Source organism: Microcoleus sp. AT3-A2, assembly GCF_036705685.1.
In the GTDB taxonomy this organism is placed as follows: domain Bacteria; phylum Cyanobacteriota; class Cyanobacteriia; order Cyanobacteriales; family Microcoleaceae; genus Microcoleus.
Window position 1 is genome coordinate 1 of record NZ_JAUBVF010000018.1, and the last position, 57,671, is coordinate 57,671.

A 57,671-nucleotide genomic window follows, 5' to 3' on the forward strand; every position below is an offset into this window, starting at 1 on the left:
CTGTGGCGTTTTGGATGCGGTTTTCGAGTTGGGTGCTGACTGTTTTGTCTTCGTTGACGGCGCGCTGTACGGATGGATTTGTGGGATTGGGTGCTTCTTGTTGGGGTTCAATGGCAGTATGGGGCATTGCCATGACTTTGGCTGCCATCGCATCTGCTTCTAGTTCGTATTTGTCTCCTGGTGTGCTGACGGTAAGTTTGGCTTGTATTGATGATGTGTCGGATGATTTAGCAGCAGCAGCGGCATCTTCTCGCGCCCACCGCCTGATCAGGGGGTCATTTTTTATCCAATCTGATGTTGGAAAGCGTGATAGATTCGGTTCTAAAAACCGTTTCCTTTGGATTTGGTTGTCTGGTGAGGGATTGCTAGAAGAGGTAGAATTGGTGTTCTCCGTCTCTAGGCTGGGGCTGAAAGTTCGATCGTCCTCAGAGGTGCGTTGCGCGACATCAGTTGTATTTGATGTGTCGGATGATTTAGCAGCAGCAGCAGCAGCAGCAGCGTCTTCTCGCGCCCATCGCCTGATCAGGGGGTCATTTTTTATCCAATCCGATGTCGGAAAGCGAGAAAGATCAACTTTTACGTCTGGCGTGAGAGGCAGGGGTAATGGTTTAAAATCATTCCGGGGCCCAGGGGAAAACCTCTGGTTTTGCTGCTGTAAAGAAACATCCGAATTCACTCTCTGCACTTTCTGGTGAAACATACAAGCCCCTGCACTGCACAGTTTAAGCGTTTAAGCGTTTAAGCGTTCTCAGTATATCCCGATCGCCGATCGCTGGCAATACCCCACAATTTCTATCTAAATAAAAAAACTGCAAACAACTATGACACCAAGCAGCAAGGACTGGTACAAAGCTAACTACCATTATCTGTTAGCCCAAATTGAGGGAGTGCGTCAAATTCTCGCACAATATCATCCTGCCATTGAAAAACGATCGACCCCGCAGGCACCTGTATCGCCAATTCCTCCCGATTCACCCATCAATCCCTTATTTCGCTTGGACGAACTGTGCGTTACTTTCGGACTCAGCGCGATCGAACGCGATATTTTATTAACGTGCGCCGGCATGGAATTAATGCCCGATTTAAGATTTGCTTGCGCCACCATCCACGACGACCCACAATTAAACTATCCTACATTCACCCTAGCTTCAATAATCTTTCCTTCTTTCGATTGGAGCGTTGTTTCTTCTTATTCTCCCCTCCAACAAAATCAGTTAATTGAAATTGGTGCCAGCTTTCCTTTAACCCTGAGTCCTTTACGAATTGACCAAACGCTCCTCTGCTACCTCTTGGGCGAACCTTGTTTGGATTCATTTTTGTCAAACACAATCAAAGAGATAAATTTATCTCAAGCACCTGCAATTAAGTTACAGCCAGCCCCAGAACAAATCGCTGCGGATCTTGCAAAATTTTTAGCAAATCATACAATATCTAAAAATACTATTGTCCAGTTGTGCGGTTTAGAAGTAGCGGTTATTCAGGATATTGTTGCAAGTGCTTGCTCTGTTTCCGGATGCCAGCTTTTTACAATTAAAGCTTCCCGGCTGCCAGTTGTTGCCAGCGAACTTAATTATTTGGTTCAGCGCTGGAAACGCTTTGCAATACTTTTTAATAGTGTTCTATTGCTAGACTGTCATCAAGATAACACAGTAACAATGGCAGTATTAGATGTGATACAACATCTAGTTGAAATTATTAAAACTCCATTAATCATAATATCTGGTGAACGCATTTCCTCTCTCAAAAAATCAGGTATAACTTTCAACGTACCTAAATTAACTACTAGCGAACAAGCAGCCATCTGGCAGCATAATTTGGGAAGTGCAGCAGCAGAACTTAACGGACAAGTAGAAACGTTAGTTTCTTATTTCAATCTCAGTTCGGGTGCGATTCAAGCTGCTTGTACGGAAGCATTAAATGCGTCAAAAGTCAACAGTTCAAGCCCCAAAAATTTTGACGCAATTTTGTGGAATACCTGTCGGGAGATAGCGCGTCCCCAACTCGACGATTTGGCGGCGCGCGTTGAGTCAGTCGCTACTTGGGATGATTTAGTAATACCCTCGGAACAACGCGAAATGCTGCGGGAAATGGTAGCCCAAATCAGGCAGCGATCGCAAGTTTATTATCGTTGGGGATTTGGCGGTAAAAGCGCGCGGGGATTGGGTATTAGTGCCTTATTCGCTGGGATGTCCGGGACTGGAAAAACAATGGCAGCGGAGGTGGTAGCCAACGAACTCAATTTAGATATGTACCGGATAGATTTAAGTGCGGTGGTGAGCAAATATATTGGCGAGACAGAAAAGAATTTGCGGCGGATATTTGATGCGGCAGAGAATTGCGGTGCGGTGTTGTTGTTTGATGAAGCTGATGCTTTATTTGGCAGGCGTTCTGAAGTTAAAGACAGTCGGGATAGATATGCCAACCAAGAAGTCAGCTATTTGTTGCAACGCATGGAATCTTATCAAGGTTTGGCAATTTTAACAACTAACCTGAAAGATTCGTTAGATAATGCTTTCAATCGCCGCATCCGTTTCGTTGTTAAGTTCCCATTCCCGGACACTGCTGAGCGTATTCTAATTTGGCAGCGGGTATTTCCCCAGAATACACCTACAGAAGGATTGGATTTTCGCAATCTGGCGCGCTTGAACGTAGCGGGGGGAAATATTTGCAGCATTGCTTTAAATGCGGCTTTTCTTGCAGCCGAGGCTAAGGAACCAGTGATGATGAAACATATTTTACAGGCAACTCAAAGCGAGTATATGAAGTTGGAAAGGACGCTGACGGGTTCGGAAATTGGTGGATGGGTTTAAAATTATATTGGCAACCAGTTATGTCTGAGAAATCAAAAGATCGTAAGTACAAAAAGCCGGTTTTTCTCGCTCAATAATATCTCTAACCAATCGTTCATCAATTGGCCGATCCGGTTCGGGACGCAAGCGCACAATAAAATGAAACGGACGCCCGCCGCCCAACATTGAATCCCTGCCAATTATCGTTTCTCCCATCACAAAACCACGCATAAAAATTTCTTCAATACTGATATGTTTTTCAGCTTCCGGTAAATTTTCATCTAATGGTAAATCCGTGTAAAGATGCAAATAAAAACGCAAACCCCGCCGCGTTCCATGCCAGCGATAAAGTTCTAGTGCATTGCGAATTAGACGGCGCTGCTGTTTAATATCCCAACGGCGATCGATCGGCCAAGCAACCCAATGCGCGAGAAAAGGAAGTAACGCTTCCGGTGCTGTCAAAGGGTCTAAATAAGCCCATAACACGTCCATTGTTTGGACGGCAGGGTCAAATGCTTGTTCAAAAATTGTTAAAAATCTGCCGATAAAGTCTATTTCGCGGTAAATTGCGGGGAGAAAATTTAGGTAGGAAGTAGAGGGACGCACGCAAAGGTTAAACACTCGATAAGCAACGAGTTGCCGCGAGGTTTGAGCTTCAGCGTAGACATAAACTTGAGTTTCATAATTAATTTTTAAGCGATCGCGCCCGCGATTTAAAGCATACTGATTTTCAAAATAATCTTCGGGAATCTCGAAACATAGCGATTTATCCACTTTTTGATTGGGAGCAATTTCTTCGGCTTCTTCCTGTTGCCAACTGCACCAACCAAGAGGAAAATCTCCTTCAATTTCCAATCGCCATCGCAGCGGGCGGCCTCCCAAGTTTTCTAACTGCACTAACATTTCCCCAGGTTCCCCAGGTTGGAGGAGGAGATTGTTGGCGATCGCCATTTCTGTATTATTCCCGGCAAAACCTGCTAAAGCTGACGAATCTGCTGCTTCTGGAGGTTGCATTGAGGCTAATTTAATCGCTAAAGTTGGACGGTAATTAGATTGAGACATTCGATTTTAGATTGTAATGAGTAATGGGTAATGGGTAATGGGTAATGGGTAATAGGTAATAGGTAAGGAGTGCCTGAGTGGGTGAATGCGTGAGTTTTGAGTTAAAGACAGTTCTTAATTCACGCACTCGAAACTTAAAACTCACGCACTCCCTAAAAACTCCCGAAAAACCTATCCGTGTATCCGTGTTATCCGTGTCGTGCTGTTGGGAATTGGGAATTAGCCATCAGTCCTTTTTATTTCCAATTCCCTCCGCAACGCTTAGTCCATTACCTTTTAATCAAAAAACTCGATACTATGGCCCGATCTTAATCGACTATTTTCTTCATCTGCCCAAGAACAGATTAAACCTAAAGAGCCAGGAGCGATCGTATCTAGGGGCAATTCTTCGCGAAACCATCCCGAGGCATATTTTCGCAACTCAAACAATTCTGCCATTTCTAAATAGCGAACTCCTGGAATTTTTTGACCTAAAGCAAAGATATCCGATCGAGATACGGGACGACCTAAATCCCAACCTTTTCCCTCAGTTCCACCAGTTAGGGGATTGAGAAAGCGGTATAAAGCTATCAGCAATTGAGTGCGGATCTGTTCGATCGCGCGAGGATTGTTATATTTTGGCTCGATGATAACTTCAGTTGTAACGCTCACTCCGACATATTCTGGTTCCTGTAATTTCACCTGAACCCCCAAAGGCTTGCGGTCTTTCATGTATTCGAGAATTTCTGTTTCCAATTGAGAGTTGAGAGCAAAATATCGATCGGGGTGCATTCCCAACCGAAAATCGATCGTTTCCGTATCGACTTTCGGCACAATTAATAGCGTAACTCGACCGGGTGTCGCATTAGTTGCATTGGTGAGGCAATGAGCGCGAGCGACAGCTCTGCTTGATGTTTGAGCGACATTTTCAAAGTCTTCTGGCGTTACGGCAGATTCTCTAGTCCGCAATATTTGCGGGACTCGAATTACGGCTTCATCCAGCGATTCTGGATCGATTCCTCCCACTGCTGGTTGATAATTTATGACGCTTTTAACGTAAGGAATTGCTTGTTTAATTACAATTAATTTTTCCGCTTGCACGTTGCCGCGACTTCCTCCTCCCGTGCGGTAGGCTACCATATAAATTTCCGCGCCTGGGGGAGGAACTTTACCGTACTGTCGCTCTAATGCTTCATTAGGAGCGCCACTGGCATAGTCTGGTTGTATGTTGGATAAATTGCGGTTTTCTGTGGAAGTTCGCCGTACAATAGTGCCGCCTGGTTGATTTTGCGATCGCTCTCTGGTTCTTTGCTTAATTTGCATCGGTTCTCGAATCAACGGACCGAATTGAATCGTACTTGTTTGAGAATCAATAGTATAGTGAAGGTCATCAGGGCCGGAGTTAGAAAAATCCTTAACTTCTTGCCAGATTTCGGCTGGGCTATTAATCGGCCTCACTTCAATATGTTCGCCTGCTTTTCGGTTTAAAATTGGTTTGGCTTGTAATTGAAATAACTGTCCCGGTTTGCCATCGCTGACTCCTAAAAGTTCGTTTTCAACCCGAACGCATTCGCTAGCATTTACTGCACCGCCGATCGATCGAACTGCTATGCCGACAATGCTAGGCGAACTGCTATAACTCGATTGCAATTCTTTGGGAGTGGTGTAAACGCAGCGTATCCAATGACCGCGATATTCTGTGCCGAAATCCGCGATCGGGAATTGTTGGGGTAAATGCAGTATTACATCCGCTCCATCAACTATAGGATTAGTGCTTTGCTGTCCTAATTCGCTAAAACTAAAGCCTTTTGTTCGATCGTGTTCTTGTTTTCGCAAAATCGTTGACTGCCAATTTGTACCGTTCCAAGTTTCCCATCTTAAGGGGGGGTCATCTGGATTAATCCCGGTGCTTCTAGCTGCTTCTCCTCTAAAAGTGAAAGCAATTACGTGGCCGGTAATCGGATTTTCTCGGTCTGCTTGTAAAACTAAATAAAAGCAGTTTTTAGGTCGCGTTTGCTCGAAGAGCAAGGTTTCTTCTAAATTCCACCATTGGCTGTTAACGGGAGTGCGATCACGCAAGTTTTCCGGTCTATCTTCTTCTGTTAGTCCCGTAAGAAAATGCCGGATTTGAGGGTTGCCGATCGTGAATTCCTCATCCGTACTAAAAATAATTGATTGTTGAGTTTCGGTTCGCACCGTTGCCACTTCGGTGGCGTAGGGAATTTTAATTGCTTCTGGTTGTGCCTTAGTTAAATAAAATGTTAACTCGCACCAAGCGGGTGCAGGTGGTTGCAAGCGAATTCCCAATAATTCTAGGAATGCCACATAATTTCGTCGGGGAACTTGGTTAAACCGCATTAACATTTGGTCGGTTAACCAAGCAAACAATTCAATCAGAGTAATTCCCGGATCGCCCGGGTTATGATTAGTCCATTCCGGACAGTAGCGGGGAATGCGCAGGATACATTCTTCTACGAGGTCGTTAAAAGTTCGGTCATCGAGATCGGATTTGGGGAGTTCGGGTAAAAAGTCAAATTTCACGGTTCTTGACCTGTTGGGGATAAGTAAAATGGATAAACTAAGCTGCGAGGATCGGGGCTGTTTTTGGGTTGGTAAATTATTTCGATATCTACTCTACCTCTAATCGGGTCTGGATCGGCACGCACTTCTTTTAAAATAATGCGAGGTTCCCACATTTCTAATGCTTGTTCTACGTATAAACGGAGCAGAAGCAGAGTTTGAACGTTCATCGGTTCAAAGACCAATTCTGACAGCCGCGAGCCGAAATTTGGTCGGTACACCCGTTCTCCTAAATCCGTTCGCAGGATGATGACTATAGATTCTTCGATGTTGTGGCTGCTTGAGCTGAGTTGGACGCCACCTTGTACGTTGACTTGTAAGGGAAATGCGAGTCCGCCTCCGATGTAGTCTTCTGGTTGAGGATAGTAATAATCTTCTGGCATGGTTGTAAGTTTTTTGCCTTCGTATATTTTACTGCAAGATTGGGTATGAAGGATCGCTTGTTGGATCGGGTGAATGTTGCGAATTAATACAACGCTGGTGAAAGGAGAAGTGCGAATGCGATAACTCTCAGGTACTATTTTTGAGTTGTTCGACGCAATAAGTCAATTGTTCTGTTAATTGTTCGATTTCAATTAAACATTCTATCTCTAATTTGGCGTCTACATAACTTGCCATAAGTTGTGCTATTCGGGCTTCGATGCGAGCCGCTAGTTTTTCGACAACCAATAATGTCGAACCAATTGCTTGTCTAATTGATGGTGCGTTATTTTTACCGCCTTCTATTAGTTGTCTGCTTCGGTCAACCAAATTCCAATAACGACGAATTAGGTTTGCTGTTTTTAAAGGTGTTTTGTTCTGCTCAAAGAAGTTCTTGCTATTCGCAAAAATTGTCGAGCCATCTGCATTTAATCTGGCTGTGAGTTGTTTTTCCAGCTTAGTCATAAGAGTTTTAGCGACGAAGGGTTGTTTGGTATTCAACATCACCCTAACTCGATCGAAATCGGCTATTTCTTCTAAGGTTAACAGGGATAATATTTCGCCTATATGTTTGGGTTTTTCTGACGGCGAATTAGTCGGTAATTGCTCGATCTTATTGACAGGAGTAGCTGGCTGTGGTAAGGGAGGAAAAGAATTGTTGTTGAGGTTTGGTTTTGGCTCGTCGGGAAGTATAACGGTGCTGGGGGGAGTATTTTTAATCTCTACTGGTTGCGAGCGAGCATCGGGTGACGGGGGATTTTCTAGTGGGGATTCATTACGGGCGGGAGCATCGTCCGATCGTGTTGGTGGGGATTCATTACGGGCGGGAGCACCGTCCGATTGCGTTGTTGGTGGGGATTCTATGGATGCGATCGCATCTTTTACTTCCACATCGCCATCGATAACAGATATAATTCCTGGCAAGTATTCATCCATCATCATCACGTTGGCATAAACCAACTGTTTTATCTGGGTAGAAGCCAGCGTCGAACCCGATATATCGATGCTGGTTTTGTAGCGAATTTCACCCGTTGCAAAGTCTAGTTCAAAATTGCCAATAATCGTGCCATAATTAGCTCTCGTGATGAATTCTGCAAGGGCTAAATGCTTGGATTCTGGTACGCTAACCGGGCAAATCGAGTAAAATACAAATTGTGCTCGCTCGGTTCTAGCTTTAGCGTAGCAAGTCCATTTTCCATTTTTACCACTTAATATCATGTGCAGAACTGGCTCACTTTGAATTTTGACAAAAGGCCAGTCATGTGAGGTGAAAAAATTGATAATTGCTGACAAAATATTCTGACTGATGTCAGAGGAACTCAATTCAGCTAATTCTTCAAAACCTTTGCCCATTGAATCTATTGCCATAGCAATATTTTATTCATTGAATTCAGATAAATTTGGATCTACCCACTCTTTAAATTCCTTAGTTACTTCAAGCGAAATCCCAAATTGATACAACATTATTTTGTTCAAATTGGTAAATCAACACGGCTCTTTCGGATACTTGGGGTAAAATGTATATTTGGCTACCGGGTAACTGGTAATTGGCTCTCGATTCGGAACCTATTACCCATTACCAGACATTAGATTAACTTATCACCACAAGTTCAGGAGAGCCATATTCAATGCTATCTAGCAAGAATTAGTGAATTGCTTGGCTTGAATCGGTTCCTCTTGCGTTTCTTGTTGTTCCCCATCAAGTGTTTTTTTGAGCAGTTCCTTATTGTGGCTGAGGATGATGTTATGACTGGGGAGTTCCTTCGCAGCAAGGGTTTTGTCTTGTGTTCCCGATGCTTTAAAGCTGCTTTCTTTGTTAAAGGGGGTTTTTTGAAGTGACTTTTTTTCCCGAGCGATCGGAATTTCTTTCGCTTGAAGTGTTTCTTGTTTTTCCTTTTTTTGAGGTTGTGGTTGCACTTCTTTATTCATCCTCACCGCCACACCCTGCTGGATGGTATGCGTCAATTCATGCGCCGTCAATTCATTTTTGCCGGGAGGTGTCCCTGCTCCGTAGTAAATATCGCTACCATGAGTAAATGCCGGTGTTCCCAACTCTTTGTTCATCTGCACGGCTTTCGAGTTGGTATGCACTTTGATGCCACCAAAATCTGCATCGAAGTGCCACTCCATGAAACTGAGCACGTCATCGGATAAAGCGCTACCTCCACCCTTAGAATTGGTGAGGCTGCTTTCGATACAGGAACTTGGCCGGGTACTGCCATCAGATGCTCGTTGTACCCCTGACTTCATCTGGATTTCTGCTTCCTCAGTATTTTGCCAGTCTAAATTATCACGATCGATTTTTGGTTGCGGCGATCCTTCGTCGGTGGATATTGCTGGATTGCTTGCTTCCTCTGGGTTTTTTTGTTCTTTTGCTAAAACTTCAGGTTTAATTGCTGGTGCTGGCGCTGATTGTTCATGTTGGGGTTGAATGCCACTTGGCAAAGAGTTCTCATCGCTAGGAGGAGGCGCTTCTATAGTAATATTTTGCCAATTCAGGCTCCGACGAATTGTTTTTGGTTGAATCCATTCTAATTCCTTTGATATGTTTGAATTGTTGCCAACCGTTTCAGAGGGTGCATCGATAAAAGGATGTTGCTCAAATAGGGGCAAACTTTGTTGAGTAGCCTGAGATGACGTCGCTGAGTTTTCCTTTTGGGCTGGTACTTGTTCGCTCATTGCTTAGTTTCTCCAGACTCAGTGGCACGTGCTGTATAGACCTACTTCATGTTTAAGGGTTGGCAAAAAATTAATGCCAGTCGATCGCAGCCATGATTATAGCAGTCTCGTTGGTAAATTTATTGATTTCTCAATAAATGTTAACCATGAATTGGTAAGGTATAGACTGCCGCCAGTTCTTAACCGTGAAATTAAGGGAAAACCTTAACTGATTGAGCTGTCTTTAGAGTAATCGGACCAGAAGTACTGTTAATTGTAATCGGCCCAGTACCTTTTATGGTAATGGTTCCCTTAGAATCAATGCTGACAGTGCGAGCGCTGTCATCCAGCCTTAACTTCTGCCCCCCCGATGTTTCAATTTCGACAAATTTTTCGCTGTCATTGATGATTAATTTATGACCGCCTGCCGTTTCAATACAAGCACCTTTTTTACTGCTACCTTTGTCTTCCTCCACAAACTGAATTTTATGCCCGACGCGGGTTTTAAAGGTCCGCAACCGCACTTTGCCATCAGCTACATTATCTTTTACCGGATTGGGGGTTAAATCCTTGCCGTTCCAAACTGCGCCAATTATATAGGGACGGTGAATATCGCCCTGTTCAAATGCTACCAATACTTCATCATTTATTTCTGGCAAACAGTCAAATCCTCGCTCTTTTCCCGCACCAATTGCTACTACTCTAGCCCAATTACTGGCGTGTTCCTCTGTTAAAGTAGGAAACTTAACTTTAACTCTGCCCCAACCTTCCGGGTCTTGGTTATCGGTAACAATTCCTACTAATAATGTCTGTCCAGGTTCTAATTGTTTCTGAGGGGCAAGAGTGGTTAAAAGGTCGCCTCCGCGCAATCCTCGCACGCTGAATTCTGTTAGGTATACTCGCTCGTGATAAGTATGCCGAGTTGAAGTAACGTAGTATTTCCCACTGTGCTGTCCCATTTTTTCTAATTCGATCGTACGCCCCGGACGAATTTCGGTATTTCCTTCAGCTTTGGCATCAGCATAGATAAATTGTCCGCCCAATTCATCGCACAAAGCTTGAGCTTTGGTATCGGCTTCTTTGGGGCTAAAGCAAGTCCAATTTAAAATCATTTTCGGTTTAGGCGGCTTGCCGTTAAATTTACTACTGGTATCGCTGCCTTTACCGTTTTGTGTTTTAGTAATAACTTGTTCTTGATTTTTTGTTGAGACAATTGCTCTTTTTTCTTTGTAATCCCAAGCTCTTACTTCTACTTCTTTTACTTGCTCTGCGCTGGTTACTCGCACGCGAAAGCTGCGCAGGTCTGTCAACCATTTAAGAGTTATTTCTTTACCATCGGCTTTTGGTTTGCGGAAATTTAATTTTCCCTCTTGAACAAACAATTCAAATCCAATTCTGCCGGCGCGTTCTCGCAAGAATTCCATGTTAGTTTGATTTTCTTGAAAAACATAGTCATGTGCCACACCACTAGCATCAATAGTGCCAGTTTCTATGCCAACTTCTTGAATTACTTTCTTCACAATGTCGCTGTCGGTCATATTCTGAAAAGAACGGTTGTAACGTCCTCGATGCAAGCGGTGACCGGCATCGTAACCGCGAACAATTACAGGAGCTTGAGATTTTTCACTGAAGAAGGTTTCAATTCCTGTTATTTCGCCTTCCATGACGGAGTTTTGGCTGTCTTTACTGTAATCCTTAGATTCTGTCGTGCTAGAGGTAAAGCCTATTTTGACGGATTTACCAATTTGTAATAAATCTTGATAGCGCCAACTTTGATCCTGGCTGCGACCGGGGAAATAATCATTTTGAATCACTAAGGTAAACATTCCTGGCAGATGCAAGCTTTCTTCGACAATGATTTGAAGAAGATCTTCCATTAAGTTGGAAGGAGCTTTTTGGCCATCTATTTCTAATGTTGGTAGGGCGCGGTAATGTACTCCTGTCATAAGCTTTAGGTGATTAATTTTATGTTGGTTTATCTTGTCAAGTGGTTTTGGCTCTGCTAAATAGTTGAAAGTCAAGAATTCGTTTGCCAGGACTATCTGTTGCATTTGCTAGATACTTGAAAGTCAAGAATTCGGCTTACTTGACCCTTTCCGGCTACTCAAACTATCTGTTTGACGGTCTACTTGAGCTGGAGGTTTAGCACCTACAGGCCCGTTTTCTTTGGGTTCATCAGCTTCTTTTAAAGTTAGGCTATCGATGACGGCACGGACTGGTGTTCCATCGGGGAGAAACATAGTGAGTTTATAGCTCAATTTTTCAATAAAGCAACGCCGCAGGTAAACCTGTTTGCCCCACATAAATTGATAAATAGGTGGGCGTTCTTTCCCTTGGACAAATTCAACGGCTTTTCTAAATTTGTCAATATACTGCTTGACGACATCTCCGCCATCTTCGTAAGTGTCAAACAAAATTTTATTGACGGTGACTTTGTAAGCCTTTACGTGAGAAAAGCTTACTTTAGGCTGTCCTTTATCTTGGGTGCGCGCGCCGGGGCTTTCGGATGTTTCCACAACTCCCTCAAAAAGTAGTTCGGTAGGGTTAAACATAAATTCAATTGGCGGTACGCCATCATCTGATATTAAAGTCGCTTTGACCAAATTGCCCGATTTATCTGATATGGGTGTGGAGCTTCTGAGTGATGGCATAATTTCTCCTGAATGGTGTAAAGGATTTTACTAATATCAACGATCGATCCAATAGCCTCCCTGACGTTCTTGCTCTATTTCCAATCGCTGTCGAGTTAAGTAGTAAATTTCTCTCGCTAGTTTTTGTAATTTATCATCAACGGGGGAAACTTCGCCAGTAGCATCTGCTGGTTGCTGTCCGGGAGTGGATTGTTTTGGTGTCGCTCTCACTTTAGCAGAAGTTCCATAAACTGAGGTAATGTTGCTTAACCAAGTCGGGTAACCTGCGCTTTGGTTCCCTTGACGCTCTTGTTCTATTTCTAACCATTGTCGCATTAGCGTATAAACTTTTTGAGCTAAATGTTCTAATTGTTCGTCGTCTATTGATGTGTTTTTTGTTGAGTAACCTCCTATTATTTGTTGGGAAGTCTCTGGGCTAGCTGTTGGCAGAGAATTGCCAGAGCTATCTGGAGAAAGAAGAGTATAAGAAGGTGAAGATTCTTGTTCTCTTAATGGCGCAGGTGTAACTTGCTCTTTTGCTTGGATATTCTCTGATTTTCCAGTATAATTTTTTCCCAATAATTCAGATATATTTGACCATGAAGTCGGTGTATCAAATCCAACATTATTTTGTTTGTCTCCACCATTAATGTGTTTAGTCTGCAAGTGTGGTAAAATCAAATTGTTACTGTTGTTAAGACCTTGCGATAGTCCTAATGGTTTGAAATAATCTATATTAGCTGTTACACCGTTAGTGGTTTCACCTAGTAGTTCCGATATATTTGACCATGAATTTGGTATATTTTCAACTTGGGCAATGTTTCGGGTATCTTCTAAGTTTGTGGCTCCAGAAACCTCGGCTAAGTATTTCTCGGGCGATTGGGAAATATTTTGCTTAGAACTATTAAATAATAGATGATTTTCTTGGGAAAAAGCAAGCGGTTTGTTAACAGCATCAGTTACAAAGTTAGAGAGAAATAAGCCTGACATTTTAGCAAGAGGCATTGAATTGCCCAAGGGTTCGATCGAGTTTAAGTTCGATCGCTCTAAACGCCCTTGAGACGTTGTGTTAATGGTAAAATCTTTTTCTTCGCCAATTGCTTCTGGCGGTGATGTGGAAGAGGCTTGAGATTGGATTAAGTTGGATGAAGTTGGAGCGATCGCCTTTACTTCCCCTTCGGCTTGTGCTGTTAAATTTTCTTGTTGTTCTCCGGTTGCTTCTGGTAATGAGCTAGGCGAAAGTTGGGTTTGGGTTAAATTGCCAAAAGCAGGTGCGATCGTCCCTACCTCTGGTTCAGTTCGAGCGGTTAAATCTTGTTGTTTTTCTTGACTTAACTCTACTTGTGGTGGCGCTATTTCTTGAGTTGGTATTGATGAAAGTTTAGCAGAGATTGAGTGGGATAAATTTGCTGCGAACTCTTGGGATTCTACCCCATCAGTTCGATCGGTTAAGCCTTCTGTTTCTTCTGGGATTGATTCTCGCTGTAATAAGTTAGTTTCTTGAGTTGTTGTTGGTAAAGTTTGAGATTGGGGCGAATTTGGAGAATTTGAAATGCCATTTTCTACTTTTTCTTCTTTTAATTTTTCTGTTGGTTCTGTAGCTGATTCTAGCTGTAATAAGTCAGATTTTTCAGATGAGGCGGGAAAAGTTTGAGACTGGATGAAGTTGGGAGAAGCTGCAACACTCGTTTCTCCCTCTGCTTCTGTTAATAGATTTTCACTCTCTTCTGAGATTGATTCTAGCTGTAATGAGTTAGCTTCTTGAGGTGTTGCTGGTGAAGCTTGAGATTGGATCGAGTTGGGAAAAGTTGCAATACTTGTTTCTCCCTCTTCTTCTGTTAAATTTTGAGTCTCTTCTCCATTAGATTCTAGCTGTAATAAATCAGCTTCTTGAGATGGCACTGGTAAAGTTTGAGATTGAATCGAGTTGGAAGAACTTGAAACACTTGCTTCCTTCTCTGCTTCACTTATATCGGTTAAATGTTGTTGTTGCTGATTTGTTTCTAGTTGCGGTGATACTATTTCTTGAGTTATTGTTGGTGAAACTTTAACAGAAATAGAGTTGGATAAATCTGCTGCACTCTCTTGGGATTCTCCCCCATCAATTGGAACAGCAGTTGAATCTTCCGTCTCTTTTTCGAGCGACTCTAGTTGTAATAAGTCTGCTTCTTGAGGTGTGACTGATGAAGCTTTAGATTGGAGCGAGTTGGGAGAAGTTGCAATACTCGTTTCTCCCTCTTCTTCTGTTAAACCTTCAGTTGCTTCTGAGATTGATTCTAGTTGTAATGAATTAGCTTCTTGAGATGAGATTGGTAAAGCTTGAGATTGGATTGAGTTGGGAGAAGTTGCAACACTCGTTTCTCCCTCTTCTTCTGTTAAACCTTCAGTTGCTTCTGGAAGAGATTCTAGCTGTAATGAGTTGGCTTCTTGGGATGATACTGGTGAAGCTTTAGATTGGATTGAGTTTGAAGAAGCTGAAACACTTACTTCCTCCTCTGGCTCAGTTTGAGCGATAAAATTTTGTGGTTGTCCCTGATTTGTTTCTAGTTGCGGTGATACTATTTCTTGAGTTAGTGCTGGTGAAACTTTAGCATAAAGAGAGTTAGATAAATCCGCTGTACTCTTTTGGAATTCTCCCCCATCAATTTGAACAGCAGTTGAATCTTCTGTCTCTTCTTCGAGGGACTCTAGCTGTAATAAGTCAGCTTCTTGAGTTGATGCTGGAGAAGTTTGAGGTTGGATTAGGTTGGGAGAAGTTGAAACATTTGCCTCTGTCTCTGGTTCAGTTCGAGCGGTAACATCTTGTGGTTTTTCTTGATTTGCTTCTAGTTGTGATGATACTATCTCTTGAGTCGATATTGATGAAACTTTAGCAGAGATTGAGTTAGATAAATCCGCTGTACTCTCTTGGACTTCTCCCCTATCAGTTTGAGTAGTTAAATCTTCTGCCTCTTCTTCGATGGATTCTCGCTGTAATAAGTTAGCTTCTCGATATGTTGCTGGCGAAGATTGAGATTGGACTAAGTTGGGAGAAGTTGAAACACGCGCTTCTACCTCTTCCACTGCTGCTAAATTTGCTGTTTCTTCTCCTATTGACTCTAGCTGTAATAAGCCAGCTTCTTGAGATGAGATTGGTAAAGTTTTAGATTGGATTAAGTTAGGAGAAATTACAGCAGAAGTTGATGCACTCTCTTCCGCAACTTCTTCCGTTTTAGAAATCAAGTCTTCGTTTTTCTCGTCGATCGCTTCTTGAGTGGATACCTGAGAAAGTTTAGGTTGGATTAAGTTGTTATAATCTGATGCGATCGTACCATCATTTCCTTGGGTTTCCTCGGTTAGCTCGATAAAATCTTCTGTTTTTTTAGCAATTAGTTCTGCCTGTGGTGAGACAATTTCTGAAGGCGATATTGCAGAAGTAGAAGATTGAATTACGTTGGGAGAAGTTGAAATGAACGCTTCTCCCTCTTCCCGATCTCGATCGAGCGAATCTTCTGTTCTTTGTATGATGGACTCTGGCTGCGATGAGATAATTTCTTGAGACGATGCTGGTGCAAGTTGGGATTGAATAAAATTAAGCGAACCTGATGCGTTCGCACTCACATCTCCCTCTATTTTAGCGGTTAAATCTTGTTGTTCTCGATTTATGTCTGGCTGTATTGGGGGGGCTTCTTGAGGTAATAACGGTGAAACTTTAGGCTGGATTAAGGTTGGTGAATTTTGTGCGCTCGCTTCGGCTTCTCCGTTCGTTTTAGCTGTTATACCTTCCCTGCTTTCTGTAATCGCTTCTAAATTGGATTTAAATTGGATTAAGTTTGGTGAATATGGTACATTTGCCTCATACTCTCGCTCAGCTTGAGCCATTAAATCTTCTTGTTGTTTTCCGATTGTTTCTGATTGTGGCGATATAATTTCTGGGGATAATAGTGGAGAAGTAGAAGATTGAATTAAGGTAGGTGAAGTTGGGACACTCACCTCTACTTCTGGTTCAGTTTTAGCAGTTAAAGCTTCAGGTTGTTCTCCAATTACTTTTGGCAATGATGTGAGAAGAGGTTGGGCTTGGGTTAAATCGCTAGAAGCAGGTGCGGTAGCCTCAATCTCTCCATCAGTTTTATCAGTCAAAGCTTCTGTTTTTTGTACGATAGCCTCTGACTGCGGCCAGGTAATTTCTTGAGACGGTAGTGGTGTAGGTTGGGATTGAATTAAGCTAGTCGAAATTGGTGCGCTGGTTTCTACTTCTCCCTCGGTTTGAGGCGCTAAATCTTCTTGTTGCTCTCCTGCTGTTTCTAGCTGTACTGGTGTGGTTTCTGGTGACGCTCCTTGGAAACTTTGAGATTGAATTAAGCTTGGATAATTTGGTGATATCGCATCTACCTCTTCCCCAATGTCTCCTGTAAAGTTTTCCCTTTCTTCTTGAATGGCTTCTGCCGGTGGTGCGAGAGAAAGTTTAGATTGGATTATATTGGGTGAAGTTGAGGTGTTTGCATTTATCTCTGGTTCAGTTTTAGCAGTTAAACCTTCTGTTTCTTCTGCAACTACTTCTTGATTCGATCCAGGCTGCTGTTGAGATTGAATTAAATAGGAGGGATTTGAGGCGATCGCATCTATATTTCCCTCACTTGTAGTAGTAAAATCTGTTGTTTCTTCTCCAATTGTTTCTGACTGGGAGAATGTAATTTGTGGAGATGATACTGGTATAGGTTTAGATTGAACTAAATTAGATGAACTTGAGGCGATCGCATCCTCTTCTTCCTCAGCTCGCTCGACAAAATCTGGTGTTTGTTTTGCAATTACTGCTGGTTGTTGCGATGTAGTTTCGGGCAACGGTTTTAAGAAAGCAGAAGATTGAGTTAAGTTGTGTGAATCTGGGGCGATCGTATTGTTCTCTACCTCAGTTTTAGCAGTTAAAACTTCTTGTTGTTCCCCAATTGCTTCTGGTAATAAGCTCCGTGAAAGTTGGGTTTGAGTTAAATTGCCAAAAGCAGGTGCGATCGTCCCTACCTCTGGTTCAGTTCGAGCGGTTAAATCTTGTTGTTTTTCTTGACTTATTTCTACTTGTGGTGATACTATCTCTTGAGTTGGTATTGATGAAAGTTTAGCAGAGATTGAGTGGGATAAATCTGCTGTACTCTCTTGGATTTTTCCTCCATCAGTTTGAGCAGTTGAATTTCCTGTATTTTCTTCTGTATGTTCTACAAGCGATTCTAGCTGCAATAAGCTAGCTTCTTGAGATGTTGCTGATGAAGTTGGAGATTGGGTTGAGTTGGGAGAAGTTGCCACACTCGTTTCTACCTCTGGTTCACTTCGAGCGATTAAATCTTGTTGTTGTTCTTGACTTGTTTCTAGTTGCGGTGATACTATTTCTTGATTTAGTGCTGGTGAAACTTTAGCAGAAATTGATTTGGATAAATCAGTTGTGCTTTCTTGGACTTCTCCTCCATCATTTTGAGCAGTTGAATCGTCCGTATTTTCTTCAGTCTCTTCTGGGAGCGATTCTAACTGCAATAAGCTAGCTTCTTGAGATGTTGCTGGTGAAGCTTTAGATTGGATTAGGTTGGGAGAAGTTGCAATACTCGTTTCTCCCTCTTCTTCTGTTAAACCTTCAGTTGCTTCTGGAAGCGATTCTAGCTGTAATAAGCCAGCTTCTTGAGTTGATACTGGGGAAGCTTTAGATTGGATCGAGTTGGGAGAAGTCGCAACACTCATTTCCCCCTCTTCGATTAAATTTTTAGTCTCTTCTCCCGTAGATTCTAGCTGTAATAAGCCAGCTTCTTGAGTTGATACTGGGGAAGCTTTAGATTGGATCGAGTTGGGAGAAGTTGCAACACTCGCTTCTACCTCTATCTCTACCTCAGTTTGAGCCCTTAAATCTTGTTGTTTTGCAATTGCTTTTGGTAATAATGTGGGAGAAGGTTGGGCTTGGATTAAGTTGAGAGAAGTAGGCGCGATCGTTCCTACATCTCCCTCAGTAGTATCAGTTAAATCTTCTGTTTTTTGTACGAGAGTATCTGACTGTGGCGATGTAATTTCTTGGGAGGAGGTTGGTGCAAGTTGGGATTGAATTAAATTCGACGGACTTAGTAGGCTTGTTTCCACTTGTCCATCAGTTTTAACTGTTAAATTTTGTTGTTCTTGAATTGTTTCTAATTGTGGCGCTATTATTTCTTGAGTGGGTGTTGATGAAACTTTTGTTTGGATTAAATTGGATGAATCTGCTGCGAGCGCTTCGGCTTCGGCTTCAGTTTTTGCTGTTAAACCTTGTTGTTCTTTATTTATATATGGCGATAAGAGATATGATTCTTGAGATAATGAAGGATAAATTTTAGATTGAATTAAGTTGGGAGAAGTTGGAGCGATCGTTCCTACATCTCCCTCAGTAGTATCAGTTAAATCTTCTGTTTTTTGTACGAGAGTCTCTGGCTGTGACGCTGTAATTTTTTGAGGAGATGTTGGTGCAGGCTTGGATTGAATTAAGTCCAGCGAACTTGCTCCGCTTGCCTCCACTTGTCCCTTCGTACTGACTGTTAAATCTTGTTTGTGCTCTTGGCTTATTTCTGGTTGTAGTGATACAGATTCTTGAGATGATAATGGATAAATTTGAGGTGAGATTAAGTTTAGTGAATCTGGCGCGATCGCTTCTACCTCTCCCCTATTGATAGTAGATGCGGGCGGCGAATCCTCCGTAGTTAAATTTAGTTTCTCGGTATAAATCGTTGGCTGTTGCGGTAAAAGTTCAGCTATAAAGGGAGAAATTAATCGATCGTTAAAACCTAAATAACGATTGTTAGAACTGCTTATTACAGGCAAATCTGATGGCTCTGTTGACATCGAATCTGATAGCTCTGTTGATATCGAATTAGACAAACTCGAACTTTCTTCAGATACGGAACCAAAAATTTCTAAACTAGGTGTACTTTGCTTTTGTACAAATTGAGGCAATTCTGATAAACTGGAAATTTCCAAACCCGCAGTTTGAATGAGAGGCTTTGAAATCCCTAAAGGTTTTAGTTGAGCGATATTATTCGTTGGGCTTTCAGAGGTATTCAATGCTTCTGCATTGGCAGATAAAGACTCATTTTCGCCTCCGCTATTTGTCGGATAATTTTCTTCAAGCTTTTGGGAAGGAAGCGTTTCGCTTGCTTGTGAGTTAATTTCAGTTCTATCTATAATAGATAATCGGTCATCGGAAAACCGGGAAATTCTCCCAGCAAAATTTCCCGCATCTTCCCCTCCTTGCATCCCCGCGTCTAATTGCCAGTTGCCGAGTTCCCAATCTTCATTTACCTCTAGTAATGGCTGCATCACAGAATTACCCAACGGCTGCAAGCTTGGCCCTAGTGGAGTTAAAGATTGCTCTAAAGGGGGTGGCGATCGCAATGGTTCAAGAGAAGAGGGTTGAATTAAAGAATCTTTCAAACCCAGAGGTTTTAGAGTCATAATAATTATCTAAAAGCAGATTTTTACTTCAATTTATACCAGTTCTCCAAAATATTGCTACAATATCAATTTTGCTGCACGATCGAATTAAAATTTATCGGGATCGGCTACTGTTGCAAGATTGTGGAGAATTAGCATTACTATAAGAAAAAGCCAGAAGCATGGCGTCCACCTTGCAGTTTCATTGCACCTCCTCCTTCGGATTTTGCTATCTTCAATCCCTCATGAGCTAGGGTCAATTCTTCAATCGCTACCGTGTTAGAATTGGCTTGGAGTGATGGTGCTCTCCAACCAATTGGTACCGCTGCTACTAACGTCCAGCATTGCATGGTTTCCCCAGCTTGGTTAAACAGCAAAATATTCACATTTCGCCGTTCTTTTTGCTCTCCGCTTAAGGTATTAGCTATCCAATCCCAAAAAGCAAAATCTTCGGTAATACCGCGTTTTAGAGTTACATCGGAAAACTCAGCTTGACCTAAAATAATTCGCTGTTGGTCGTTGACGCCTCCTTCAAAATAAGTTTCTTTTTTGATTTTGACTCCTAATCCCGAACATTCACTAAACGAAGCTGTAATATTACTTTCCATTTCTACGTAAAAGCGGTTTGCAGTTACGTAGTTGAGTTCGTGCGTGACTTCACCGTTTTTAGACATTACATCATCCCTCTATAGTTTCCAGCACGATCGCGAGTATTTCTCAAGTCTTCCAACATCAATTCGTAAACGCGATCGCTCAACTTTCGCAGTAGTATTGGATCGACAATAATTTTATCAATTAATTGGGCATTTTCATCGTTTTTCGTTGCACTCATAGCTTAATTTCTCTCACGTAAAATTCTTAGTGGAACCAATCCGGCTTCGCTGAGCAAGCGTTGTCCCTCATCTGTCTTTAGCAGCTCGGCGAATTTTTTCCCCGCAGCCGATCGCATTTCATCTTTCGGATAAACTACTACCAAACGGTAGGTTAACGGATACCTACCAGACTTGAATGCTTCAACATCAGGCCAATAACTTCCTTTATCATCGCATAGATCGGTTGTCGGTTCGATCGGTTTTACTTCGCCATCGAGCTGTTGAACTAACGGCTGAACTTCTTGACCTTTTTCTCCTACTGCTAAGGGGTAAACGGCACATTGATTAAACACGCGACTGAGCAAACCAAAACCTATTCCCACCGTTCGATCTTGCTCGAAATCTTTGAGGATTTCTCCTAAAATATAACTTTCATCAATTAATTTCCGATCGATTTTTGGTCGAATCTCCCCAGTCATTTTTTTTGCCAAATCAGTAAACTCTTGTGGTGGCTCTTCTTTAAACACCAACTGTTCAAAAACTTGAATAGCTTGGCGGTTATCAATCGGCATATAAGGTTGGATGCTACTATTAATTCCCTCTGGAGGCGACCAGTCAGTCAAGGTTTTTGTTGTATAAATTTCTCGTAATTGGTCAAGAGTAATTTTGCCATTCAAAGCATTAGGGATACTCTGGCGTCTCTTGTTATCGCTGAAAGCTACAAATACTACTAATCCATCATAAGCAACTTCAACCTGTTCCATGTCATCGGGTAAATCTTTTATAGAAGTAGTCAGGGCAAAGTCTGCTCTCCTGGCTCTAATTGCCTCTATTACGTTTGTGTTTGAAATATTGAGCGTATAATTTTTTAATCTCGGCTCGCGATTGTTGAGTTCTTCGGTGAACGTTTTATTATAAGAAACTAAACTGACAGTATTGAAAATGTAACTCCAAATACCGTCAGTTTCAATTATGTAGGTAGCATTTTCTGTTGGAACTCGATCGATCTGGGCGAGGCAGCAGGGTTCAGAAGAATTAAAAACCGGCAGTTCAAGTTGAGGCGGATTGTGAAGCAATTTCGCAATAATTTGCCATAACAGTCCCGCCAGTAAACCAAAGGCAAGAATCACTAATAGCAACAAAAGAACAGAAGACTTACGGGTGTTTTCTTCCGGTATGTCCGGTTCTGCATCCACCTCTGCTGGCGCTTCAATTTCGCTTGGGAGCCGTGCTAAAAGCGCTTGCATTGCTTCAAAAGCTGTTTTAAATGGCAGGTCGATTCCTAACAAACGATAGATAAATTTTTTGAGCCTAACATCCTTAAATTCAGGCCAATGTTGTTGAAGTTTGGGGTTAAGCGGTTGAGAGGTATCGGGGTCTACTGTTGTTCCCGATAATAAGTAAAAACTTACGTATCCCAGATCGATTAAATCTTGTTTGGGCGATCGCTCGCTAATTTTAGCAGTGGGTGGTTGAGATAAATCTTCCCACAGCGCCAAATCGGCTGCGTAGATAAAAAATTGCGGTTCGTCGAGTGCGGATGGCTGACTGTCGATCGCGATTGACAAACTATCGAGACTGAGATTGCCGTGGGGTATGCCTTGTTTTAACTCATCGTCAAAAATTCGCAGCCTGTGACTGTGGAGAAACCAAAGAGTTTGGAGTACTTGATACAACACTCCGCGCACTTGCTGGGGAGTCATAGCACCGTTTTTCAGCAAATACTCTCTTAAAGTTAAGCTATTGTGAATCGGTGGCTCGAAAATTAAGTAGCAGCGTTTTTCATTGCTTGGCGCGATCGCATCCCAAGGACTAATCAAACGAAAATCCTGTCCTCCCCCATTCTTGAGATTCAAGCTTGCTAGCTTTTCAAAATTTTCTTTCCGCTCTTTTGCTTCTTTTTGATTAAAAGTTCCATCTGGTAGCAGATATTCTTTAATCAAAATCGGCTTGTTATTCATCACCTGAGTTCCTTGATAAACTCGCACGCTTTCCCCATCTTGCAAAAATCCTTCAATTCGATACCTGCCGCGACGACCTCCGCTAATTTCCCGATCTTTTGGCAAAATGGGTATAGTTTCAGCACTGCGATTTTTTCTTCGAGCTAATCGATTTGCCGCCGCGATCGTTACTGCATTTGCTGCTTCACTTAAATTACTATTTACTACTTTTACTTGGGGTTGGGGTGTTCTAGGATTAGACTCTTCCACTAACTCTTGTGGGACAGGAATTCTGCCTGCATTTGAGTTTCTTGTTTCCCGATGTCCGTTAGATTCGGCAACCGAATTTTCCCGCGTTTCAGTTTTTTTACCCCAGGGGAGTTCAACTTTTTCATATTCTTCTTGAGCGCGGCGCATCGCTGTCCGGGAGAGGTTTTGGAGGGGGTAGCGAACAAAGTTTGCCACCTCCCGAAAGTTGCTGCCAACTGAATTTACTATATCGACCAGTTTCACCCCATCCTCCCAGGTTAAATAGAATCAAGGCGCAGAAATTCTAATAACTTTAACCAGCGCTCGCTTAACAATTGGTAACTGGTAGCTATTACTTAGAGGGTTTTGTAGAATCTTTTAATTCTCTATCTTTTAATTCTCTATCTTTAATTCCTGTATTGTCATCTTCCAATTCATTAATCCGGCGATAAAATTGGTACAAATAATTTAGGTCGCAGGCAAAAAGCTCTTCGATAACTACCGGAGTTACCTCGTCTAATGCACCCAATCTAGTAATTACCCTCGATAAAATAATTACCGTAGAATACGCGGGGTTAGACTTAACGCGAGGATCGCGCAATGGCAAAATTTCATCGATTGCTTTGGCTAAACGCATCACGCCTTTGCGGTGTAAATTTCCATCTGTATCTAAGAAACCCTTGGGTAAAGTAAATTCAAACTCGGTTTGAAACATCGCGACTTACTGTTGCCGAGTAAACATTTCTACAGCAATTTCCATTTCTTCTATCTCCAAATCCCCACCAGCAGAACTTAGATCGGAAGCAATGTAACTGACAGGCCAGGCCCCTAAAAATTGGAATATTGCCTGCGGGCTGCCGGCTTGGTCGTAGATACTTAAAGATCCATCTCGGCGTTGTTTAGCCCAATTTCCCTCTTGAACTGCTTCAAACCACTTCCACAAAGTTGTGGATTTAGTCATACCGCGGCGCAGCGTTATGTTATTAGTTTTAACATTCCCAGGCACCTTCGTGCGGACAACCTGACCGAATTTTGCCGCACCCCAACGTTGGGGTGTAACCTCGCAAACTTCTATCACATCTTGAGTGTGCTTAAATCCTTTGCAATCCATAAAATAAGCATCAACTGGGTCTTGGCTGCCCTCCAGTTTTAATTCGATATAAAACCGACAATTTGTGAGGATTTCGGGAAAATCGTTAATCAGGTTAGACATTTTATTTCCTTGCTAATTTTAGATTTCAGATTTCAGATTTAAGTTCAATCTAAAATCTAAAATCTAAAATTACTTACTGGACTCGTTTAACGCCTTCATGAACTAGCGTTAAAGTTTCGTTTGCCACATCATTAGAGCCAGCTTCCAGCTTTGGTCCTTCATACTTGGTGGGATAAGAATTAAGCAGTTCCCAACGAGCTTTCATTTCTCCACCTTGGTCGTAAACGGTGACTGAGGAAGCTTTGCGGTTTGATGACCACTCGGACTTGCCTCCTTCATTTTTGTTGCAATCTTCATACCACTTATAAAGGTCTTTATTTGTGGTGGCGACAACTTTAACGACAACCGCAGTGAATTTGACTCTTGTGGGGGCAGCCTGACGCAAGTTAATCGCGTTTTTACCCGAACCCAATACTTTGTCACCCCCAGCAGCGGGGTTTTCCGCACTGAGACCTGAGACTTCTAATATTTGTTTGTCAGTGATTCCGTCAGCTTCAAAATAAAACCTACAACTGACCAGTAATTCTTCTGTTTGCGCCATACGTTAACCTCATTGTGATTTTTAGTGATGGACAATGATGGATTGATAATTTCAGATTTTAAACTTCAGATTGCAGATTCAATTTAAATCTCAAATCTAAAATTTAAATCCTGAAATCTACCTTTTTATTCTTCGTCTTGACCGTTCCATTGGCTGATCCGGAAGATGACAAATTCTGCCGGTCGGACCGGACAAACGCCTACTTCTACATATAAACGACCTAGAATCATCGTGTCGGGGGTGTTTAATGTTTCATCGCATTTGACGTAAAATGCTTGCGAGGGTGTGGCACCAAACAGCGCTCCTTCTCGCCACAGCCGTTCGAGAAAATTGCTGACAGTCCGGCGCACTCTTGCCCACAAATCTTGGTCGTTTGGCTCGAATACTACCCATTGAGTGCCGAGTTCAATTGATTTCTCGATATAGCTGATCAAGCGGCGGACGCTGATATAACGCCATTCGGTTTTTTCTGGTTCTACTAACGTTCTGGCCCCCCAAATTTTTATTCCTCGATTCGGGAAAGTGCGGACGCAGTTAATGCCTCTGGGGTTTAGTAATTCTTGTTCTCGAAAGTTGCAATCGTAGGCTAAACCGATGACGCCGCGCGGGGTTTCGTTAGCTGGTGCTTTGTAAACTCCTCGCGTTTCGTCGGTGCGCGACCAAACGCCCATCATGTAACCGCTGGGAGGAACGTAAATTGGTTTTCCGGCGTTGCGGGGATTGGCAACTTTAAGCCAAGGGTAATAAAGCGCCCCAAACATGGAACGGCGGTTAAATTCGTTATCCAACCAATTTACGACGTGTTGCGGTTTCACGCAGTCGTGGGGCGTATCTAAAACGACCATGCGGTTGGGCGGATTGGGGGCAGCGTTTTCGCACAGGCTAATCATTAACTCCATCAAGCCGTGCAGTTGGTCTTGGTCGATCAAGCCTTCCCGGTATGCCAGCATTAAGTCTGGACAGGCAACTATTGTGATTTCGTCGATCTCGAAAAGCCCTTGAATGCCGCTGCGATCGTCTCGTACCCCTTGTACGTATCGCGCTAAGTTTTCTTGAGTCGGCAATACGGGCGGAGGGCTGACTTCATATTGCCCGTCCATCGGACGGCGGGCAAGCGGGAGTCCCCGTTGGGTTAGATCGGTGATGGTGAGGTACTGGGATTGTTCTTGAAGTTTTGTAACTATATAGTCGCCCACTTCTGGCTGCACGTTCCGATCCATTGTCAGATGTGGGTGTCTTTCCAATTCCTGCCCTTCCCGTTTAATTACAACGGTGAAAAATTCTGCTGGTATGGGGGCGGGGACATTAGGGTCTTCGGGAATATGTTTTGGCTCGCTGGGGATAATTTCCACAGTAACTGAGCCGTTTTCTGCTTCTTCCGGTTTGAGGGCAAACTGCAAAGATTCGCGCCTGCCGGTAGTTTTAATCGCGATCGCGTTGGATTCCGGTCCTGGTTGGGTGGTGTCGGAAGCGGGTTTGGGCAGGCAGGTGCCGATGCTAACCACCCAACAGCGAGCCCCTCCGTTTAAGAACCAGCCGTGAACAGCAAAAGGTAGGTAGGCGTTAAAGTCTGTGAATCCATCCGAGTTTTCTTTGCCAAAATATTCTAAATACTGGTTCCAAGTGGTTACCAGCATTGGCTTGCCTATTTCAGCTCCACCGCGTATGGCTTCGGTAAATCCAATGAAACCTGCGATATTGGTTTGCACGCCCTCGATCGGGCGACTACCTCGATCGATTTCTTCGATGTATACACCAGGGGCAAAGTAATCTAGTCTTGGCATAGATATCTTCCTTAAATGGAAAGGGAAAAACTTACCTGTTGCTGTCTACCCTGTTCGCTTACCGCACTTGCATACCAGTTATTACTTTTGCTCGTTTTGACTCTGATGCCTTGCTTGTCTGAATTTTCACGTTTAAATTTCCACTGAAAATTCCCACCCAGCCGCATTAGCCGCCACGTTTTAATAACCGATTGCTGTTAGGGGTTAAGCTAACTTTTAAGCTAACCTTGTTGCGATCGTGCTTTCAGTAATTGCGTGCGATGTTTGATTTGTGCGATTATTCTACCAACAATAACGGCTGGTGGAATAACGTATCTAGTTTAGACTACTATGCTTTGTCAATCAACTACCGGGAGATTTTTTTTTCTTAACAATTCCCTTTCTATAAAATACTGCTACAGAACTCATTGAGTAGCCGATAGATATTTATCTGCGCTCGGTCTGGATTATTGTTGCATGATTTTATAGAATTAGCAGAAGCTTCATCAAAACTTTACACAAAATGGTAAATTAACTTTAACTTAACCTTGAGATAAGTAAGTCCACCTAATTAAACGCAACAGCCCAATCGCCCAAAGGCTTACTGGCTCGCTTTTCTTCCAACTTCGGTCTTCCCTCCGACTTCTTCCTTCTACTTAACATGAGCAACTATCTGGCGATCGCCACCGTCACGGCCACACTTGCAAGATTCTTGCAATCAGCGATTCAACTCGATCTACCGGGGGCCAAAGTTACCACGGTGCGCCCCGAAGCAACTGGCGGTAAAACACCAGAACTAGGAATGAATATTTATCTGTATCAAGTTACACCAAATCCTGCTTGGCGGAATTACGACTTACGAAACCGCCGCCCCAAGGGAGAATTAATCAAACACGCTCAAGCGGGATTGGACCTTTTTTATATGCTGACTTTTTACGGCAACGAGCTCGATTTAGAACCCCAACGCCTGCTGGGTAGTGCCGTGCGTGCGGTTGTTGACAATCCGGTATTGACTCCTGAAATGATTCGGGCAACGGTAAATAACTCGAATTATAGGTATTTGGCAGATTCTACTTTGGAACAGCAAGTCGAGCGAGTGACAATTGTTCCCAGCCAAATGAATACCGACGAACTGTCGAAAATTTGGTCGGCGTTTTTCCAGATGCCTTACGTGCTATCTTTTGCTTGTCAAGGTGGAGCAGTTTTGATTGAAGGGAACAAACCGAGCGGCCGAGCTTTACCGGTGAGAAGCGCGCAATTTTACACGACTCCCAACCAGCCGATCGTCGAGCAAGCGGTGTCCGAGGCTGGGGCAAATCAACCGATTGTCGCTGATAGTGCGTTGGTGATTCGCGGCCAGCGGTTGCAAGCAGATCTAGTACAGGTGAGAATTGGCGAGGCGAGGGTGACGCCGCAGCAGGTTAGCCAACAAGAATTGCGGTTGGATTTATCCTCGCTACCGCAGGAAGAAGCTTTTGGTTTGCGGGCGGGGGTACAACAATTGCAGGTGCTGCATCCAATAGTGAATCTCGCTTCGTTCGAGTTAGAGAGGACGATACCCTCGAATGTGATGCCGTTTGTTTTGTGCCCGCAGATTGTAGGGGAAGCAGAGGTATCGGATTTATGGAATAGTGACGATCTGTATTCGGCAGAATTAACGCTGGCAGTTGATTTAACTGTTGGTAGCAAGCAGCAGGCATTATTGTTTTTGAACCAGCGATCGAATAGCAATCCGATGAATTACATTTTTGCCGCCAAACTCCGCGAGGGGGATACCGATACAATCGTGTTTCGGATTTTGAATGTGAAGGCGGGAGAATATTTAGTACGGGTGCAGATTGATGGTGCTGAGAGCCCGCTGGAAGTGGATACCGATAGTGGGTATGTTGGTCCCTCCGTGGAAATTGGATGAAGGGCGATGGAGGATGGAAAGAAGAGCGCCAGCCACTCTTTAAACTGAACTTCCCCCCTGCAAAAAACTCGAAACTGTCTCACTGTGCGACTCAATAGCATTTCTGAGTCGCGGCACATGGGTACGATCGATGAAACCTTGATGTGGCAATAGTTTCAGTCGATGCTTTTTCTGTTGTCATCAGATGACGATCGCCCGAGCGCGACAAGTCTTACATGGGTACACAATCTTAGTCTCAACTCCTGTAAAGAATCTTTTTCAGCATTACTTGAACCATTCTGATTTGCTGCGGTATTGCTTTGAGTGCGTGTTGGAGTCCCCCATCAAGTCCAATCATAAACACCACCAAGCTCATCAATCTTATTCCTCAGAGCCTTAATTTTTTTATTCGATCGGATCATTTTTGAAACCGGATAAGAGATGGCATCAGAAAAAATTGTCAAAATAGCATTAACGCCTTTTGGATTTTAAGATGATCGCCGTTGGGACTAAGGGCCAGATGGTCTCCTGCTCTCGTTAAGTAATGCTGGATACTCAACTCGATAAAAAAACTGAATTAAACACTAATATCCAAGTCACATCAGTCGGAAACTTATCTAATTCCCCAGACTTTGATACTGGTGTCAACACTACTACTGACCAAAGTTTGACTGTCGGGAGTAAAAATCAGTCCGCTAATATCTTCTGAATGTCCTTCTAAGGTACAGAGTTCGGTTTTTGAGTCTAGTGCCCAAACTTTGACCCCGCCTTGTTTATCACCACTTGCTAACATTTTGCCATCGGGACTGACGCCAATAGCTTTAACTATACCTGAATGTCCTCCCAGAGACGATAATTCTTGACCTTGGCGTGCATCCCACAGATAAACGTTGCCATCATAGTCTCCAATAAAGACTGTCTCCCTATCTGGACTGATAGCCAGTGATGGACTGTTGTGGCGTGTTTCAACTCTGAACCGCCGAGTGTATTCGGGCAAATCACTGACTATAAAAGTACCTGTATAAGTCCCTGCAAGCGTTCGACCATCGGCACTCATCGCAAGCAAAGAACCTCCGGAAATACTCCATCTCCTCAACTGTTTTCCCGTGCTAATATCCCAGTAATAGGTGCTGCCACCTCGAGTACCTGTATACAGCGTTTTTCCATCAAGACTGATGACCAAAGAATCAACTATGCTGAATTCTTCCGCTCCGGAGTCAAAAATTTGGCAAGAGTGCTTCACTTCACCTGTGTGAAACTCCCAGATTTTGAATGTTGTGTCCCAACTACTACTGACTAAGGTTTGTCCGTCAGGGCTGAGGGTTATACAGGTCAGAATACTTTTATGTCCCTCCAGAGTACGCATGAGTTGACCTGTTCTGAGATCCCAAATTTTTATGGTGTTGTCACAACTACCACTGATGAGCATACTACCATCTGGACTCATCGCAAGGGCTTCAATGTCGGCTGAATCATTGAAAGTCCGAAGACATTGAAATGATTGAGATTGCATAATTTTTTTTACCTACTGGTTTTGATTTGAAAGATTTAAGTAGTTTTGCATTTCTAAATATACATCAGTTTGCAAATCCAAGATTATCCGCCCTAGTTCGGCTGTATCCGCTCCTAACACTGACCGATTATCCTGAGCCAAATTTGCGGTGGCTTCGTTTTTTTGAGCATCGGTGAGCTGGGAATTTCTCTTAATATTAATTAGCTGTTGAACCAAGGGTTTTAATTGATTTACTCTCGCCATTACCTCTGGACTGGGTACTTGTTCATCTGTTTGCTTGTATATCTCATTTATTGCTGTTAAAATCCGATCGACATATTTGGCAGTTTTCCACAACGCTTTGCCAAAGTTACCTTGCAGATGAGCGAGCTGCTCTCCTACAAAAGCCGTTTGATCGTTAATTGATGCCAGATACTAAGCCAGAGAAAAACACTAAATAGAGTGCTAATAACCCAGTCACATCAGTAGGCAACTTATCTAATTCCCCAAACTTTGATATTGGTGTCAAGACCGCCACTGACCAAAGTTTGATTATCGGGACTAAAAATCAGTCCGAGGACATCTTCTGAATGTCCTTCCAAGCTACAGAGTTCGGTTTTTGAGTCCAGATCCCAAAGTTTGATAATGCCTTGTTCATCGCCACTTGCCAACATTTTGCCATCGGCACTGACAGCAATAGCTCTAACAACACCTGAATGTCCCCCAAGCACCGATAATTCTTGACCCTGGCGTGCATCCCACAGATGAATGTTGCCATGAAAGTCTCCAATAAACAGTGTCTCCCCATCTGGGCTGATAGCCAGTGATGGACTGTTGTGGCGTGTTTGAGTTTTGAAGCGTCGGGTGTGTTGGGGCAAATCCCTTACTGTCAAAGTACCTGCATAAGTTCCTGCCAGTGTTCGGCCATCGGCACTCATGGCAAGCAGGTTACTACCTGCTGAAGATATCCAATCCCCCAACTCTTGACCTGTACTGATATCCCAGTAATAAGTACTGCCTCCTTGAATACCTGCATATAGCGTTTTTCCATCAGGACTGATGACTAAAGACTCAGCTATTCTGTATTCTTCTGCTTCGTAAATTTTCCACGAGTGCTTCACTTCACCTGTGTTAAACTCCCAAATTTTAACGGTTTCGTCCCAGCTACTGCTGGCTAGGGTTTGTCCGTCAGGACTGAAGGCTACACAGACTAAAGGACTTTTGTGCCCCTCCAGAGTACGCATGAGTTCACCTGTTGTGAGCTCCCAAATTTTAATCGTCTTATCCCAACTACCACTCACCAAAGTTTGTCCAGATGGACTAATTGCGATGGTTGTAACGCCACTTTTATCATCGTTAAAACAACGCAGATATTGGAGGAATTTATCCGGCATGCTAATATCCAAATCACATCACTCGGCAACTTATCTAATTCCCCAGACTTTGATACTAGCATCAAGGCTACTACTGACCAAAGTTTGATTATCAGGACTAAAAATCAGTTTGCTAATCTCTGCTGAATGTCCTTCCAAGCTACAGATTTCGGTTTTTGAGTCGAGTTCCCAAAGTTTTATCGTGCCTTGTTCGTTACCACTTGCCAACATTTTGCCATCAGGACTGACACCAATAGCAACAATACCTGAATGTCCTCCCAGAGTCGATAATTCTTGACCTTGATGTGCACCCCACAGATGAATTTTGCCATCATAGTCTCCAATAAAAATTGTCTCTCCATCTGGACTGATAGCCAGCGATGGACTGTCGTGACCTGTTTCCACTCTAAATCGCCGAGTGTTTTGGGGCAAATCATATACCTTCAAAGTACCTGTATAAGTCCCCGCAAGCGTTCGACCATCGGCACTCATCGCAAGCAGGGTACTTCCTAAAGAAGTTATCCCTAAGTTCCCCAACTCTTTGCCACTATTGACATCCCAGTAATAAGTGCTGCCGTATCGAGTCCCTGTATACAGCGTTTTTCCATCGGGACTGATGACCGAACAATCCACTATGCAGTATTCTTCTGATTCGTAAATTTTCCAGGAGTGCTTGATTTCACCTGTGTGAAAATCCCAGATTTTGACAGTTTTGTCCCAGCTACTGCTGACTAGGGTTTGTCCGTTAGGACTGAGGGTTACGCAGGTCAAAGGACTTTTGTGTCCCTCCAGAGTCCGCATTAGTTGACCTGTTGCCAGATGCCAAATTTTAATGGTCTTATCCCAATTACCACTCACCAAAGTTTGTCCATCTGGACTAATTGCGATGGTTGTAACGCCACTTTTATCATCGTTAAAACAACGCAGATATTGGAGTAATTTATCCGGCATGCTAATATCCGAATCACATCACTCGGCAACTTATCTAATTCCCCAGACTTTGATACTGGTGTCAATGCTACTACTAACCAAAGCTAGACTGTCGGGAGTAAAAATAAGTTCCGTGATCTCTTCTGAATGTCCTTCTAAGGTACAGAGTTCGGTTTTTGAGTAGATTTCCCAAAGTTTTATCGCGCCTTTTTCATCACCACTTGCCAACATTTTGCCATCGGGACTGACGCCAAGAGCAGTAACAACACCTGAATGTCCTCCCAGAGACGATAATTCTTGACCCTGGTATGAATCCCACAGATGAATGTTGCCATCATAATCCCCAATAAAGACTGTTTCCCCATCTGGACTGATAGCCAGCGATGGACTGTTATGACCTGTTTCAATCTCGAACCGCCTCTTCTGTTCAGGTAGAGTCCGTACTATAAAACTACCTGCATAAGTACCTGCAAGTGTTCGACCATCGGCACTCATGGCAAGCAGGGCACTTCCCAAGGAAATTATCCCTAAGTTCCCCAACATGTCACCCGTGTTGACATCCCAGTAATAAGTACTGCCACCTGCTGAGCCACTGTAGAGAATTTGACCGTCATGACTAAAGACTAAACAAGCAATCTCTTTTCTAGCTTCTTCGGCATAAGTCTTTAGAGTGTATCTAACTTCACCTGTGTGGAAGTCCCAAAGTTTGATGGTTTCATCGTCGCTACCGGAGGCGATAATTTGCCCGTTTGGGCTAATCGCAAGAGCAGTCACTGTAAGTTCATGTCCTGCCAGCCTCCCCTGTAGCTGACCATTAGTTAAATTCCAAATTTTTATCGTCCTGTCCCGACTGCCACTGATGAGCGTACTGCCATCCGGACTCATCGCAATGGCTCTAACGCCACGCGAATCATTGAAGAAAGTCCGAAGGCATTGAAATGATCGATATTGCATAAGTTTTTTTTGACCTACTGGTTTTGATTTGGGAGATTCAAGTAGTTCTGCATTTCTAAATATACATCAGTTTGCAAATCCAAGATTATCCGCCCTAGTTCGGCTGTATCCGCTCCTAACACTGACCGATTATCCTGAGCCAAGTTTGCGGCGGCTTGATTTTTTTGAGCATCTGTCGTGAGGTCGGGGTTGTTTTTGGGATTTTTCTTAATATCAAGTAGCTGTGCGACCAAGGGTCTTAATTGGTTTACTCTAGCCATTACCTCCTGACTTGGTACTCGTCGATCGGTTTGAGCGTAAATAGTATCTACTGCTGCTAAAATCCGGTCAACATATTTGGCAGTTTTCCACAGCGCTTTGCCAAAGTTACCCTGCATGTGAGCGAGCTGCTCTCCGACAAAAGCCGTTTGCTCGTTAATTGAGGCTAGGTACTGAGCTGTAGGTAACTTAACATTCAAACCAATTTGTTGGTTGAGTACTACTTGCTCGGCAGAAATAGCGGTCATATAAGCTTCGTTGGCAAAAAACAATACTTTGCTTTGCAGTTCTTGCAATTCCAATTTTAATCCTTCTACCTGTTCGGAACCCTGTCCGCTTTGCTCAGCGGCTCGAATTTGAGTTAGTTTATCCCTCACTTGGTAGAGATATTCTACTTCAAGCAGGTTGTTCGCCCTCATTTCTAGATTAGCTTCATTGTTTGCTAGATTGGGGTTCTCCTGTCGCAAATTTTCAATTTTGCTACGACGTTCACTGACCAACTGTGTGTGGAGATCGCCAGCTCGATTGAGCCGTGCCCTGTTCAAATTTCTCACATTTTCAGGCACTTGCTCGCCCAGCATCCGGTTCTCAACATGAGCCCAGTCTGCACCGGGGGGTTGTCCTTGATTCCAAAATTCCCTCATGTGGACTAGCGACATAACCGTAGCTAATTCATCAAACTCTGGCCCGGCTCCGTAGGCGTTTTTGCTGTTTTGGTACTGTTGTTTGACCTTTTCTGTTAAACGAGCTTGCAATCTTGTAATTTGCTGTGTAAATACGTCAAAATTATTCACTTCTAGCGGAGCCAGACTCGTAGTAATTTCTACATTTTTTATACCATTGATTTCGGCAACTAAGTTATTAATTTCTGCCCTTTGCTTTTTATCTGGTGGATTTTCTTGCCCAGCAATTTTTTTTAACTCCTTCGCTAACTTATTCACCAAATTCAACTTCGCCCCGTCACCTTTAAAGGCAGCAGATCGCATATGACCAGAGGTGTAAACATTAGTATCAAAGATAATACCCGACTCTAGCCCCCAGTCCCTGCGGAAGACTTCATTAAATCTTTCGACCGCCAAAATTTCTAGTTCTTCGTTCCCAGCCCCAGCAGAAAAAGTAACATCGTAGTCCGATGTCAGGTCCGTACTTCCTGCCGCGACCATTTCTGTCACATTACCCAGAACTTGCCCGTCACCTGTTATTAACGTATCAAGTTGCTGAAATTCCTCGTTACTGTTAAAAACTTCAGTAACGGTTTCAAAAACTACCCTCTCTCGGTATTGAATGATTGCTCTCATCAAACCTTCATAGTCAACGTAGTTGAGCTTGACCCGATTCCAGCTTCCGGCAGATTGAACTAATCGCTCTATGTCTTGATGGTCCAAGTTACCCTGAATGGCGGATCGGGCTTGGACTTGGCTTAATTCCCTACCCAGAGTCGTGGAAAGCAATATTCTTATAGCCTCTGGAACCTCCTGAAGCGGAATTGATTCGCTCTGAGGTGTTGAAGGTTGGGAAGTTTCACCAGTCGGCTGATGCTGCTGAGTTGACGGTTGTTCGACTCCCGCTGTGCTTTGAGAAGAAGGAACAACTAATTGTCCGTCAGTAGTCTGTGGGGGCAAAATACTGAGATTTGGAGGCTGGGGCGGGTCAGCAAAAGTTGTTTGATTCGGATTAGTAACAGGGCTCGAAGAAGTTGGCGGTGTTAATTCTCCCCCGGCAGTCACAGGTGGGAGAAAAGTATCAGGAACTTGAGGCTGTTGTACCTGTTGTGGGAGTGTTTGCTCCGGATTAGCTATTTGCCCGGTAGATGCTGGCGGGGTTGATCGCCCCGGAGTGGTGGGTGAAGTTGAAGGAATTGATGCAGGTCGAGTAGGAATTATTCCTGAACCTCCTCCCCCACTTGGCCTGGGCGCGGGCGGTGTTTGGTTGGTTATATCGATAGAAGGACTAGACGACGGTGGAAGCTTTTGAGCATTGGGGTTAGGCTGCAATCTGTAAACATAACTGTTGGGGTTAGCGGGATCTGGAACCAGGTCTATTGTGGAACCTTCATGGGTGTTAGGCAGTCGGGTCATCTGCTGCCGACGGTTAAGCATTGCTTGGAGTCTTGCCAGTTTTTCCGGTTTTAGCTGATCCTGAAACTGTTTGGAGGAAATAATTAATAGGGTCAAATTCCCTACCATACGCAGGAAGGCACGGGATGCAGAGGCAATTTGTTCGGGATTTCCGTTGGCAGTTGATGCGGCATTCCACCAATTCATTAACTCATCGATCGTACCTTCCACTGACACTACAATCCCAACCCCATAAACAGCTAGGATAAAACCTTGAAGAGCCACAGCTAGTACCTTGCTCAGAAAAGTAGGTTCCGGAATGCCAGTTAAGGCAGCAACAGATGCTTGTGCGCCGATTAAAGCAACTGTTAACCCTACAAATTGAACCCAGTGTTCCTTGAGAAAGTCAAAAACTTCGCCTAGTATTTCAGGTGCGTGATTTGGTGATTGTAAAACTGAAGCAATCAAGTCTTTTAAAACTTGTTGCCACGCCGGGTTTGAGGTGAGGGGTTTTTCTCCAAAGAGCGTGGTGTTTACTCTTTGCCCCAAGTAAGTTCTTCCTGGCGATTGCAGTTCGGCAATTACTTGGCTGCGGGTATTGGTAAAGATATCAATTGAACGCTCTAGCCCAGTCAGATCCCCTGCCAGATTGCTGGCAAAAGGTTGATAAATATATTCAAACTCTTCTGGGGGTAGTTGCTGTAGTTTATTTCCCACCCTCAGCAGTTGCGGGTAATTTTCTGTTTGAGAAGTTTCTTGCCTGCTTAATAAAGTCTTGATGGCTGGAGAAAATGCTTCCAGTTGCGTTCTGCTGTCTGTTGCGTTACGAACGGGGTTAGTTGGTGCTGCGATTGGCGGTGGAGGTGCTTTTTGCTGTGGTGATAAAATATCGGCCGCCGCAGTATTGGTTGTGCGTAGTTGAGCCACCATTGCCCTGTGCGTTACATCTCCGACTAAACCATCGGGATTGGGTACTCGATGGTTTTGCTGCCACTGATAAACCTTTTGTGCTGTTTCTTCTCCATAATTTCCATCAGGTGTTGCGCCCACCAACCGTTGAATGACGATAATTTGCTCGCGGCTGTAATTGGTGGCAAATTGTTCTTGAAACGATCTGGCTGTGGCTTGCCAACGAGTGCGATCGTTGTTACTTTCAGCACCTAGTTGTCTTGGTTGGTTAGCCGCTGGTTGTCTTGGTTGGTTAGCCGCTGGTTGTCTTGGTTGGTTAGTCGCTGATTGTCTTGGTTGGCTAGTCGCTGGTTGCTTGAGATTTGAGCTAGGTGGCCGAGTATTTTTATTTTGAGGAGGGGTTGCTGCGGGACGACTTGGGTTTGGGGCAGGTGGTTTTCCATTCAAAATCTTTTCTACGTTTGGCCGGAACCATTGATTCATCACAGCAATCCGAATCGCCTCACGCAACTCTAGATTCAAGTCACTACTTTCTATTTTTCTATATAATTCGTCAGTCTTCGCTTCAATATTTTGTCTGTGTTCTGCACTCAGAGATAAAAATAATTGATTCAGGTGGTTTCTTACGTCTGAACTATATTGCCGTAATCCTTTAACGTAGGATTGCCGTAGGTTAGAGAGTTCTTGTTTTCTCTGTACATCTAATCGCTGTTGTTCTCTCTGTGCGTTCACTTTTCTTTGGCGTCGATAGGCCGCCTCTTTTCGATAATAATTAGCCGTATCTTTGCTTGCATTCACAGCAGCAACGCGCCGTCCGTCCGGTTTTTTTGCGGAATACCCTACCACATTGATTCCTGTAGATAAACCTTGTTGGGATAGATATTTAATTAGCTCTCTAGCGTCATTTACTTCAAAATTAAACTGTTCTACCAATATTTTTACTTGAATCTCAAAAGTGAAGCGCGGATCGTCAACTTTTAGGCCGGCGGGTACTTCAATTATATAATTCTCGCCTGCCAAAAAGGTTGTAGATATCAAATTTTCTTGGAAATCGCCACCCGGAGATTTATCATCGCCTTTGGAAGCGTGTTTGTTGTTGTTCGTTAAATCATCATTCTTAAAGTTTTCCTTGACCAAGGGTTTACCATCCTTGGTGGGCGTAGCAAGTTCATCACTAGGCGCGGCGGTGATTCGACTGAAGTTTGCCGAACGCCTAGTCCCAGTCGGTTGCAGCGAGTTCGCCTTCTCTTCCAAAGATGGGCCGTAACCCAGATCGCCGTACCCCAAATCGCCGTACCCTAGAGATGGGCCGTAAGCTGCGCTACGATCTACTTCTTTGTTTGATGCGCTATTTAATTTTCCGGACAAAGAATCCGAGCCTGGTTTTTGCTTTTCTTCCCATTCTTTGGTCATCGGGCTTTTTCTCCCAGTCTATGCTCTTAAGAGTTAAACTTAAGTTTAAGATCATACATCACAGCACATTCCTTGTAAAGCCGTCAAGCTTGTGACGGGGTTTCTACCCAAACTAACGATGAACGTTGTTAAACCAACCAGCCAATGGCGGGATGCCAATATTAAATACTTGATGGCATCGATCGCACTTATCGAACAAATATTATTAAGTTATATTAGAGAGCCAGAAAATCGCCTGCCCTCGTTAAAGGTAGAACAAGCTAGATTGGAACTGATGGAGGCTGCGTCAGCAATGCCTGCCCCACCAGCATTACAAAAACTAGCAACTCGATTTAATTTATCAAATTTTGAGCAAGATATACTGGTGCTATGTGTTGGCCTGGAATTACAGGCTAACTTTGATTGTTTGTACGCCGATGCTCAGAGAGACCCGCAACTAAGCTATCCTACATTTAATCTGGCAATGTTAGCTTTGACCGCACCCCATTGGAATGCTATTTCTCCAGATCGTCCGCTACGCAACTGGCACTTAATTGAAGTTGTGCGCGGCGGTACAACTCTTACCTATAGCCCGTTGCGAATTAACGAGCGTATTTTGCACTATTTAATGGGAGTCGATTGTTTGGATGAAGCGTTGAAAGGTATTATAGAACACATACCCGTAAGCGATAAATTGGTGCGATCGCCCAGGAAGTCGTTAACCGAGTCACACTTCACCTTAGCATCCCAAATAGCAGCAATTTGGAGGAACAACGGAATATACCCGCAAAGCAATTTTTCTTTTGCCTCATTCCCAATTAGCGATCGTCCACTACCGATAGTACAATTATGCGGCAGCGAAGTAGCATCTAAAACCGAAATAGCGCTTGCTGCCTGTGAAATAGCAAATCTGAAATTAGCCGTCATATCTACCGCTGTAATTCCGACCGTTACTGCCGAATTGAACAGCTTAATATTACTGTGGCAGCGAGAAGTGAAGCTCAGTCAATATGCTTTGCTATTAGACTGCGATGAAATGGAACTCCAAGACGCAGCTAAAGAGAATGCAATCGCTCAGTTTATCGCCAATATTACCAGTCCGTTAATTATAACAGCACCAGAAAAACGTCGAGCAACCAGGTGTCCTTTCATCACTTTTGATGTGCATCCTCCCACTAAACAAGAACAACTAAATATCTGGCATAATGCTTTAGGAGAAATCGCACCAACTCTCAACGGACACATAGAATTATTAGTAGAACAATTCAACCTCAATGCCCTAACAATTTATGCTGTTTGTGACGAAGCGATCGGTCAAACTCCTGAAATAGTTGGGACGGATTTTACAGATAACTTGGCCCCACAACAAACAATTGAAATAAACCCGACTACTGCTATATATAATCGATTGTGGGACACCTGTCGCACTCAATCTCGTCCTCGTTTAGATGAGTTGGCGCAACGCATTATACCCGCTGAAACTTGGGATGATTTAGTCTTACCAGAAACAGCGCGCAATACCTTACGAGAAATTGCGGCTCACGTCAGACAACGCACCAAAGTTTATTCACAATGGGGATTTGCTAGTAGAGGAGGAAGAGGTTTGGGAATTAGCGCTTTATTTGCTGGAACGTCTGGGACTGGAAAAACAATGTCAGCAGAGGTATTAGCTGGAGAATTACAATTGGATCTTTACCGGATTGACTTAAGTTCTGTAGTTAGCAAATATATTGGTGAAACTGAGAAAAATTTGCGCCGGGTTTTCGATGCTGCTGAAGGTGGATCGACAATTTTGTTATTTGACGAAGCTGACGCGATTTTTGGCAAACGTTCGGATGTTAAAGACAGTCACGATCGTTATGCTAATATGGAAGTTAGCTACCTGTTACAACGGATGGAATCTTACCAAGGTTTAGCGATTTTAACGACAAATTTAAAAGATTCTTTAGATACAGCTTTTCTGCGACGGATTAGATTTGTGGTGAAGTATCCTTTCCCAGATACTCAAGAGCGGGCGGAAATTTGGCGGCGAATTTTCCCGAAAAATACGCCTACAGATGGATTAGATTTTGGCAAATTAGGGCGGTTAAATGTAGCAGGCGGGAATATTCGCAATATTGCCTTGAATGCAGCTTTTATGGCAGCAGATGCTGGGGAGTCGGTGATGATGAAACACTTATTAATTGCGACTCAGGTTGAGTATGTTAAGTTGGAGAGAATGCTGACTGATGCGGAAGTTAAAGGTTGGGTGTAACATTTTTGAGGAACTGCAAACCAAACGCATATATAGCAATCCTAACTGTCACACTCCATCGATTTGTAGGGTGCGTCAGACGAATTTCTAGAATGATTATCGAGGATTTTGGTTCTGACTGATACAGCGGGAACCGCTGTATCATGGTACAATAAATAATAACAAAATATCATTTTGTATTCAAAACTAATGAAAACATATTCCCTCGATCTCCGAAAAAAAATAGTGATAGCACATTTGGCCCAAAAGATGTCAATTAGGAAAGTAGCCATCACGTTTGGTGTCAGCAAAAGTCTTGTACAAAAACTGGTAAAACAACAACAAATCGATGGAAATTTACAACCTAAACAGAGGGGTAAACCACAATTCAGTCACCTAGCAAATGCGGAAGCAATCATCAGAATACTGGTGGCTGAGCATCAAGATGCTACTTTGGTAGAGCTATGTGAATTATTTGCTATTAAGACGGGAAATTGGGTGAGTCGGACGGCAATGTGTCGCTACCTACAGAAATTAGGACTCAATCGTAAAAAAAAACATGGCGCAGTAGTCAAGCCGGGACTGAAAGAGTCCAAAAATTGAGAGTGGAGTATTGGGAAAAGATCAAAGATATCGAGCCAGAAAATTTAGTATTTTTGGATGAAACTGGTATCCTACTAGGACTAAGTAGAACTCATGCACGTTCACAACGCGGGACAAGAGCATACCAAAAAAAAGCATTTTATCGGGGTGGTAAAGTCACAGCTATTGGCGCAATTAGTATGAATAAAGTGTTAGCATTGATGACAATGAATGATTCAATGGATGGACAGGCATTTGCTATATTTATTCAGCATTTCTTATGTCCTAAATTATGGGAAGGAGCGGTAGTAGTGATGGATAATTTACCCGCCCATAAATTAGCATCAATCAAGCCAATGATTGAATCTGTAGGAGCGAGTATTATTTGTTTATCTCCATACTCTCCCGATTTTAACCCAATAGAGCAATGGTTGTCGCAACTCAAATCTTTTTTGCGTATGTTCACTCCAACTACTACGTCCATGATCGATCAAATAATTGCAGTTGCCCTCAACTTAATTAATCCTCAACATTTAAGAAATTGGTTTGCTAATTGTTGCTATTGTACTTCATAACAGCGGGAACCGCTGTATCTTGCACCATTTTCAATAACCTGTAGGGGCGGGCTCTATGCGCACCCCTTCGACTACGCGGTTCCTGAGCATAGTCGAAGGGCAGGAACCGCGATCGCACCCCAAACAAACATCAATCCGGTTTAGGTGGCAATTCAATTGGCGACAGTCTATCCGGAGTGGAAGGTGATGGCGAAGCACTTCCAGGTGGAGTTCCTCCCGATGCAGTTCCTCCAGGTGCAGTTCCTTCAGGTGCTGTTCCTCTAGGCGCAATTCCTCCAGGTGCAGTTTCTCCAGGTGCGGTTCCTCCGGCTGTTGGTGTTTGGGGTTGAGTTAAAAAGCTGGGTTCAATAGTATCGATCGTAACTGATTGCATTTTTTGTTCGCCAGCTTTATTAGTTACTCTCAAAGTAATTGTAACGCTGCTGGGAGGCTTGCTAAGCGTCAAAGTTTTAGCACCTTCCGGTTTGGGGACATCTCCCAGTGGCAATAATTCAACTTTAATATCTTCCCCATCTTCTACTTTCCAAGATACAATAATATCAACAGGCTTTCTGTCTTTGTTAATTTCATAAACGTATTTGGGCTTTTCGCTAACATCTCGACCGTTGACTCGAAAATAAATAATATTGGCGGGAGTAGCTGGCTTGGGCGGTACGGGTTTAATCTTAACAGTCGGTAGGTTTTGAGCAATTTCTGTATCTCCCGATGCTTGCTTGGGAATTACACTTAATTTAAACGTATAGTCACCCGCTTGTTTGGCACCAGTAGGCAGATTTTGGCAAATCAAATTGGCTGTTAAAGTACAAAAATTTCTTAGCTCTGAGGGCAAGCTATTATTAATAACTGGATAGCGTTTTAATTGGCTGTTAACCGAACCATCTGCTGCTAAGCTTATCAGCCTTAATTCTTTGATTCGATCGGCCTCGCTAATTTGCCAATTGAGTAAAATCTCTTCATTTTTAGCAGCTTCATAAAAGGGTTTACTCGATGAAATTTGGGTAATTTTCGGTACGGGTAAGGGTTTAACTGTGATAGAATCCGTTCCTCTAATATCAGAAGGTCGAGCGGAGTTGGGCGCGGGAAATACTTCCAATTTGTAAGTATAACTTCCTGCTGCCGTAGGTATAACGCGAATATTTTCACAGATAGCTATATCCGAGGTATTCGCAGGTTCAGTTGTTGGAAAATTATTCTTTTGAGTAATTTGTCGATTATTCTGTTGAATAATTCCCGAACTATTCTGTTGAGTAACCTCCCCATTATTCTGTTGAAGAATTCCCGAAGTATTCTGTTGAAGAATTCCCGAACTATTTTGTTGCGTAATTGCCCGACTATTCTGTTGAGTAACCTCCGGGCTATTCTGTTGAATAATTCCCGCATTATTTTGTTGAATAATTCCCGGACTATTTGGTTCAGTAAGTTCGCGAATCGATCGCTGAATTTCACACTGATTTAGCGACAAACTATTTTGAACCGTTGAACCATCGCTTCCCTGCTGAATAATTCTCAATTCTTTGATTTGGCTTGGGTGGCTGACTTGCCAACTTAAAAACACGGGTTCTTGATACTCGTAAGTAGATTTGTTAGGCAAGATTTTGCCAATAACTTTGGGAACAGGCAAAGCTTGAAGGGTGATAGTGTCGGTTTGTTTGGTATCTGAAACTTGAGTGGGATTTTGCTTGGAAAATACTTCGAGTTTGAAAATATAATTTCCAGGTTGGGTAACATTTGCAGCTACTCCTTGGCAAACGAGAAACTCTCGACCGTCTATTTTTTCAATACTTTCCGTATTTGCTGGCAGCCCTTGAGTTTGCGAGTTTTGAGGGTTGCAGCGAATGAAAGTTTTCTTCACGGGCGAAGCATTATTACTTTGCTGAGTTAGAATTAAATTTTGTATGCGATCGGGATTACTGATTTTCCAATTTAAAACCACCTGTTCTTTGAGACCTTCTCGATAAATTGGTCGATCTGTAGAGAATTGAATAATTTTGGGTGTATCGATTGGTTGAATTGTAATTGTATTTGTTTCTTTTGTATCTGAAGGCTTGTTTTGACGTAGGGGATAAGCTTCAATTTTGAAAGTATAATCGCCGGCTTTTTTGGTTTCAGTCGGTAGATTTTTGCAATTGAGTCGATCGTCGATCGGCTGGCAAAATTTTAGTAATTCGTTATAACTGTAACTGATAATTATACCAGTTCCTTCACGACTTTGAGGAATAATTTTTACCATCGCCAGCTTGCTAGTTTTTTGAAACTTCCAGTTTTTAAACTCCCAATTACGCCAATTTCTCAGAGTTAAATTAAAATTAATCGGCTTACCTGCAATTTCTTGATAAACTTTTGCTACTGGTTCCACTCGATCGATTTTGGGCTGAATTAAAAATTTCTGCCATAACAGAAATGCGCCAACTGAAATCAGTCCCAATAGCAATAATAGTAATAATAAAAATGGTAACAAAAACTGCCACCAAGGACGGGGTTCCCATATCAAAGTTCCTTGGGGAAGTTCTTTGGGTAGCGCTGAAAGTTTCAGAGGTTCGGGGAGAAGTAAAACATGGTTATTTTCCAGTTGGATGTCAAAATTAAATTCTAGTGCTTTTCCCCACAAAGGACGTCGCCACCACTTGCGAGGTTGCAGTTTAAAGAGAATATTGCTGGTAGATTTAGGCGTTAGGAGTACGGCAGGAAATTCGGGGGTATAGCTAAAAAGTTGCTCGCGATCGCTTGCGTCGATCGCGATTTCGCGAGTAATATTACCTTGGTTAGTTAGCTCAACTTCAAATCTTTCATCTTGCGTTGGGATTCTCAGCAACAGCGGACGCACTTGGACATCCAATCTTTCATCGCTAAGCAGTTGCAAATATACCACATCCAGCAGGACTAAATCTTCTCGGTTGCTGGAAATCAAGCGAACAGTTGGAAAGTAATTACCAGCTAGAGTAAATTCCGGGGGATGCAAGATTAAAGTAATTTCACCTGTATTCCCTGGGTTGAGTTGCAAACCATCAGTTTCTTGTACCATCCCAGCAGTTTCGATGCCGCTTTCTGGATAGCGGATGCTGTACCAATCGTGGGTTAATTCGGGACAACTTACATAAAATCGATCGACTCTTTTAGAGCGATTCTCCACAATAACTTTGACTTCTAATTTATCTCCTGCTTGGAGAAGGTAAGGATTAGTCGAACTGGTTAATGGTTGCAGGGTAAATCCCGGTTCGGTGTCCCATTCTCCATCGCGATCCGAACGCGAAACCCGCAGTTGCTGGGGGCGGCGAAAGAGTTTGTCGGGGTATTGAAAAGGAGCTTCGATTAAAATGTCATAGTTGTACAAACCCGGATTTGCTTGGGGCGGAACTTCAAAAAATAAGGTGACTTCGCACTTTTCTTTTGGCTCTAATCTTAGGGGGTTTGGTCTGCTGAAAGTACACCAACGCAGCAAAGGTTCAGATTTGGCATCCCCCACGGCAATCCAAATATCGATGTCTGCTTTTTTCTCGCCTAAATTTATGACAACTATGTCGCGCTTAACAGCCGTTCCTCGTATAATTTCATTTGCTTCTGTTGAAAGGTCTTCGATGAATAGAGGGTTATTGGCAATTTGCATTGTCATTTTCGTTTATCCCCTGAACGCGATATAGTCTGACTCGATTTCGATCGTCACCGGTTGCGATAAACAGGTTATCATCTAATGCTTTAATGTCAACGCTGTTGAGTCTGACACCCGGAAATTCGGCGATGATTTTTCCATCTGGGTATTGAGGCGAACGCTTGCGGTTTTCCAACGGCCAAAGTATGACTCGTCCATCATCTCCCCCGCTGGCTAGGTAACAACCATTTTGGCTTAAGGCAACGGCTCGAACGGGTTGGTTGCCGTGACCTTGATGCCATCGATCTATAATAGCATCGTCGCACTCTAAAGGAACAACTAAATTTCCAAAACCATCTGTTTTGGGCTGAGTGCGATCGCTGTTTTTAAGGACTGCTACAGATTTATTAATACATTGGCGAATTTTATCCATATCCCACAAACTAATATGTCCTTCGTTATCGGATGAAGCCATTAGGCTTTGAGGGTCGGCAATTGTCAAACTATCGATGTATTGGTGTTGCCCTATAATAGGAGAAAATTTTCGTTCTTCTCGCCCATCTTGCCAAAAGTATTTGAGTTCGTAAATGCGGCGATTATACCAGTCCCACAAGGATAATTTATTGTACCGTCCGGCGATCGCCACTAGATTACTGGCTTGCTTTTGCAGATTTTCGCTAATACTCATCGCATAAATCGTAAAGCCAGGACGGGCAATTTTAGGCTCGCTCTTTGCGGATTTTTCTAGATTCCACCCGCGCACTAATCCACTGCCGTGACCGCTGAACAAATAGCTGGAATCTTTGCTAAAAGTTAGAGCAAAAACGCGATCTGTTCCTTGATAAATAGAGCGCGTATCTGTCTTTGATAATACATCCCAGAGCTTAATGTCCCCGCTTTCTAAGCCAGAAGCAATCACATAATCTTCTCTGGGGCTTTGGTGAATGACGCGCACGGCTTTTCCAGTTTCTTCAGCAATAAAACCTTCATATTTAAGACGGCGCGTATCTATTTGCCAAGGACTTCGATCGACTTGCCAAAGTCGAATAGTTTGGTCGCTGGAACCGCTGACAACTAAGCTACTATTGCCGATCAAACGAACGGAATGGACGGGACCTTTATGATAATCCTGGGGATTGAGATACCACAACAACCAAAGTAGCAACAGCAGTAAAAGTAACCCAAGTAGTTGCAGCCAAAATGGAATAATTGGTAAAATTTGCAGTTCCAAAACTTTGGTGCTGGGATTTGAGCGAATTTGCGGGTCTGGTTCTGCCGTATAAGGATTAGTTAAAATCGGCGATACTTCAAATAATAGCCGTCGTTTTAGCCGCCACCAAGGGCGTCGCTTTTTTGCCACCAAGTACATCGGTTTGATTTCACCGGGTTCGAGTTGTATTGGTTCGGGTATCTTTAAACCGCACTGTTGTACATCTTTTGCGGAAATTTGCAGGTTGACTTGTTGGGGTAAATTGCTGTAGTTGGCGAATTCCAATTCGTAAGTAGCAAATTTAGGTTGTTTTTTAGCACCTTTTACTTTGATAACTGGAATTTTTTGCAGTTTTTGTTTGCAAATAAACTCGACATTTCCCAGGGGCAAAATTTCTAAAATTCCTTGTTCGCGGGGATTGCGAGTGCTGGTGTCGGATTTGGCTTCAATTGTGAAATTATAGGCTTGGCTGAGAGCTTGAGTAGTTTTTTGAGGCTGGCACCAAAAACTTGTTTGTTGGTAATCTCCTGCATCTATTTGCAATCTTTGTTCGGTTCCTCGATCGATCCATTCGGGATCTAAGCCGGATATATTGAGTTGTACCTCTGTGGCTTTTTGGCTGAGATTATAGACTATAACTGGAATTTCTACTTGTTCTCCCGGCAGGACTTTAAATTCTTGAATTGGCAGATGGAGCTTTAAAGCTTTTCGAGCTTTTTCAACAATCAAATTAATTTTTTGACTGGTAAATATCTGAGGATATTCAACCGAAAATACTCTTAAAGTTAGTTCGATAGTTGCATCGTATACGGGGATGGGCGGTTTAGTGATAATAACGTGAAAAGTGGTGCGTTCGCCTGGGGGTTTTTTGGCGGAAACTTCCGGTTCGAGACTGTACCATTTAACATTTGATTCTGCGTCGGCTCCAATTGCTAATAGTTCGATGTAAAAGCTGGCAAATTTTTTGCTTTCGTTGACGACGATTATATCGAATTCATTTTCACCATTGGCAGTTCGATCGCCGGATTCGTTGGCGATATCAGGGATTAATCTGATTTCCCGTTGGGAAACGACTGCTTTTACAAGATTTGGCACTTTTTGCTCTCCAGTTGGGAAACGACTGCTTTTACAAATTTTGGCGCTTTTCAAGTTAATTAGAAGGAAGAAGGAAGAGTTGATAATTGATAGTTGATAGTTGATAATTGTCACTTGTCATCAGTCAGAAGGAAGGGGGACTGATACAGCAAGCTTTGTCACTATCTATATCTGACGTTTAATTAGGCGGACTTGCTTACCCATTTATAACCCATTTGGGAGCTGGCGGTCGATCGCCCGTAGGAGTCGATGGATGTAGCTGTCGATGCGTCCAAAATCTCTTTGGGTAAAATTTGTCATATTTCTTAAGAATGTGTCGCCTAATGCTGGTGTCAAACCAAAAAGTCATCAACTGTTCCTGAGTTCTTTAAGAATGGCTCTAATCAGTTTAGCTACTTTTTGCTAAAACGCATACATAAGAATCAGCAAACCCGTTTTTACTACGCAATCAGTTTGGTTTCCCCAACCCGATCGCAGTACCGCACCCGTACTTCGATGTCTGGGATCGAGCGCTTTACAGCGCAATCAGTTCGGTTTCCCCAACCCGATTGTAAGCCGATTGTAATACCATACCTGCGCTCCGATGTCTAGAAGCGGTCGCTTTTCTCGCTCGGTCATTTTTTGGTTGAGAAAGACAACCCTGATTGCATCTACCGGACTACCCTCTTCTAATTCTTTGGCTTGAATTAATTGCCATATGTTATGTCGATCGACTGCTGCGCAACGATCGCCCGCAGCAGCCGAGCGTTAAAATTTATTAAACTGGTTCCATAGGTTCCAGAGTCTATTGGATCAACTGCACCATCTGACGCCGGCGCAGGGCAAAATGCAGGAAGTTGATTCCTAACTCTTGAGCAGTGCGGATGTCATTTCGATCCAGCGATTCGTCATCTAATCCCCAAGCATTTGACAAAGTGCCGGTGACTAAAATAATTCCACCTCCTTGCCAAACTTGCACGGGCGAGCCATCCATATTCGGTAGAGCCGCAAATAAAAAAGGTTGAGTTCTTAGAGGATGATTCCGGCTCAATTCTTGCCAAGATAGCAAATCAGTTTCTAATTCCCGAGTAATGATGTCGTTGATGCTATCGACTAGAGATTCGTTATTAGTTGGAGCATCCATTAAAACGATACCACCCGTTTTTAAATAAGTGTTGAGCGCGTAAATTTCTGCTTCATCTAGTTCAACTATTTGCCAATCTGCTAGATAAAGCAGATCGTAAGGAGCGACGGATTTTGGTGTTTGCAAGCTGACTTGTCCGATTCCTGGTTCTGCTTGCAAATGCGGGTAAAGTGCGGCAAAAGATTGGAGTAAAAAAGAAAGATTTTCTCGGTAGCGATCGCTCAAATTTTGCCTCGCAGTATTGTACCCGTCATCTGACTCTTTTTGTTTCATCTGAGCCACTTTTATTACTGCTTGAGGTCTGGCTTGGGCTTGGATGCGGTAGCGCAAATCTAACTGATTAAACTCAGGAAATAAAACATCGCTCGGGTTTTCTAATTTAACCGTACCGGGTTGCAATTCAATCCGACACACTTCTATTTCTTTGGCACTTGGAGGCTGAGTTTTTTCGTCAAATCGGAACCATTCTCGCAACACTTCAGTATTTTGTTGTTGTTCGGGATTGTCAGGTTCTACGTAACTAACTACCAAGTAAACTGTCAGACTTCCGGTTACAGGTGCTTCGGTTTTAATTCGATAGGTTCGGTCAATAGCTTCGTCAACAACGATGGGATTTCCTTCTACATCAATCGCAATTCCCGGTTGGATTTCTAACCAACGCCGATCGCGAAATTTTGCTGCCACTTCAGCAGGCGGAGCAATTAATTTTACTCCCAATCCGCAAACAATTCCCGGCTGATTGAGCGATTGATAGTGAAGGTTTTGGCGGCGTCGGTGGTAATCGTGCGCCAACAGCCACCGTTGCCTGTTCATCATCAAACCGTCATAAATATGAAGGCGTTTAAAAGGATCGATCGGGGGTGGTGGAAAAGATTGATGAGTCATGTTTAGGCAAAATTCAGCATGAATAAAAAGCGAAATATTCTCCTATTAATTTTACTCCCTTTGCGCTCTCAAATAGACTTCTCTTAAAAAGATTGTGTCAGCCTTGCCCTACCCGGACCAAAACCCAATCTTGCTATAAGTCCAATTATCTATCTCTTCTGTCGCCTTGCACTCTACGCCCTCTGAGTGCTCTGCGGTTAAAGAAATATAGATATCCTGCCGCTGCGCGAACGGACTATCAACAGCGGCGTTTGCTGCCGTCTGGCAGGATTGTGCCGCATAAATTAGTGCTCTCGCTTATAATAATTCCACTTAATTTTGCTCCTGTTAAATCGGCATTCTTCAGGTTAGCACCGCTTAAGTCAGCATCGCTCAAATCGGCACCTCTTAAGTCAGCATCAACCAGATTAGCATTTGTTAGATTCGCGTTTCTCAAGTTGGTTTTTGTCAAAATAGCTTGTTGCAAATTAATACTTTTTAGCTCGGCACCACTCAAATCGGCACCGCTCAAATTCACGCCATTTAAATTGGTTCGACCCAGATTGCTATCTCTGAGGTTAATTCCCCTAAAATTTACGCCGGCGAGGTTAGCACCCCGCAAATTAGTGCTGCCCAAGTCATTATTTCTCAATCTGACATTCAATAAATTAGCGTTGTTTAAGTTGGCTCCATTAAAATTAATTCCAGTCAACTCCGCTTCTCTGAAATTGGCTGACATTAGGTTGGTATTGCTCAGATCGGCGTCGCGCAAGTTAGCGCTATTGAGGTTAGCTTGACGGAGATTTGCTTGACTGAGGTTGGTTCGATCGAGGTTGGCTTGACTGAGGTTTGCTTTATTGAGATTGGCATTGCTGAGATTGGCATTTTTAAGGTCGGCAATAAACAAATCTGCCTGGGATAAATTGGTGTTGCTTAAGTTGGCGTTTTGCAAGTTTGTGCCGCTGAGGTTGGCACCGACTAAACTGGCATTTTCTAGGTTAACTTGACTGAGGTTTAGGTTGCTCAAGTTTGCACCTTCTAAATTGGCTTTCCGCAGATCTCTACCGCTGACAGGTTGGTTGACAATTTCCCAGACAATGCGCCACTTGCTATCGATTTCGGTTTCGTCATTAAGTTTAGTATCTTTGAGATTTGTTCCTCTAAGATCGGCCTTTATTAAATTAGCGCCTCTGAGGTTGGCACCGCGCAGGTTAGCATTTCTCAGGTTGGCATTTCTCAGGTAAGCACCGCTTAAGTCAGCATTACTCAGGTTAGCATTATTTAAGTTGGCGTTTCTCAGGTTGGCTTGGTGCAGGTAGGCGCTTGCTAGGTTGGCGTTGCTGAGGTTGCATCCCGCGCAGTTTCTTGTTTCCTGCAGCCGCCGCGCTGCTGAGGTATCCTGCGATCGCGCTTCTGTCCCCATTCCCAACAGGTACAAAAGCGCGATCGCCCCTAGCCCGCAGGTTAAAATTTGGCTTCTCATGATTTCAACTAGCATTAGTAAACTACCTACATACCAATCCTACATTTTTGATATCGATCGCTGCATTAATGTCGCGATCGTGCTGCATCTAGCAGTGAGGACAACGGATAACTTGAGGGCTAGCGAATCTTCGCCTGCTTGCGGGATGGAAATTGGCAGCCCCCCATCTCTTCTCCGATTTCAAAAATAATTCTCTCGCAGAAAAAGAAGCAACACGCGCTCGATCGCACCAGCAATAGGATCTATTTAAATCAATTTGATTCCCTGTTGGCAATATGTTCTCAAAAGGTTAAATATTTTTAACGGCGATCGCTCGTTTTTTGGTTGTATTGCGACGGGTGTGATGTTAAGCTGAGTTTTAACTCTGTGGAGATCGAGCTGGGAGAAAGGATCTGATGAGTGGAGAATGGCAATACGAGGAATGGCAATACCCGCAAAAATCTCGCTCTAATTCTTCGTCCTCTTCTTTTGGCGGCGCATTAAACAAAAAGGAAGAAGTAGATTGGAGCGCAATTTACGGCCCATCTTTGGGTTACGGCGATATAGGTTACGGCGATCTGGGTTACGGCCCCTCTTTAGAGGAGATGGCGCGATCGCTACAACCGACTGGAACCAGGCGGGGTGTAAACTGGGGTCAAGTTACAGCCACCCCTGGTGTCGGGCAAAATTCCAAGGCTAATGAGGACAAGCCGACTGTTGGGATGCCTCAGAAGCAAAAATCTGTTCCAGATGCAACGACAGAAGCATTTTCAGCAATTCCCGCCTCTTTTGACGAGACCCTTCAACAGCAAAACACCATATCGGACTCGTCGGCTGACCAAACAAACACCCCTAATGCTAACAAGGTACGGACTGGTGGAAGTCCTCTCGAAAAGTCCTCTCGACAACCAACAGGAAATCGCGCCCGGCCCCTCACCCCAGTAGAGCGATTTCAGAGACGCCTCAGAGGAAAAGCACTCGCCCAGTTATACGAAAACGAACTCCACATCCTACGAGTACAAGCTAAATATCAAAAAAATCCATCTCAAAATCAAGACAACACAGAAGCGTTGGGACGTTTGCGACAAGTCGTAGCAGCCGACGAGCGATTAGAAAGCACTCAGAAACAGCTAGAGAATCGCAGTCTTGATTTTCAAGTGCGCTTAAGAATGCAGACAGTGCGAGAAACAGCCGGAGGGCCTCCAGGAACAGGCCCCAATGCTGCCCAACTGCAAGCGCTAATAGCTCAAAACCAAGCCAAACTCAATGAAATCAAGCAAGTGCGGGGCACCTTACTCGCACTCTACCCAGCTTCGGGTTTGCTCACAGCAGGAGATGTTAAAGAAACCAACAGCGATGCTCAATTGCTTGCTACTCTCAACGATAGATTTGAGAACATTCGCTCAAACATCAAAGCCGCCATCAAAGGGATTGATTCAGGAGATATCCGCCCGGAGCGACTGGAACCGCTCGTCGCGGAAACCCTCAAAGAAACTCCAGAAGCAGATAATTCTGCCGTCACCGAATATCTTCAAGGCGAACGCCAGAGAGAAAATACTTTTCGATTCTTCGGATTCCTCGCACAAATCGGATTAACCGTGGCGGCAATCTTTACCGGAGGATTGCCAGGAGCCGTTATGGGGGCTCTCGCCTCGACAATGGGCATCGGGCAAGCAATTTATGAATTCGAGGAAGCCTCGGACCTGAATACGGTAGCTAAAACGGGCCAAGCTGGAGGCAACCAGTTACTCGCCGACCCAGGTGCGGCCAGATTTAACTACATCATGGGCTGGGTGAATGTGGTTTTAGCGGGAATTGATGGGGGACTAGCTGTTAGAGAGGGAGCTCAGTTACTGGTTGGAGCCAGGGCTGCGGAACGACTCGCGAACCAGGCAGGGGTGCAAGTGCTATTTCGCCTTCCCCAAGAGAAACTCGTGCGATTGCAGGAAGCGATGCGGTTGGAAAAAGCAAAAGATCCAGGAGCTCCGCAATTATTAGCTTCTTTGAGGCAAGAATTAGGAGCCGATTTTGACGATGCTTATAAACTCTTTAAAGAAGAAAGACTGGAAGTTTTAGATGACGCTGAGGCATCACGAATTTGGGGTGGCATGGCTCGTCCTGAAGGATACTGGATTCGCATCATTAAGGGCAAGATTTCTACAGTTAAAGAAGGAGCGGAAGAAGCATTCTACGTTACTAGCGAGCAGTATGATGCGATTCAGGAGCTTCCTAAAAATCAAAAACGAACAAGAGAAGAAATTTTTCAAAATTTGCCTCCCGAACTGCGCGAACAAGCATCTCCTACCAAAACCCGCCGCACAATTGTCGAAAAACCAACTCGGGTACGCTCTGATTATTTGCAAGAATATGAGAATGTTGTGTTAGGTGAACGGATTGGGAGTGGAGGGAACAAAGATGTTTATGCCATCCAGGGACGAAACGATCTGGCAATTGGTATCTTGAGAAGAGGAGAGATTGAAGAATTAAACACAGAAATCGAAACCTTGCAGAAAGTCGAATCTCAAGGGTTACAAACTATTGAAGTCCTCGGCACAACTACCCATAACGGCCGTCCTGCTATAATAATGAAAAAGTACGCTCAAGGTTCTAAGGGGATTGTTCGGAGCATAGGTGGTATACCAGAAAGAGTTGACGGTGCAGACATCAGCTTGCTTAACCAGAAAAGTATTGACGATTTAGAGAAAATTAGGGCGATTTTGCAGCGCAAGAAAATTTATATTGACGATCTCCAATTTTTAATTGCTGAAGATGGTCGCGTTTACATTACAGATCCTATCGATATTAAATTTAAACCTACAACACGAGAGATGGACAGCAATGCAGGTATGATAGATTTACTCCTAAATGCCGCACGCGAAAATAACTAAAGAAACAAGTGAGATAGCAATGATTGTTGAGAAAAATGCCGAAAATTTTCAAGAAGATATTCTTTCCAAGCGCCTTAACATTTTATCAAGAATTAAAGATCGCAAGATAGTCAAGTTGGTACGCTTTCAATCAGTTCCCCCAGCAGTAGGCTTTAATCGACATGAACATTCTCCCTCAGCAGAGTTTAGTCATGGAAATGGTCCGATTTTAATGACTCTAGATTCTGGACTGGTTGTAGGAATTGCTTATATTATAGAAAAGATATCTCTCAGTCTCTGGATTGAGAGAACTGAGGCCGGAGAGCCAAGAAAAGGCGCAAGACCGACTGTTAAAAATCCCACTCAATTTTTACCGATTGCAGAAAACCCAAAACTCTTTCCTATTGATAGTCGTGACCCAATTTTTAGCGACTCAAAAATAGATTTACTTCTGGGAAAACAAATAAATAAAATCACTCTGGTCAAAAAAGAAATTACAGATATTAAGCAATCAAAGTATTTGTCGTATAAAGCTCTCTATCTTCCCAAAGAAATTGGTTTAATTTTGGAATTAGAAACCGAATTTGAATTAATTTTTTCTGGGGGGCTTGACGGAGAGACAGGTGGTGTAAATATCATTGAAAAAGAGGAAATTTCTCCGCGTCCCTATGAAGCTTTTCACTACATCCCCTTAGACGCCTTTGGGACAGTAGAAGCCAGCTCAATTTCTGAAGCTGCAACTCAATTGCCAACTTTTTCGGAATCCAAAACCCCATCGCCCGAACAAGAAGAATTACAACTACCCGCTCAACTTTGGGAGCAAATTCCCATCCGAGTCAATCGAAATCTACGTCGAAGAAAAGTGCGGATTGATTGTCAAGTGGATATTTTTGGATTGCCTGCTGAAGTTTTTATCGAAGTTGGCGAAGGGATAACTCTCAAAGACCTTCAAATTGAGCACCTGCTCGCAGCTAGAGTCATGTTTTCTTACGCAGAAATAGTCCAGTTAATTCACAAAAATCGTCAAGAATTACACGATTGCATGAAGTGCGAAGAACGCCCAGATTTTGATGATGACCACTTATTCTGGAGAGTTCAAAAAGTGTTGGACAATATGTGTAGAAATATCCGAGAAGAAATTCCACAACTAGCTTTCCAAAGCCAATTAGATCGGCAAGAACTTGAAGATCACTTAGACTATTTTTACGCTCTAAAACAAGGACTAGAACTGTGTAGAGAACTGTTTATAGAAATCGCCCTCACTCCCGATCGAGAGGATGCTGATTAACTTGGCTAATCGGTTGGTTTCCGCAGGCGTAACACATTAACAGAGCTCGCCCGATCGACCAAACACAGCATCGCAACAGAGCCAGCGGTATATTTAGAGCAATTACCGGCTTCGATAAACCCCGTAACAGCAGCTAAGAACGGCTGTTGCAAACGCTGCGAAATGCAATTTTAATTCAATTTAACCCTATTGTGTCGGGTCGGTTTTGGGGAAATATTGACTTTTTTAAACTTTGCTTATAAACTCTTTAAAGAAGAAGGAATGCAACTTTTAGATAACGCTGAGGCGTCACGAATGAATTCAAGTATAGCCGATAAAATTCGAGGTGTCATCTTCGGTCAAGCAATCGGAGATGCGCTGGGTTTTGGCACAGAATGGATACCAAAATCCCAAGTAAAGCAAGAATATCCCGATGGTTTAAGGAACTACAATCAAATCGTTCGCTATCGCAATATCAGCGGTTGGATTCCTGGCGATTGGACAGACGATACCGACCAAATGCTGTGTATCCTGGATAGTTTATTAGATCGGCAGCAAGTCGATCTGCTCGACATTGCCAGACGCTTTCATCATTGGGCAATTAGTGATGGCATGGGAATGGGTCAAACTGTTTATTCTGTAGTTCATTCCCCTGATTTCTTGCAAAACCCCCATGTAGTTGCCAAACGAATTTGGGAAGCATCCGAGAGAAAAGCTGCTGCCAACGGTGGCGTGATGAGAACCTCTGTGCTGGGCATTTGGGAATATAATTCTCCCGTGAAGGTTAGACGCAACGCCGAGCAAGTTTGTCAGATTACTCATTATGACCCGCGCTGCGTTGGTTCCTGCGTGGCGGTGAGTTTGGCGATCGCAGCTATACTTGGCGGGGAAACTAATATCCCATCTCTAATTGAGTCAGTAGCACTTGCGGTGCAAGAGTACCACCCGTCCATCCTTGAATATTTTGATTTTTCGGCTAATTTATCTTTAGAAGCTCTAGATTTGGATGAAGGCTTAAATCCAGGCGAAACTGGCGGGACTGGGTACACGCTTAAGACAATGGCAGCAGGGTTTTGGGCGTTGAACCACGCACAATCTTATGAAGACGGGATTCTACAAATTATTCACGAAGGGGGCGATGCGGACACTAATGCTGCCGTTGCTGGGGCGCTATTAGGAGCGCGTTTTGGATATAAAAATATTCCGCAACAATGGGTGAAAGAATTGGTGTACGAGCAGCACTTAAATAACCGAGTAGAGAAAATAATAACTCAGACCCAAAAAAGGATACTTTGAGGATTTGGATGCTTTAAAAGATGGACTTGAACTGTGCCGAGAACTTTTTATCGAAATCTCGCTTAATTCTACGCCCAATGATTCAGAACACGCGCGATCCGCAGAACAACAAGTAGTTTAAAAGGAATCAAATGACCCCTTTAGGTTGCTTTGCGTACTTTATCGCTACAGGTAGTGTGTCAAGCCCCTTTTTGCGCAACTCCTGTCATTGTTAAAAAATGTATTGCTTTATAAAAATAAAATAATCTCTGCTATAACTTAGTTTGATTGCGGTTAAAAACACTTCCTCAGTTTCTGCATTTAGCTCAGATATTATATGTTTAAAATATCTCCAGAACAGTTGCGATTCCTAGCTTTCGCTGTTAAGAATTGCATAAATATAGCCCTTGAGGGTCGTACCTCATACAAGTTTATTTGCGTAACGGCAACATTAATGCTGTCGCTACAGAAACAAAGTCTTGGGGCTGCACCTCAATCGCTGGCAATCGAGTACAATCCTCCTCGCCCCAACGATCGACTGCTATCTCAAGCACGATCGGGCAACTTCGATCTAAAAGATTTTAACTTCTGGGTCGGTCAGTGTCAGGTATTAGAAAACGTACAAAACTATGAGGAAGCACTGGCAGCTTGCGAGCGAGCGATCGCCCTCAGACCAAACAGCAAAAACCGCCAGATTTGGTTGAGTCGCAGCAATGCCCTCTTGCAACTAAAACGATACGCCGAAGCCGTAAATTCCTATGATTTTTTACTGAAGTTTGACGCCAAAAATTCTCAGGCTTGGGCGCGGCGTGGCGAAGCATTGTATCAATTGGGTAAATATGATGAAGCAATTGCATCTCAAGAAAAAGCACTGAGAGTAAATGGAAATTGGGGCAATGCAACACCAGCGATCGCTTGGTATAATAGAGGTTTAGCCCAAAAAAAATTAGGGGAAAATGAAACAGCCCTGACATCGTTCGATCGAGCTTTAAGTATTAACCCAGACGATGCACTCGCCCAAGTTGAACGCTGCGGCACCCTATCAAATTTAGGGAGACAGGAAGCAGCAATTGCGGCTTGCAATCTCGCGATAGATGCGCTACCAGCACCAGCTTTTACCAACCGTGCTATAGCGCAACAAAGAGCAGGAAAAATATTAGACGCGATCGCTTCTTACGAAAAAGCTTTAGCGATTAATCCTAACGATGCAAACGCCTGGACGCAGCAAGGAATTCTTTTTGAAAAATTGGAGCAGAATGAAAAAGCACTAACTTCTTATAACAAAGCCATTGGGATCGATCCTAAATCTGCTTTAGCTCAAGTCAGCCGCTGCGTGACGCTCAATCGCTTAGCAAACTATAAAGAAGCACTCGCCGCCTGCGAGAGCGCGATAAAGGGCAACGGTAGCTGGGGAGATAAAAATCTCGCTTATGCTTGGAATCAACACAGCAGTGCGTCGATCGGACTGGGGCAATACCAAGAAGCTCTCTCTTCCGCCGAACGAGCTATTAATATTAATCCAAATATGGTAGAAGCTTGGAACAACAAAGGCGTCATTTTGTGGTATTTACAAAAATATCAAGATGCCCTGGATGCCCTGCAAAAATCAGTAGAAATTCATCCCAACTACACTCAGGCATGGTTCAATGCTGGCAGAATCTTCAGTACCTTAAAACAATATAAGTTGGCAATCCAAGCTTACGAAAAAGCCTTAGACGGCGAGATAAAGTTTCAAGATAACCTAACTTGTAACGCAATCTTATTCGACAGAACTAATTTAGGAATATGGCTTTTGAAAGAATACGAAAAAGTTTTAGAATTCGCACAAAACTACTGCGCTGATGTTTTAGCAAACAAAAGCGTGGCATCATGGAACTTGAGAGATTACCGAAACGCCCTAAATTCTGCAAACTTTGGCATTGAACTTAACCCTAAATCCTTTGAAGCCTGGTACAATCTAGCTGTAGTGTTGGTAACTTTGAAACGGTACGATCTAGCATTAGTAGCCTACGAAAAAGCTAGCAGTATCAGTCCCAATAACTTTTATGCCTTGACTGGTAAAGGTTTAGCGCTGGGAGGATTGGGGCGATATCAAGAAGCTCTCGAAGCCTTTGAGGCAGCTTTAAACATTAATCCCAATTACAAGCTAGCTCAGCAACAGCGAAATTTGTTATTAGAAAAATTCAAGACACCAATTTGACGAAAATGAGGAGCAAAAATTCAACAC

Annotated in this window: 35 protein-coding genes and 1 pseudogene; 10 read left to right on the forward strand and 26 right to left on the reverse strand. The window is 43.3% G+C overall.

All coding sequences use genetic code 11. The annotated features are described in order from the left end of the window. Nucleotides 1-700 (reverse strand): annotated as a pseudogene (locus QUB37_RS12825) (hypothetical protein); the annotation flags it as partial. A gap of 121 nt (nucleotides 701-821) precedes the next feature. Between QUB37_RS12825 and QUB37_RS12830 the strand changes: the two are divergent. Further along, entirely contained in the window at nucleotides 822-2,810 is a 1,989-nt protein-coding gene (locus tag QUB37_RS12830) for an ATP-binding protein (RefSeq protein ID WP_333162461.1), read from the forward strand. Between the two features lie 18 nt (nucleotides 2,811-2,828). On the opposite strand, the gene QUB37_RS12835 is transcribed toward QUB37_RS12830, so the two are convergent. From QUB37_RS12835 to QUB37_RS12905, 15 genes are all read right to left on the reverse strand, one after another. Continuing rightward, nucleotides 2,829-3,851, reverse strand: a complete 1,023-nt coding sequence (locus QUB37_RS12835; RefSeq protein ID WP_333162463.1) for a phage tail protein — start codon at nucleotides 3,849-3,851, stop codon at nucleotides 2,829-2,831. 276 nt (nucleotides 3,852-4,127) lie between these two features. Then, nucleotides 4,128-6,371: a putative baseplate assembly protein gene (locus QUB37_RS12840; protein ID WP_333162465.1), complete on the reverse strand. Its 2,244-nt coding sequence runs from the start codon at nucleotides 6,369-6,371 to the stop codon at nucleotides 4,128-4,130. Further along, nucleotides 6,368-6,793, reverse strand: coding sequence for a GPW/gp25 family protein (locus tag QUB37_RS12845; RefSeq protein WP_333162467.1), 426 nt, complete (start codon nucleotides 6,791-6,793; stop codon nucleotides 6,368-6,370). Before QUB37_RS12845 ends, QUB37_RS12840 begins: the two co-directional genes overlap by 4 nt. A gap of 127 nt (nucleotides 6,794-6,920) precedes the next feature. Continuing rightward, nucleotides 6,921-8,198, reverse strand: coding sequence for a type III secretion system chaperone family protein (locus tag QUB37_RS12850; protein ID WP_333162469.1), 1,278 nt, complete (start codon nucleotides 8,196-8,198; stop codon nucleotides 6,921-6,923). A 267-nt stretch (nucleotides 8,199-8,465) separates the two neighbouring features. Then, complete coding sequence (locus QUB37_RS12855; RefSeq protein WP_333162471.1) at nucleotides 8,466-9,509, reverse strand: eCIS core domain-containing protein; 1,044 nt, start codon at nucleotides 9,507-9,509, stop codon at nucleotides 8,466-8,468. A gap of 191 nt (nucleotides 9,510-9,700) precedes the next feature. Beyond that, nucleotides 9,701-11,434: a VgrG-related protein gene (locus tag QUB37_RS12860; RefSeq protein ID WP_333162473.1), complete on the reverse strand. Its 1,734-nt coding sequence runs from the start codon at nucleotides 11,432-11,434 to the stop codon at nucleotides 9,701-9,703. Between the two features lie 123 nt (nucleotides 11,435-11,557). Then, nucleotides 11,558-12,139, reverse strand: coding sequence for a CIS tube protein (locus QUB37_RS12865; protein ID WP_333162474.1), 582 nt, complete (start codon nucleotides 12,137-12,139; stop codon nucleotides 11,558-11,560). Nucleotides 12,140-12,175: 36 nt separating this feature from the next. Then, nucleotides 12,176-19,552: a hypothetical protein gene (locus QUB37_RS12870; protein ID WP_333162476.1), complete on the reverse strand. Its 7,377-nt coding sequence runs from the start codon at nucleotides 19,550-19,552 to the stop codon at nucleotides 12,176-12,178. A 140-nt stretch (nucleotides 19,553-19,692) separates the two neighbouring features. Next, nucleotides 19,693-20,205, reverse strand: coding sequence for a phage tail protein (locus QUB37_RS12875; RefSeq protein ID WP_333162478.1), 513 nt, complete (start codon nucleotides 20,203-20,205; stop codon nucleotides 19,693-19,695). Next, nucleotides 20,205-20,363 (reverse strand): hypothetical protein, encoded by a 159-nt coding sequence (locus QUB37_RS12880; RefSeq protein ID WP_333162480.1) that lies wholly within the window; start codon nucleotides 20,361-20,363, stop codon nucleotides 20,205-20,207. The genes QUB37_RS12875 and QUB37_RS12880 overlap by 1 nt, the downstream gene beginning before the upstream one ends. 3 nt (nucleotides 20,364-20,366) lie before the next feature. After that, entirely contained in the window at nucleotides 20,367-22,796 is a 2,430-nt protein-coding gene (locus tag QUB37_RS12885) for a substrate-binding domain-containing protein (RefSeq protein WP_333162482.1), read from the reverse strand. Nucleotides 22,797-22,884: 88 nt separating this feature from the next. Then, nucleotides 22,885-23,247, reverse strand: a complete 363-nt coding sequence (locus QUB37_RS12890; RefSeq protein ID WP_333162484.1) for a hypothetical protein — start codon at nucleotides 23,245-23,247, stop codon at nucleotides 22,885-22,887. A 6-nt stretch (nucleotides 23,248-23,253) separates the two neighbouring features. Beyond that, the gene (locus tag QUB37_RS12895; RefSeq protein ID WP_333162485.1) at nucleotides 23,254-23,745 is read right to left on the reverse strand and encodes a phage tail protein; all 492 of its coding nucleotides are present in this window, start codon (nucleotides 23,743-23,745) and stop codon (nucleotides 23,254-23,256) included. 73 nt (nucleotides 23,746-23,818) lie between these two features. Continuing rightward, nucleotides 23,819-24,286 carry a phage tail protein gene (locus QUB37_RS12900; RefSeq protein ID WP_333162486.1) on the reverse strand — a complete coding sequence of 156 codons (468 nt, stop codon included), beginning with the start codon at nucleotides 24,284-24,286 and terminating at the stop codon, nucleotides 23,819-23,821. Between the two features lie 125 nt (nucleotides 24,287-24,411). Then, nucleotides 24,412-26,070, reverse strand: coding sequence for a phage tail sheath family protein (locus QUB37_RS12905; RefSeq protein WP_333162488.1), 1,659 nt, complete (start codon nucleotides 26,068-26,070; stop codon nucleotides 24,412-24,414). Between the two features lie 640 nt (nucleotides 26,071-26,710). On the opposite strand from QUB37_RS12905, the gene QUB37_RS12910 reads away from it, so the two are divergent. Then, the gene (locus QUB37_RS12910; RefSeq protein ID WP_333162490.1) at nucleotides 26,711-27,961 is read left to right on the forward strand and encodes a DUF4255 domain-containing protein; all 1,251 of its coding nucleotides are present in this window, start codon (nucleotides 26,711-26,713) and stop codon (nucleotides 27,959-27,961) included. Nucleotides 27,962-28,553: 592 nt separating this feature from the next. Here the strand turns inward: QUB37_RS12910 and QUB37_RS12915 are convergent. The 6 genes from QUB37_RS12915 to QUB37_RS12940 form a co-directional block, all read right to left on the reverse strand. Next, complete coding sequence (locus QUB37_RS12915; protein ID WP_333162492.1) at nucleotides 28,554-29,453, reverse strand: WD40 repeat domain-containing protein; 900 nt, start codon at nucleotides 29,451-29,453, stop codon at nucleotides 28,554-28,556. Between the two features lie 12 nt (nucleotides 29,454-29,465). Then, nucleotides 29,466-29,789, reverse strand: a complete 324-nt coding sequence (locus tag QUB37_RS12920; RefSeq protein WP_333162494.1) for a hypothetical protein — start codon at nucleotides 29,787-29,789, stop codon at nucleotides 29,466-29,468. A 137-nt stretch (nucleotides 29,790-29,926) separates the two neighbouring features. Next, nucleotides 29,927-30,826 carry a WD40 repeat domain-containing protein gene (locus QUB37_RS12925; RefSeq protein WP_333162496.1) on the reverse strand — a complete coding sequence of 300 codons (900 nt, stop codon included), beginning with the start codon at nucleotides 30,824-30,826 and terminating at the stop codon, nucleotides 29,927-29,929. 30 nt (nucleotides 30,827-30,856) lie between these two features. Beyond that, nucleotides 30,857-31,756: a WD40 repeat domain-containing protein gene (locus QUB37_RS12930; RefSeq protein WP_333162498.1), complete on the reverse strand. Its 900-nt coding sequence runs from the start codon at nucleotides 31,754-31,756 to the stop codon at nucleotides 30,857-30,859. 30 nt (nucleotides 31,757-31,786) lie between these two features. Next, nucleotides 31,787-32,689, reverse strand: a complete 903-nt coding sequence (locus tag QUB37_RS12935) for a WD40 repeat domain-containing protein (protein ID WP_333162500.1) — start codon at nucleotides 32,687-32,689, stop codon at nucleotides 31,787-31,789. A 14-nt stretch (nucleotides 32,690-32,703) separates the two neighbouring features. Next, nucleotides 32,704-37,326, reverse strand: coding sequence for a peptidoglycan-binding protein (locus tag QUB37_RS12940; protein WP_333162503.1), 4,623 nt, complete (start codon nucleotides 37,324-37,326; stop codon nucleotides 32,704-32,706). Nucleotides 37,327-37,444: 118 nt separating this feature from the next. Between QUB37_RS12940 and QUB37_RS12945 the strand changes: the two genes are divergently transcribed. The 3 genes from QUB37_RS12945 to QUB37_RS12955 all read left to right on the forward strand — a co-directional run bounded on the left by QUB37_RS12945 (nucleotide 37,445) and on the right by QUB37_RS12955 (nucleotide 40,695). Next, complete coding sequence (locus tag QUB37_RS12945) at nucleotides 37,445-39,559, forward strand: ATP-binding protein (RefSeq protein WP_333162505.1); 2,115 nt, start codon at nucleotides 37,445-37,447, stop codon at nucleotides 39,557-39,559. A gap of 189 nt (nucleotides 39,560-39,748) precedes the next feature. Next, nucleotides 39,749-40,141, forward strand: coding sequence for a helix-turn-helix domain-containing protein (locus tag QUB37_RS12950; protein ID WP_333162507.1), 393 nt, complete (start codon nucleotides 39,749-39,751; stop codon nucleotides 40,139-40,141). Between the two features lie 2 nt (nucleotides 40,142-40,143). After that, nucleotides 40,144-40,695, forward strand: a complete 552-nt coding sequence (locus tag QUB37_RS12955) for a transposase (RefSeq protein ID WP_333162509.1) — start codon at nucleotides 40,144-40,146, stop codon at nucleotides 40,693-40,695. A 130-nt stretch (nucleotides 40,696-40,825) separates the two neighbouring features. Here QUB37_RS12955 and QUB37_RS12960 read toward each other — a convergent pair whose 3' ends face one another. The 4 genes from QUB37_RS12960 to QUB37_RS12975 form a co-directional block, all read right to left on the reverse strand. Continuing rightward, nucleotides 40,826-44,299, reverse strand: coding sequence for a hypothetical protein (locus QUB37_RS12960; protein WP_333162511.1), 3,474 nt, complete (start codon nucleotides 44,297-44,299; stop codon nucleotides 40,826-40,828). After that, complete coding sequence (locus tag QUB37_RS12965; RefSeq protein ID WP_333162513.1) at nucleotides 44,283-46,586, reverse strand: hypothetical protein; 2,304 nt, start codon at nucleotides 46,584-46,586, stop codon at nucleotides 44,283-44,285. Before QUB37_RS12965 ends, QUB37_RS12960 begins: the two co-directional genes overlap by 17 nt. Nucleotides 46,587-47,370: 784 nt before the next feature. Further along, complete coding sequence (locus tag QUB37_RS12970) at nucleotides 47,371-48,594, reverse strand: DUF4159 domain-containing protein (protein ID WP_333162514.1); 1,224 nt, start codon at nucleotides 48,592-48,594, stop codon at nucleotides 47,371-47,373. A gap of 238 nt (nucleotides 48,595-48,832) precedes the next feature. Further along, nucleotides 48,833-50,056: a pentapeptide repeat-containing protein gene (locus tag QUB37_RS12975; protein ID WP_333162516.1), complete on the reverse strand. Its 1,224-nt coding sequence runs from the start codon at nucleotides 50,054-50,056 to the stop codon at nucleotides 48,833-48,835. Between QUB37_RS12975 and QUB37_RS12980 the strand changes: the two genes are divergently transcribed. The 5 genes from QUB37_RS12980 to QUB37_RS13000 all read left to right on the forward strand — a co-directional run bounded on the left by QUB37_RS12980 (nucleotide 50,055) and on the right by QUB37_RS13000 (nucleotide 57,644). Continuing rightward, nucleotides 50,055-50,246: a hypothetical protein gene (locus tag QUB37_RS12980; protein ID WP_333162517.1), complete on the forward strand. Its 192-nt coding sequence runs from the start codon at nucleotides 50,055-50,057 to the stop codon at nucleotides 50,244-50,246. The two genes, QUB37_RS12975 and QUB37_RS12980, sit on opposite strands and share 2 nt — an antisense overlap. Nucleotides 50,247-50,451: 205 nt before the next feature. Next, nucleotides 50,452-52,923, forward strand: a complete 2,472-nt coding sequence (locus QUB37_RS12985; protein WP_333162519.1) for a hypothetical protein — start codon at nucleotides 50,452-50,454, stop codon at nucleotides 52,921-52,923. 19 nt (nucleotides 52,924-52,942) lie between these two features. Then, a complete protein-coding gene (locus tag QUB37_RS12990) occupies nucleotides 52,943-54,190 on the forward strand; it encodes a hypothetical protein (protein WP_333162521.1) in 1,248 nt (415 codons plus the stop codon). A gap of 294 nt (nucleotides 54,191-54,484) precedes the next feature. Then, nucleotides 54,485-55,465, forward strand: a complete 981-nt coding sequence (locus QUB37_RS12995) for an ADP-ribosylglycohydrolase family protein (protein ID WP_333162523.1) — start codon at nucleotides 54,485-54,487, stop codon at nucleotides 55,463-55,465. 316 nt (nucleotides 55,466-55,781) lie between these two features. Further along, the gene (locus QUB37_RS13000; RefSeq protein ID WP_333162524.1) at nucleotides 55,782-57,644 is read left to right on the forward strand and encodes a tetratricopeptide repeat protein; all 1,863 of its coding nucleotides are present in this window, start codon (nucleotides 55,782-55,784) and stop codon (nucleotides 57,642-57,644) included. The last annotated feature ends 27 nt before the right edge of the window (nucleotides 57,645-57,671 follow it).

What these genes read in the sequence shown, in the direction of transcription:
- QUB37_RS12830 (WP_333162461.1), top strand. Translation starts at nt 822, where the DNA reads ATGACACCAAGCAGCAAGGACTGGTACAAAGCTAACTACCATTATCTG.
- QUB37_RS12835 (WP_333162463.1), bottom strand. Translation starts at nt 3,851, where the DNA reads ATGTCTCAATCTAATTACCGTCCAACTTTAGCGATTAAATTAGCCTCA.
- QUB37_RS12845 (WP_333162467.1), bottom strand. Translation starts at nt 6,793, where the DNA reads ATGCCAGAAGATTATTACTATCCTCAACCAGAAGACTACATCGGAGGC.
- QUB37_RS12850 (WP_333162469.1), bottom strand. Translation starts at nt 8,198, where the DNA reads ATGGCAATAGATTCAATGGGCAAAGGTTTTGAAGAATTAGCTGAATTG.
- QUB37_RS12855 (WP_333162471.1), bottom strand. Translation starts at nt 9,509, where the DNA reads ATGAGCGAACAAGTACCAGCCCAAAAGGAAAACTCAGCGACGTCATCT.
- QUB37_RS12860 (WP_333162473.1), bottom strand. Translation starts at nt 11,434, where the DNA reads ATGACAGGAGTACATTACCGCGCCCTACCAACATTAGAAATAGATGGC.
- QUB37_RS12865 (WP_333162474.1), bottom strand. Translation starts at nt 12,139, where the DNA reads ATGCCATCACTCAGAAGCTCCACACCCATATCAGATAAATCGGGCAAT.
- QUB37_RS12870 (WP_333162476.1), bottom strand. Translation starts at nt 19,552, where the DNA reads ATGACTCTAAAACCTCTGGGTTTGAAAGATTCTTTAATTCAACCCTCT.
- QUB37_RS12875 (WP_333162478.1), bottom strand. Translation starts at nt 20,205, where the DNA reads ATGTCTAAAAACGGTGAAGTCACGCACGAACTCAACTACGTAACTGCA.
- QUB37_RS12880 (WP_333162480.1), bottom strand. Translation starts at nt 20,363, where the DNA reads ATGAGTGCAACGAAAAACGATGAAAATGCCCAATTAATTGATAAAATT.
- QUB37_RS12890 (WP_333162484.1), bottom strand. Translation starts at nt 23,247, where the DNA reads ATGTTTCAAACCGAGTTTGAATTTACTTTACCCAAGGGTTTCTTAGAT.
- QUB37_RS12895 (WP_333162485.1), bottom strand. Translation starts at nt 23,745, where the DNA reads ATGTCTAACCTGATTAACGATTTTCCCGAAATCCTCACAAATTGTCGG.
- QUB37_RS12900 (WP_333162486.1), bottom strand. Translation starts at nt 24,286, where the DNA reads ATGGCGCAAACAGAAGAATTACTGGTCAGTTGTAGGTTTTATTTTGAA.
- QUB37_RS12905 (WP_333162488.1), bottom strand. Translation starts at nt 26,070, where the DNA reads ATGCCAAGACTAGATTACTTTGCCCCTGGTGTATACATCGAAGAAATC.
- QUB37_RS12910 (WP_333162490.1), top strand. Translation starts at nt 26,711, where the DNA reads ATGAGCAACTATCTGGCGATCGCCACCGTCACGGCCACACTTGCAAGA.
- QUB37_RS12915 (WP_333162492.1), bottom strand. Translation starts at nt 29,453, where the DNA reads ATGCAATCTCAATCATTTCAATGTCTTCGGACTTTCAATGATTCAGCC.
- QUB37_RS12925 (WP_333162496.1), bottom strand. Translation starts at nt 30,826, where the DNA reads ATGCCGGATAAATTCCTCCAATATCTGCGTTGTTTTAACGATGATAAA.
- QUB37_RS12930 (WP_333162498.1), bottom strand. Translation starts at nt 31,756, where the DNA reads ATGCCGGATAAATTACTCCAATATCTGCGTTGTTTTAACGATGATAAA.
- QUB37_RS12935 (WP_333162500.1), bottom strand. Translation starts at nt 32,689, where the DNA reads ATGCAATATCGATCATTTCAATGCCTTCGGACTTTCTTCAATGATTCG.
- QUB37_RS12940 (WP_333162503.1), bottom strand. Translation starts at nt 37,326, where the DNA reads ATGACCAAAGAATGGGAAGAAAAGCAAAAACCAGGCTCGGATTCTTTG.
- QUB37_RS12945 (WP_333162505.1), top strand. Translation starts at nt 37,445, where the DNA reads ATGAACGTTGTTAAACCAACCAGCCAATGGCGGGATGCCAATATTAAA.
- QUB37_RS12950 (WP_333162507.1), top strand. Translation starts at nt 39,749, where the DNA reads ATGAAAACATATTCCCTCGATCTCCGAAAAAAAATAGTGATAGCACAT.
- QUB37_RS12960 (WP_333162511.1), bottom strand. Translation starts at nt 44,299, where the DNA reads ATGCAAATTGCCAATAACCCTCTATTCATCGAAGACCTTTCAACAGAA.
- QUB37_RS12970 (WP_333162514.1), bottom strand. Translation starts at nt 48,594, where the DNA reads ATGACTCATCAATCTTTTCCACCACCCCCGATCGATCCTTTTAAACGC.
- QUB37_RS12980 (WP_333162517.1), top strand. Translation starts at nt 50,055, where the DNA reads ATGATTTCAACTAGCATTAGTAAACTACCTACATACCAATCCTACATT.
- QUB37_RS12975 (WP_333162516.1), bottom strand. Translation starts at nt 50,056, where the DNA reads ATGAGAAGCCAAATTTTAACCTGCGGGCTAGGGGCGATCGCGCTTTTG.
- QUB37_RS12985 (WP_333162519.1), top strand. Translation starts at nt 50,452, where the DNA reads ATGAGTGGAGAATGGCAATACGAGGAATGGCAATACCCGCAAAAATCT.
- QUB37_RS12990 (WP_333162521.1), top strand. Translation starts at nt 52,943, where the DNA reads ATGATTGTTGAGAAAAATGCCGAAAATTTTCAAGAAGATATTCTTTCC.
- QUB37_RS12995 (WP_333162523.1), top strand. Translation starts at nt 54,485, where the DNA reads ATGAATTCAAGTATAGCCGATAAAATTCGAGGTGTCATCTTCGGTCAA.
- QUB37_RS13000 (WP_333162524.1), top strand. Translation starts at nt 55,782, where the DNA reads ATGTTTAAAATATCTCCAGAACAGTTGCGATTCCTAGCTTTCGCTGTT.